44 protein-coding genes are annotated in these 57,671 nt (G+C 34.1%); 14 read left to right on the top strand and 30 right to left on the bottom strand.

The features are described from left to right. Positions 1 to 70: 70 nt before the first annotated feature. The 3 genes from DZ60_RS25290 to DZ60_RS0116100 form a co-directional block, all read right to left on the bottom strand. Positions 71 to 244, bottom strand: coding sequence for a hypothetical protein (locus DZ60_RS25290; RefSeq protein WP_161634434.1), 174 nt, complete (start codon positions 242 to 244; stop codon positions 71 to 73). 170 nt (positions 245 to 414) lie between these two features. Next, positions 415 to 567, bottom strand: coding sequence for a hypothetical protein (locus DZ60_RS25285; protein ID WP_161634433.1), 153 nt, complete (start codon positions 565 to 567; stop codon positions 415 to 417). Positions 568 to 575: 8 nt separating this feature from the next. After that, positions 576 to 806, bottom strand: a complete 231-nt coding sequence (locus DZ60_RS0116100) for a hypothetical protein (RefSeq protein WP_025743067.1) — start codon at positions 804 to 806, stop codon at positions 576 to 578. 2,084 nt (positions 807 to 2,890) lie between these two features. Between DZ60_RS0116100 and DZ60_RS0116095 the strand changes: the two genes are divergently transcribed. Then, a complete protein-coding gene (locus tag DZ60_RS0116095) occupies positions 2,891 to 3,475 on the top strand; it encodes a hypothetical protein (RefSeq protein ID WP_025743066.1) in 585 nt (194 codons plus the stop codon). A 481-nt stretch (positions 3,476 to 3,956) separates the two neighbouring features. Here the strand turns inward: DZ60_RS0116095 and DZ60_RS0116080 are convergent, their stop codons facing one another. The 7 genes from DZ60_RS0116080 to DZ60_RS24365 form a co-directional block, all read right to left on the bottom strand. Then, on the bottom strand, positions 3,957 to 5,744 hold the full coding sequence (locus DZ60_RS0116080) for a DUF3987 domain-containing protein (protein WP_051477672.1): 1,788 nt from the start codon (positions 5,742 to 5,744) through the stop codon (positions 3,957 to 3,959). Next, positions 5,744 to 6,709 (bottom strand): BT4734/BF3469 family protein, encoded by a 966-nt coding sequence (locus DZ60_RS24735; RefSeq protein ID WP_081740516.1) that lies wholly within the window; start codon positions 6,707 to 6,709, stop codon positions 5,744 to 5,746. Before DZ60_RS24735 ends, DZ60_RS0116080 begins: the two co-directional genes overlap by 1 nt. A gap of 11 nt (positions 6,710 to 6,720) precedes the next feature. Continuing rightward, positions 6,721 to 7,065, bottom strand: coding sequence for a helix-turn-helix domain-containing protein (locus DZ60_RS0116070; RefSeq protein WP_025743064.1), 345 nt, complete (start codon positions 7,063 to 7,065; stop codon positions 6,721 to 6,723). Between the two features lie 280 nt (positions 7,066 to 7,345). Further along, positions 7,346 to 8,383 (bottom strand): hypothetical protein, encoded by a 1,038-nt coding sequence (locus tag DZ60_RS0116065; protein ID WP_025743063.1) that lies wholly within the window; start codon positions 8,381 to 8,383, stop codon positions 7,346 to 7,348. A 132-nt stretch (positions 8,384 to 8,515) separates the two neighbouring features. Continuing rightward, entirely contained in the window at positions 8,516 to 9,643 is a 1,128-nt protein-coding gene (locus DZ60_RS0116060; RefSeq protein ID WP_025743062.1) for a site-specific integrase, read from the bottom strand. 261 nt (positions 9,644 to 9,904) lie between these two features. After that, positions 9,905 to 12,109 (bottom strand): S8 family serine peptidase, encoded by a 2,205-nt coding sequence (locus DZ60_RS23255; protein ID WP_025743061.1) that lies wholly within the window; start codon positions 12,107 to 12,109, stop codon positions 9,905 to 9,907. Between the two features lie 479 nt (positions 12,110 to 12,588). Continuing rightward, the gene (locus DZ60_RS24365; RefSeq protein WP_025743060.1) at positions 12,589 to 13,533 is read right to left on the bottom strand and encodes a DUF4200 domain-containing protein; all 945 of its coding nucleotides are present in this window, start codon (positions 13,531 to 13,533) and stop codon (positions 12,589 to 12,591) included. A 1,144-nt stretch (positions 13,534 to 14,677) separates the two neighbouring features. Between DZ60_RS24365 and DZ60_RS0116040 the strand changes: the two genes are divergently transcribed. From DZ60_RS0116040 to DZ60_RS0116030, 3 genes are all read left to right on the top strand, one after another. After that, positions 14,678 to 15,205: a hypothetical protein gene (locus DZ60_RS0116040; protein ID WP_025743059.1), complete on the top strand. Its 528-nt coding sequence runs from the start codon at positions 14,678 to 14,680 to the stop codon at positions 15,203 to 15,205. A gap of 66 nt (positions 15,206 to 15,271) precedes the next feature. Further along, the gene (locus DZ60_RS0116035; protein ID WP_025743058.1) at positions 15,272 to 16,024 is read left to right on the top strand and encodes an LVIVD repeat-containing protein; all 753 of its coding nucleotides are present in this window, start codon (positions 15,272 to 15,274) and stop codon (positions 16,022 to 16,024) included. A gap of 544 nt (positions 16,025 to 16,568) precedes the next feature. Continuing rightward, a complete protein-coding gene (locus DZ60_RS0116030) occupies positions 16,569 to 18,344 on the top strand; it encodes a helix-turn-helix domain-containing protein (protein ID WP_034229916.1) in 1,776 nt (591 codons plus the stop codon). A 245-nt stretch (positions 18,345 to 18,589) separates the two neighbouring features. Here DZ60_RS0116030 and DZ60_RS0116025 read toward each other — a convergent pair whose 3' ends face one another. The 5 genes from DZ60_RS0116025 to DZ60_RS24355 all read right to left on the bottom strand — a co-directional run bounded on the left by DZ60_RS0116025 (position 18,590) and on the right by DZ60_RS24355 (position 27,589). After that, a complete protein-coding gene (locus DZ60_RS0116025) occupies positions 18,590 to 20,161 on the bottom strand; it encodes a T9SS type A sorting domain-containing protein (protein WP_025743056.1) in 1,572 nt (523 codons plus the stop codon). A gap of 137 nt (positions 20,162 to 20,298) precedes the next feature. Then, on the bottom strand, positions 20,299 to 20,895 hold the full coding sequence (locus DZ60_RS0116020) for a hypothetical protein (RefSeq protein ID WP_025743055.1): 597 nt from the start codon (positions 20,893 to 20,895) through the stop codon (positions 20,299 to 20,301). A 4-nt stretch (positions 20,896 to 20,899) separates the two neighbouring features. Next, positions 20,900 to 21,706, bottom strand: a complete 807-nt coding sequence (locus tag DZ60_RS0116015; protein WP_025743054.1) for a hypothetical protein — start codon at positions 21,704 to 21,706, stop codon at positions 20,900 to 20,902. A 17-nt stretch (positions 21,707 to 21,723) separates the two neighbouring features. Then, the gene (locus tag DZ60_RS24360; RefSeq protein WP_025743053.1) at positions 21,724 to 22,485 is read right to left on the bottom strand and encodes a hypothetical protein; all 762 of its coding nucleotides are present in this window, start codon (positions 22,483 to 22,485) and stop codon (positions 21,724 to 21,726) included. 55 nt (positions 22,486 to 22,540) lie between these two features. Continuing rightward, complete coding sequence (locus DZ60_RS24355; protein ID WP_025743052.1) at positions 22,541 to 27,589, bottom strand: polysaccharide lyase family 7 protein; 5,049 nt, start codon at positions 27,587 to 27,589, stop codon at positions 22,541 to 22,543. 385 nt (positions 27,590 to 27,974) lie between these two features. On the opposite strand from DZ60_RS24355, the gene DZ60_RS24940 reads away from it, so the two are divergent. Next, positions 27,975 to 28,154: a hypothetical protein gene (locus DZ60_RS24940; RefSeq protein ID WP_152537453.1), complete on the top strand. Its 180-nt coding sequence runs from the start codon at positions 27,975 to 27,977 to the stop codon at positions 28,152 to 28,154. Between the two features lie 245 nt (positions 28,155 to 28,399). Here the strand turns inward: DZ60_RS24940 and DZ60_RS0116000 are convergent, their stop codons facing one another. The 8 genes from DZ60_RS0116000 to DZ60_RS0115965 form a co-directional block, all read right to left on the bottom strand. Continuing rightward, on the bottom strand, positions 28,400 to 28,582 hold the full coding sequence (locus DZ60_RS0116000) for a CPXCG motif-containing cysteine-rich protein (RefSeq protein WP_025743051.1): 183 nt from the start codon (positions 28,580 to 28,582) through the stop codon (positions 28,400 to 28,402). Between the two features lie 58 nt (positions 28,583 to 28,640). Continuing rightward, entirely contained in the window at positions 28,641 to 28,862 is a 222-nt protein-coding gene (locus DZ60_RS0115995; RefSeq protein ID WP_025743050.1) for a hypothetical protein, read from the bottom strand. Positions 28,863 to 28,940: 78 nt separating this feature from the next. Beyond that, entirely contained in the window at positions 28,941 to 29,396 is a 456-nt protein-coding gene (locus tag DZ60_RS0115990; RefSeq protein WP_025743049.1) for a GNAT family N-acetyltransferase, read from the bottom strand. A gap of 13 nt (positions 29,397 to 29,409) precedes the next feature. Further along, a complete protein-coding gene (locus DZ60_RS0115985; protein WP_034229911.1) occupies positions 29,410 to 30,750 on the bottom strand; it encodes a TolC family protein in 1,341 nt (446 codons plus the stop codon). Beyond that, positions 30,734 to 33,946, bottom strand: coding sequence for an efflux RND transporter permease subunit (locus DZ60_RS0115980; RefSeq protein ID WP_025743047.1), 3,213 nt, complete (start codon positions 33,944 to 33,946; stop codon positions 30,734 to 30,736). The genes DZ60_RS0115985 and DZ60_RS0115980 overlap by 17 nt, the downstream gene beginning before the upstream one ends. Beyond that, positions 33,943 to 35,130, bottom strand: coding sequence for an efflux RND transporter periplasmic adaptor subunit (locus tag DZ60_RS0115975; RefSeq protein WP_025743046.1), 1,188 nt, complete (start codon positions 35,128 to 35,130; stop codon positions 33,943 to 33,945). Before DZ60_RS0115975 ends, DZ60_RS0115980 begins: the two co-directional genes overlap by 4 nt. Positions 35,131 to 35,494: 364 nt before the next feature. Continuing rightward, positions 35,495 to 35,953 carry a MarR family winged helix-turn-helix transcriptional regulator gene (locus DZ60_RS0115970; protein ID WP_025743045.1) on the bottom strand — a complete coding sequence of 153 codons (459 nt, stop codon included), beginning with the start codon at positions 35,951 to 35,953 and terminating at the stop codon, positions 35,495 to 35,497. A 221-nt stretch (positions 35,954 to 36,174) separates the two neighbouring features. Next, positions 36,175 to 38,094 carry an ABC-F family ATP-binding cassette domain-containing protein gene (locus DZ60_RS0115965; RefSeq protein WP_025743044.1) on the bottom strand — a complete coding sequence of 640 codons (1,920 nt, stop codon included), beginning with the start codon at positions 38,092 to 38,094 and terminating at the stop codon, positions 36,175 to 36,177. 57 nt (positions 38,095 to 38,151) lie between these two features. Here DZ60_RS0115965 and DZ60_RS0115960 point away from each other — a divergent pair, with 57 nt between their 5' ends. Beyond that, positions 38,152 to 38,538 carry a DUF983 domain-containing protein gene (locus DZ60_RS0115960; protein WP_025743043.1) on the top strand — a complete coding sequence of 129 codons (387 nt, stop codon included), beginning with the start codon at positions 38,152 to 38,154 and terminating at the stop codon, positions 38,536 to 38,538. On the opposite strand, the gene DZ60_RS0115955 is transcribed toward DZ60_RS0115960, so the two are convergent. The 7 genes from DZ60_RS0115955 to topA form a co-directional block, all read right to left on the bottom strand. Continuing rightward, positions 38,530 to 39,576, bottom strand: a complete 1,047-nt coding sequence (locus DZ60_RS0115955; protein ID WP_025743042.1) for an NAD(P)/FAD-dependent oxidoreductase — start codon at positions 39,574 to 39,576, stop codon at positions 38,530 to 38,532. The genes DZ60_RS0115960 and DZ60_RS0115955 overlap by 9 nt on opposite strands. A gap of 69 nt (positions 39,577 to 39,645) precedes the next feature. Next, positions 39,646 to 40,536, bottom strand: coding sequence for a type IX secretion system ring subunit PorN/GldN (porN, locus tag DZ60_RS0115950; protein WP_025743041.1), 891 nt, complete (start codon positions 40,534 to 40,536; stop codon positions 39,646 to 39,648). Positions 40,537 to 40,558: 22 nt separating this feature from the next. Beyond that, a complete protein-coding gene (porM, locus tag DZ60_RS0115945) occupies positions 40,559 to 42,106 on the bottom strand; it encodes a type IX secretion system motor protein PorM/GldM (protein ID WP_025743040.1) in 1,548 nt (515 codons plus the stop codon). Positions 42,107 to 42,169: 63 nt separating this feature from the next. Next, positions 42,170 to 42,796 carry a type IX secretion system motor protein PorL/GldL gene (gene porL, locus DZ60_RS0115940; RefSeq protein WP_025743039.1) on the bottom strand — a complete coding sequence of 209 codons (627 nt, stop codon included), beginning with the start codon at positions 42,794 to 42,796 and terminating at the stop codon, positions 42,170 to 42,172. Positions 42,797 to 42,874: 78 nt separating this feature from the next. Then, positions 42,875 to 44,248: a T9SS ring complex lipoprotein PorK/GldK gene (gene porK / locus DZ60_RS0115935; protein ID WP_025743038.1), complete on the bottom strand. Its 1,374-nt coding sequence runs from the start codon at positions 44,246 to 44,248 to the stop codon at positions 42,875 to 42,877. Positions 44,249 to 44,359: 111 nt separating this feature from the next. Beyond that, positions 44,360 to 45,523 (bottom strand): formimidoylglutamase, encoded by a 1,164-nt coding sequence (locus DZ60_RS0115930; protein ID WP_025743037.1) that lies wholly within the window; start codon positions 45,521 to 45,523, stop codon positions 44,360 to 44,362. 2 nt (positions 45,524 to 45,525) lie between these two features. Then, positions 45,526 to 48,030: a type I DNA topoisomerase gene (topA, locus tag DZ60_RS0115925; RefSeq protein WP_025743036.1), complete on the bottom strand. Its 2,505-nt coding sequence runs from the start codon at positions 48,028 to 48,030 to the stop codon at positions 45,526 to 45,528. Positions 48,031 to 48,268: 238 nt separating this feature from the next. Between topA and miaB the strand changes: the two genes are divergently transcribed. From miaB to DZ60_RS23230, 8 genes are all read left to right on the top strand, one after another. Further along, positions 48,269 to 49,714 carry a tRNA (N6-isopentenyl adenosine(37)-C2)-methylthiotransferase MiaB gene (miaB, locus tag DZ60_RS0115920; protein WP_025743035.1) on the top strand — a complete coding sequence of 482 codons (1,446 nt, stop codon included), beginning with the start codon at positions 48,269 to 48,271 and terminating at the stop codon, positions 49,712 to 49,714. A gap of 97 nt (positions 49,715 to 49,811) precedes the next feature. Then, on the top strand, positions 49,812 to 51,080 hold the full coding sequence (locus DZ60_RS0115915; protein WP_025743034.1) for a sigma-54 interaction domain-containing protein: 1,269 nt from the start codon (positions 49,812 to 49,814) through the stop codon (positions 51,078 to 51,080). Positions 51,081 to 51,083: 3 nt separating this feature from the next. After that, on the top strand, positions 51,084 to 51,590 hold the full coding sequence (lptE, locus tag DZ60_RS0115910) for an LPS assembly lipoprotein LptE (protein WP_025743033.1): 507 nt from the start codon (positions 51,084 to 51,086) through the stop codon (positions 51,588 to 51,590). Between the two features lie 58 nt (positions 51,591 to 51,648). Further along, a complete protein-coding gene (locus DZ60_RS0115905) occupies positions 51,649 to 52,608 on the top strand; it encodes a hypothetical protein (protein ID WP_025743032.1) in 960 nt (319 codons plus the stop codon). 7 nt (positions 52,609 to 52,615) lie between these two features. Beyond that, positions 52,616 to 52,942, top strand: a complete 327-nt coding sequence (gene secG / locus DZ60_RS23235) for a preprotein translocase subunit SecG (protein WP_025743031.1) — start codon at positions 52,616 to 52,618, stop codon at positions 52,940 to 52,942. A 150-nt stretch (positions 52,943 to 53,092) separates the two neighbouring features. Beyond that, positions 53,093 to 53,368: a co-chaperone GroES gene (locus tag DZ60_RS0115895; RefSeq protein WP_025743030.1), complete on the top strand. Its 276-nt coding sequence runs from the start codon at positions 53,093 to 53,095 to the stop codon at positions 53,366 to 53,368. A gap of 109 nt (positions 53,369 to 53,477) precedes the next feature. Continuing rightward, positions 53,478 to 55,118, top strand: a complete 1,641-nt coding sequence (gene groL, locus DZ60_RS0115890) for a chaperonin GroEL (protein WP_025743029.1) — start codon at positions 53,478 to 53,480, stop codon at positions 55,116 to 55,118. Positions 55,119 to 55,326: 208 nt separating this feature from the next. Beyond that, a partial coding sequence (locus DZ60_RS23230) for a tetratricopeptide repeat protein (protein ID WP_034229907.1) occupies positions 55,327 to 57,671 on the top strand: 2,345 nt, incomplete at its 3' end.

Below are 57,671 nucleotides of genomic sequence, written 5' to 3'. Positions count from 1 at the left end.
GTAGGAATCATAATAATTGCATTTTCATCTTCTAACAGTCCTATAGATTTTAAGTAACGTTCGGTGGTTGTTATAACAATTGCTTCCAAAGTAAAACAACAAGAACGACAAAAAATTCGGTGGTGGTAAAAGTAGTGAACCACAGGTAAGAGATTTCTACAGGAATAAAAATAGTCTCTTGTTTTGAAATTCGTATTTTAGGTTCTGGAAAATCAATCCTAAACTGTCTATTCCAGTATTTCATAATACCATAATTAATACCACGTTTTTCGCCAGTTCTTTAAAATGGAGTACATCTCTTTCTTTTGGTCTTTTCTTTTTGCATACCGCAAAACTAGAACCTAAATCAAAATTATACAAGATGTAGTTTGCCGAACGGTTACGATAAGAGATGTTAATAGTCATTTTAAAACATTATCTCTTTCGCTTTTCATTTTCAATTTGATAATACAGGTCTGTACATGTTTTTACTGTTCTCGAAACTATATAGATGGCAGTAATTAACTTAAGTGCTGTTGCTAATACATCCGAATTCCTATGTTGGAGTAACTTTTCTGTGGTCTTCATATTTGTAACTATAGTCGTTTTGCATTGCGTAATTTTTTGGTTGCTGTAATTAAATCGGCATACTGGCTAATAAAATATTTAGAAACAAACATTAGCCCGTATATACTGGCAACAACCAACGCTCCTTTTACCCACATATTTTTGTAGAGTGGTTCGCTTTCTATTTTCAAATGTGTTAATTTTTTCAGTTCAGTTTTTACGAAATCAGATGATGCTCTTTCCCTTTTTTTTGTGTTCATATTTCTTGGTTTAAATAGTGAAGATGGCTAAACCCCTTTCTAAAGGAGATTGTTTAATTGAAAGATACGTCTAAAATAAGTATTAAATAGCACTTTTTGTAATGGTAATATACCAAGGTGTTACATATATATTTTTTCTATTTATTTGTAAACTATGCAAACGCTATCATACTGGGTTATTCCAATTTATAGGGGGTATAAATTACTACATCAAAATCGGTACGAAAATAATTTTAAATATATTCCTCTAACTAATTTAAAACTGATTGGAGAAGATTTTTCAGCAGGTATATATTTTTAACATATAATTAGATTTAAGGAAGTTACTTTGGATTTTTATAAAACTAGATCTTTATGTTCAATGCGAAAATAAATGCATATCAGGCCGTAAAGGTTTGGTGAATAGATCCACAACTTTTTTATTACAGATGATAAACTTAAACAATAGACTACACAACTATTATTCATTTGTAAACGTTTGTTTCTGTTTAAAACAAATAGAAGAACATTTCCCTAATTCACCACTTCCTATATAGGAGTATTGGGATATATTGGAGGAATAGTTCCCCACGAGTCCGCTATGGATACAGAGAGGGTCTTAAACCCAGAACTTTGTGCAATGATAGTTTATTGTTTTTAGTAGTATAATTCACACAAAGGCTAGTAAGAGCTACATGTCATCCCTATAGGGAAAAGTTAGGTCAGTGCTATAAGGAAGAGTTACGTGTCATCCCTATAGAGAAAAGTTAGGTCAGTGTTATAAGAAAGAGTTGCGTGTCATTCCTATAGAGAAAAGTGAGGTCAGTGCTATAAGGAAGACTTGCGTGTCATCCCTATAGAGAAAAGTTAGGTCAGTGTTATAAGAAAGAGCTGCGTGTCATTCCTACAGGGAAAAGTTAGGTCAGTGTTATAAGGAAGAGTTACGTGTCATTCCTATAGAAAAAAGTCAGGTCAGTGCTATAAGGAAGAGTTGCGTGTCATCCCTATAGAGAAAAGTTGGGTCAGTGTTATAAGGAAAAGTTACGTGTCATCCCTATAGAGAAAAGTTAGGTCAGTGTTATAGGAAAGAGTTGCGTGTCATTCCTATAGAGAAAAGTGAGGTCAGTGCTATAAGGAAGACTTGCGTGTCATCCCTATAGAGAAAAGTTAGGTCAGTGTTATAAGAAAGAGCTGCGTGTCATTCCTACAGGGAAAAGTTAGGTCAGTGTTATAAGAAAGAGTTACGTGTCATTCCTATAGAAAAAAGTCAGGTCAGTGCTATAAGGAAGAGTTGCGTGTCATCCCTATAGTGAAAAGTTAGGTCAGTGTTATAAGGAAAAGTTGCGTGTCATTCCGATAGGGAAAAGTTAGGTCAGTGCTATAAGGAAGAGTTACGTGTCATTCCTATAGAAAAAAGTCAGGTCAGCGCTATAAGGAAGAGTTGCGTGTCATTCCTATAGAGAAAAGTCAAGTCAGTGTTATAAGAAAGAGTTACGTGTCATCCCTATAGTGAAAAGTTAAGTTCGTGTTATAAGGAAAAGTTGCGTGTCATTCTGGATTACCTAATAAATTTGGTACAAATTATAATTAAGCCGCATTTTAATATTTTTTACGATTTGACATGACTTTCTTAAATACATTATTTCAAAAAAAATTAATAATACAGGAATACAATGTGTAGGACATGCCTATTTTATATAAGCGAATAGTTTACGCAATTGATTCTTTTTCTAAATTATAAAAACAACTATGCCCCTTGTTCATTTGCAATAGGACTTACGTGATGTTAAACTAATAAACAGAATATACACTAGGGGATGCCATGTATATTTAAGAAAACACATCCCTATTTTTATAACAATCATTGTTTTTCTGTAGCATCCTCTTCTTAATTCATAGCTATTCTCACTTGTTTACCTAGTAGTAACCTCTTTATTTTAAGCTAATCAACAGAATACACACCCCATGGGTAGGTGTGTATTTTTTTTGTGGCACCGCTTTTTTTACTAAAACTGAAAAATACCGTCATACGTTTTTGATTGTTTTTAGACTTCAAAAGAATTGTAACTTTACCCTAGACCACTTTTAAAACCAAAGAATGTATTATGTCCGATCAAGACCACTTACTAGAAATTATAAATGGAACTATCCATCCATGCGAATCAAAAACCATCCAGAATTATATTCACTTTAGCCCTAAAAGACGTTATGAATCTATTCTTTCTTTTCTATGTACCTATGCCAAATTGTATAGTTCAAAAGAGACGTATAAACCTTTTATTCAACTGAAAGATGATACTGGAAAATTGGTATTTAATGATCGGTTGTACATCACATCTTTTGCCGATAGTACTATCCTAAATGATACTTCTACCAAATACAAGGTAGACATCATTGATGATGGTGCAGATCCCTACAGCGTGTATTGCATATTAACATATGTTTCTAAAAATGGAAAAGAAACATGTTTTTGTAATATTACCTTTAAAAAGGAGCTTCCAGAAATTGAGATACTGGAATATTTTGCAGCGATTGATCGTGTCATGGAAAAAGAACTTGCTTATCAATATGAACAAGGATTGATTGCAGATGATGATGTCGAGATATCATGGACCGTATTATTTCATAATTATAACGCGACTACCAAAGCATGGGTCATTTCTTCAATTGATGTAAACATATATGGGTGACGTATACCTCAAAAAAACCTCAAAAAGAGAAAGGTGAGGTTTTTGAGGTTTCTGAGGTTTCTGAGGTTTTGATCGTAATTTCTGGAGTATACAGATCTACAAAAAATATATTTTGAACCTAATTAAACCTACATTAACACATGTTAATTTGGTTTCAAAAAACTTAAAATCAATTAGATACATGCAAAACAGACTTCTACCTATTCAGAGTTGCCACCAAGGAAAATGCATCTAAATACCTGAAGTTACTTATTTAATAACCAAAACCTCAGTTTGAGGTTTTGAGGTTTTCGGCAATGTAGTTCTGGTTTGAGATTTAGGAAGAGTTATTTCAATGGAAAACATATGTGTATTTAATCATAAAAACCTTATTTTTAAGTATTTTGCATTATATTTTTTTTTTGACATGAGCGCTATAAATGCCGTTTTTGGAGCATGTAAAATAACCAAAACCTCAAAAACCTCAGAAACCTCAAAAACCTCAGGTGTCCTTTTTTAAAATATTTTTGTACTCCCCCTGGGCAACTCTTTGCAAGTATCCTTTCTCTATAAATTCCTTAATATACCGTTCTGCACTCTTGGAAGCAATATTCATAGTATCAGAAATCCTCTTAAATTCCTGAGTAGAGAAACGTATTGGTAACTGATCCAAAAAACGTTCTTTATGATTTTTTTGACGTGGTAGTACTCGTTTGGGTTCCGGTAAGTGCAAAAAAACATGTTCGGTATGTGCTAATAAAATGGTAATCATACGCAGTGCCACTTCAAAATCAGAATCACTACATGTTCTGCAATTGGTAATATTACCCTCTTCTGACATTCTAAGTACTGTCAAAATCATGGCTATTCGATAACAAATCAAGCCTAATCTTAGTAAGGAGGCTTCTAAACCATTCTTTTGTAAAAACAGGAACTTGTCATATTGTTTACTAAAAAAATCATGAAAACGATCTTCTTGTTCCTTTTGTAAGGTAATCTGAATTCCTTCACTATAGGTGCATAATGTATTGTAACACCTATGAAATTGTTGCCCTAACCGATCAAAAGTAATGTCTAAACTTTCTTGTTTTGAATCAGCAAATACATTACGCCATTGCTTTTGGCGTTTCATATGGTAGAATATAAATCGACTGAATAATCCATTTTCTGAATCAGGCATTAAGGCAAGCACCTGATCGGGTGTACCTGTTAGGACTGTAGATATTTTAGGACAAGGAATATCTATATATTCACTATCCGTTCTTCGATAATAACTAATAGCTTCATGATGAAAAGCTTTTCTAAATCCATCACTATAATTACCGTATTCACTTTTAAAAGTCTGTGCCAGTGTGTCTCCTTCAGTTTCAAAAATCAACCCTTCTCCATTATTTTCGGCTAATAACTGAAATGTACCCGTAGCACTATTATTGGCAGGAATAAAAAGCATTTGCTCTGGGGGTTTAGATGGTTTGATGGCTAAAGCATCCTTCTTTTTTTTGGATCGATAAGCAGCTAAATCTATTTGATATTGCGCTTTATCAGCCATCGTAGTATCACGTTTTACCGTATGAATAGATTGTACCAACCTTCTACACAGATTTACTCTCCCTTTGCCAGAAGAAGCTGGAGCAGTAATGAACAAGAACAAATTAGGATATACCGTATATTGATCATAAATCCCGTAAACATTGGGCAGGCATGCACTCATCGTGGTTAATGCACCTAAAAAAAGAATATCTTTCTCTGTATCAGTTTTAGCGCAAACCACCACATCTTGCAATAAACGTGGTATTTGTTCAAAAATAAAATCAGGAAATGTAGCCAATGTTTTTTTAGCTACAACCATTTCTTCTGTGTTGGAAGACGCTGTAGGCAAGGTATAATCCAGAGACCTATTCTTTTTTCGTTTTAAATCGACTCCTGCTTGTTTTGCTAAATGAAAGAAGGTTCCCAGAGTGACGCCTGTGCGCTTACTTTTTAGACAGTGTTCATATTGTTTTTGACAGGCTTTATACTCATAGCCGGGATAATTTTTACTTACCCTGTGAAACAATGATGTTCCATTTTGCCCAAATTCATCTGCAAGTGCAAAACCAATTTTTAGCCAATCTTCATAATTGGAAGTAAGGTCAATACCTTTCATTTCCAATGCTCCAATAATCCTCTGAACAACTTCTAATGTCTCATTAGAACTATAGCGGTTTGATTCAATGGAATCAGAAACAATATTCATGTTAGCATTCTTATCGGTATTCAAATATTTTTTAGGATCAAATCTTTGTATCATTAGGTATATTTAGGGTGGATATAGGCATTGGGGTCATAAGGTAATAAACAAGCTCTGGCAACATCTTCTCCATGGGTATCTATCTCTATTGTATAGGTTTGTTTTAAATACTTGCTGATTGCTGTAAAATAATCTCCATGAGATACCTCTTTTAATGAGATTTCAACAACCCACTTTAATCCGTTTCCTCTGGGAGAAACAAATAATAACTCGGTAGGAAAATACGGGTCATGTAATAGTATTTCTTTTATTTCTTCCAATCGACTTTGATCTTGTACATCATCAATGTCCACTGTTAATAAGTTAGAATGTTTGATTAAAGAGTTGTTAGCACGCTTGGTAAAAGTTCCTGAAAAGGTGACATAATCAAAATTCTGTCTTTTGAATATTTTTTGTTGGGCAGCACCCAAACTTCGTAGCTTTTCTGTTTTGTATTTTCGAATAGGGTGCCTTATCATTTCATAGGTTTTTGGAATGTCTAAACTTTCATTAGGATAGAGGTTAAAAAGATTTCTATGGAAGTAACTAAATTTTGGTATGATACGATGATCTGGTATTGTATCTAGAAGTGTTGTAACGTGCTGATTATTTTGTTCATATTCTGAAGGTTTAGACGCTATTGTTAAATGAAGGACTTCATTAATACGTTTTAATAATTCATATTCACTATCCTCTTTAAAATACAATTGTGCAAAATCAAATGGATCTCCATAAAAAGAAGTATCCATCAAGTCTTTGTAAACTGCAATTCGGTTTTCAATGACAATTGATAGACTCGCTTCTTCCCATTGTAAAAAAGGGTTTACTATTAGTTTACATCGGTTTACACTGGATGGGTTTACAATTTGTTTATCCCCATTTAGGTCAACTTTTAGCACTTGATTAGGGTTAAATTCTCTAAGAACATAACTATATATCTTCAACCCATAATGTGTCTTGGCTATAATATCCTTTCGTGTTATCATAACGCAACGTTTTACAGGGGGTTAGATTTTAAATAATCCTTGACTTGGTCATCCAATGTATTAGGCTTTCCCTGATGTATCCAATCAATAATGTCTTTTTTAGAAAAAGTGAGTGGTTTTCCTCTGGAGAGTACTGGGATTTCGTACCTACTGATTTTAGAATATAAAGTTGGTTTTGTATATCCTGTTATTTCACATACTTCCTCTAAAAAGATGATGTCATTGTTTTCTTTTACTAAAGGTTGAGTCCTATCCTTTTTTAATATCTTTTCTGCTTGTTCGTTAAAAATTTCTCGTTGTAATTCTTTGTATTCTCCAATAGTTAAAGAATACAATGGTTTTAATAAATCGCTCATATACTTCTTTTTTAAAAATTAGAAATGAGCATTACGTAATGCTTTGTTTTATTGATATCGAAGACCAAATAACAAAACATATCAAAGCGTTTTTTCGTAAAATCGTAGAGCGTAGAGTTTACCAGATGTTTTACTTTTGGTATTCTTTGTGATCTCTTGTAAATACTAGGTTTTTTAAAAACACTATTTTATCAAAAAAAACGTAGAGAATAGAGCGAAAGAAAGGAGGCAGTCTATCAATAGGGAGAGGACCTTAAAAAACTAAAATTTTATAGGTGTATTATAAGATATCAGCAATAGCGTATAGTACTTCTTTTCTTTGGTCAGTTCCTCCATTGGCATATTGAAGTTGAGTGGTTTCAAATTCTTTGCCTTCTTTATTTAAAAAACACTTTATGGTCGTTGTCCAATTTTCATTACCCATAGGTTCAATTTTTTTCGTTCGAACCAAATAATGTACAAACAGTTTGAGATAGATTTTCCCGCCCAACCAAATAATTCTTTTAGTTTTAGTAACTCCAACTCCTGAAAAAATATTTTTAAAATTTTCAAAATCAAAATCAATGTCTGCTTTGATAAACCCATATTCGATGAGCTGTTCAAATGCTTGATAACCTCCATTATTCTGTAGATAAGTAGGTTCTTTTTGAAGAATGGTTAAATAATATGAATTATAGTTTTTTCGGGTTCTGGGTCTTTTATGGTACTTTGGTGTTTCCTTAGGAGGGGTATCCTGAGGATCTAAAGTATCAGCAAAACTCTGTAAATATTCTGTGATGGTTTGACTAAGTCTGGGTGAAAAAAATATATTCTGATATTGTCGTATTATTCTTTTGTTCAGAAAATCCATATAACTAAGGATATACCTTTCAAAAGAATGGGTTAGATGGTACTCTAAAAAAGAGTTGATATGATGTAACCCTAACTCGTATTGTCGCAGTTTTAGGGAAAACCAAAAAGCAAAATCTTTATGATCACTTTTAATTTCTTTGTCTATTCGATATGAATATCCATCATTATTACTAAAAAAATATGCTAATCGTATAGACTCCGAAAAGTCTATGGCTTGTGTAAAACGATTTACCTTGTTAAGATAATATGTTTTCATGTCTTTATCTCCACCTATGTAATTGTCATAGGTAATAAAAGGAGGCGTTTCTGAAATGACAATGACTTGAAGTTTTTGAGATAGCTCTTCCATCACCCGAATTCTGGAAAAATGCTTAAATTCTTCAGAAGGGTTAAAAAACAAGTGATATTCAAAATCCCAAATATCCACAGTATTAATTTGATAATAAGAAAAACAAGGTGTTAACATAAAGGCAAAACAAATAAGAGTGATACTATCCCTTATGTATGTGTCTCAAGAACCTAAAATGTTTCGTTTCCGTAGTGTTAATTTTAAGTTAATGAATATTGAAATGCTATACCCAGATGGATTATTCTTCTTTTATACTCCCAAATTTGGAATCCTGTTTGCTGCCTCTACTTTCTTTTTATCTATGATTTTTGCATAAATCTGGGTGGTTTGTAATGTTTTATGCCCTAGTAGTTTAGATAAGGTGTAAATATCTGTTCCGAAGGTCAGTTGTAGGGTAGCATAGGTATGTCTGGCACAATGAAAAGTAATGATTTTTGTAATCCCAGATTGTAACATCCATCGTTGAAGTTTAATGGATGTGGCACCATCGAATTTAAGCCCCTCAAAAACAGGATTGTCCAAACCTGACTTTTCACCTAGTAAAGCTCTGGCTTCATCTGAAATAGGGAGAGTCTCTACCCCTTTTGTTTTCTTTTGTGTAAAACGGATATACCACCCTTGATTTTCTGAATGTTGTACCTCTGACCATTTCATTTTTAAAATATCTGATTTTCGCAGCCCTGTTAATGAACTAAATAGAAATGCCTTTTTTAGAATCAATGGATGGCATTCGGTTCTAAAAGCGGATTGTAATTCCTCAAAAGTCAGGAATTCTCGTTCTGTTTCTTCTTTTGGGATATGTGCTACATCTTCACAAGGGTTGTGAGTGATTAGTTTTTCTTTTACTGCTTTTTTGAAAGAAGATCGAAACTTACTAAAATAGACATGACAAGTATTTAGCGATAAGGGAGTACCTTCCACCGAGGCTTCTACTGTTACAAGGTATTTTTTAAACCCCTCTACCCATTCCTTATCAATATCTCCAATACCAAGCTGCCGTTCTCCTGTATAATCGATAATATAATTTAATGTACTATTCCAAATTCCATAGGTGGCCGGTTGGTTAATTTTTTTATTGGTTAGTTCTCTAAAATAGGCAATGAAGTTTCGACTCGAACCTGAATCCTTATTGGATATTAAATGTGAAAACTCATGATCCTCATGCTGAAGTTGTAATAAACGTTTAGAACGAATGCTCTCGGCCAACAAAGAGACTTTCTTATTATGCTCTTTCTCTAGTTTTGATTTTGGCTTAGGATAGAGATATAATTTAAGGGCTTCTTTTTTTCGAGTTTGTTTAGCCTTGGGTAAATAATAATCTAAAAACAAACTTTGTCTGCCGTCCTTTAATGTTTTCTGTCGTAAAGTTACATTCATGATTATATATTTTTTGTGCCTTTTGTAGTTAGAGGTACAATTACGAGACAATAATAAACAAAAAAGCACAAAAAACAGAGGGTCTTAACAGAATATTTAATTACAAAATATTCTGTTAACCCCTATAAAATATAGCTTTTTATGTTTTATGTTGTTTTATTTAGATAAATGAATTTACTGTAAAAGAAAATCAGCTATTTTTTGTGTATGCAAAGAAGAAAAAGAGAATTTTATTACGGTAAATTCAACGTATAAATGGTATTAGTTTTTAATCAAGCTTTTATACGTTTTCTCACCAGTATCCAGAGTAACCAGTAGCATATAAAATCCAGATGATAACGCACCTAAAGCAACCTGATCCCTTTGAAAAGCATTGTTTTTAGAATTTGAAACTCGAACAACGTTTCCTGTTTGATTAACTAATTGCCAACTAACCATATTTTCTTTACTGGTAATAGTTAATATATCATTCGTTGGGATAGGAAAAGCATCAAATGTTTTTTCTTCTTCCTTGTATTCGGCCAAAAGTTGTGGATCTATCGTCTCATACGTAATATTGACTTTGTTCGATGCCACAGATTCTTGGGCAGCACTAGCTCCTGTACAAACCTCTGTTAAAGCTTGAAAATACGACCCCGATTGAGCGATAAAACCTGTAGTCATTATTACTCTTGTTCCTGCTGTATATATGGCAGCACCTCCATTAGAAATTACATTGCTTGCTGTAACGCTAGTAGCCGCTTTTTGTATATCAGTGTCTCCAGAAGGTACATTTTGCGTTATAGTTAGATTTTCGACGCAATCACTCACCTGAGCCTGAGCCAATATGACAGCCTGATAAGCATCTACTAACCCATACCCCATTTCTATATTCCAAGTACCATTGTTACGGCCACTTGTAGTATCATAGGTATATAAATCTGTTCTTACCTTTTGTGCAGATTGTTCAATGATATCATTGACTTGCTGAAATGTTAAACTTGGGTTTACACTCAATACCAATGCGGCAACCCCAGCCACGGCAGGACAAGCAGACGAAGTACCATTAAAATCCTGAACATAATCCGTTTCAGAATACCCTGAACCTTCCTGTCTATCTGTTGTTGGTATTAATACTCCCGGAGCCACTACATCAAGTTCAGCTCCAAAACAACTTCCCCACCAAGATTCTCCATCACAAGAGTCTGGACTTTTTCTTTCTCCACAAGGGCTCATTGCTCCTACTACCAAAATATCTGGATTATTGTTTCCTGGATACCTTATATTAGTATTGTCCTCGTTTCCTGCTGCAAAAACAATAACACAACCTTTCCCATCTCTACCATTAGTAATAGCATTGGCAATAGCATCATCGATAATACTAGATGGCGTATATCCTCCCCATGAATTACTAATAATATCGGCTCCATTTTGCCATGCCCAGTTAAAACCACTTGCCAATTGCGCAGCGGTATCAGAAAATCGTAAATTAATACTTATCGAGATTAATTCGCTATCTGGAGCCACACCAGAAACCCCAAGATTGTTATCTTGTTCTGCACTAACGATTCCTGCACAGGCGGTTCCATGAGAGCCTCTTACTGTAGCGGGTGTCGTCCCATTATTTGCATCAAACCCTGTACCGTGTATCCTGTTGACTAAGTCTGGATGATCCAACTCTATTCCATGATCAAAAACTGCCGTTTTGATATCCGAAGATCCGGTGGTAAGATTCCAAGCCTGCTCAGCATTAATATCAATCCCAGAGGTTCCTTCGTTTTGTCCGGTATTCAATAATGCCCATTGATTACCAAAGAATGTATCATCTGATGCTATTAAATCATGATAGGTAAAAGCTGGTTCTGTACTTTCAAAAAGACCTGTCTCATAAAATATATTAGCTAAGTTCAGTGCATTCAAATCTTTCGGTTTATTAATTGATAATGTAAACCAAAGTGGCATAAATTTATCGTGCCCCAATACTTCAACATCCATTTCTTTTGCTTTTGCATATAGTAGTTTAACATCATCTTGATGCTTTAATTTTACATAAAAGTTATTGGTTAAACCTATTTTATGACCGTTCTTTATATACGTTGGTGAAACCATTAGCGTATTCGCCTTCAACTTAAATGATGCTATTTGCTCACGATATTCTTTATTCGACAAAGAAGTTTTTGTAGCAACTTCCATATAAAATGACTTACGATTTTTTCTTTTGGAAGCTTCTGCGTCTATTGGGTTTGCAATAGATCTAGTTCGATCTTCAACTATTTCGGATATTTCTGTCTCACTGGATTTAAAAGAAGAAAAAGAACTTACAGAACTTTCTCCCTCAAATGAAACAGAAACAGCTTGGGTATTTATAGTTAAAAATACCTTTTTTCCTTTATGATAATAATAACTATCTAATTGATCTTGCCCATAACTACTAATGGTTAAGAACAATAGTAGTGGAAACAATATGTTGTATACTATTTTTCTCATTTTGTATATTCTTTAATTTGTGTGTTTGATTGATTAATTCATTCAGTAAAACCCGTTCGTTTTGGTTTATAAATCTTGTTTTTCTAAACAAATCGACTCCTGACAACGTATTTGGGGGATAACATGATAGTGTAAGTGCTTTAACATTTTGAAGCTAGTTCATCTAAAAAATCACATGCGTCAACCTCATTTTTTCTGTTATAATGGCATACATTTTTTACAATAAATACATGCTCATCAAAGAAAACCATAACCTCTGCTGCTGCTTCGATATTGTTACTGATCCTGTTTATCTTCAATACATTCAAAAGAATCATGTGTCAGTTTATACTACTATTGAGTATAACTTTCCTGAATGATGTAATCAAAATAGTCTGAATAATTTGCCAATAATCATTTGTTCATCATCTCTTATTTTTAAATTAAAGCATGTATGAATCTTCGATTTTAGTTGATATCAACTTCATGGCTATGGCATTTTATTTTTTTGATTCAAGGAGTTCAATTCTTTCCTGCAATTCAAGAAGTTTTTGATTCATTAATTCTAATTCCTTGATTTTTTTCTCTTGTTGTATAGTATACAGTGTAAGTTCTTCTATTTTCTGAAGCAATTTGGCATCCATTTCTCCAAGGAAGAATCCATTTGCTACAACCTCTTTTGCACTAGGGATATCCTGAAGATGACCATTTTCTTTAATGTGATTTTCTACATCTCGTAGCGAAGGAAGCGCATAACCTGATTCGAAAACAAAATCAGACCAACTACCTGATTCTACTCTAATTTCTCTGGCTCCAACAGTACCATCTACAACAAACGTATGACTTCCAAAAGAAGTGGTTCCAACACCAACTTTTCCTCCATCAGGAACAAGGAATACTCGACTTCCGTCCTGATTGTCTGATACCATAAATTGAGCCGCTATACTATTGTTTGGCGATGTAATTAAAAAATTCTTACTACCCACAGTAGAATGCAAATCAAGCCGAGAACTTGCCCCAGAATTGAGCTGACGAAAAACCCAAGGTCTTTCGGTAGAAAACCTCAAAAGTTCAGTTCCATCACCAGTTCCATTAATATCTAGAAGACTATTTGGTGAAGAAGTCCCTATACCAACATATCCGTTTTGGTTTTTAAAAAGAAATTCTCGCCAGTCTGACCAACTAGAAGTTTCACCATTGTATGTTCGCATGGCAAGTGTTGTAGTTCCGGTTTTACTTGTATTCGCGAGTTCAAAATTTCGGTGTATATTACCAAAAACACTTAATTTGACACTGTACGGATACGTCCAGTTTTCTTCATTGGAGGTACCTGGACCATTTTGGTAAGAAATACCCGTTGAAGGAATAGCAGTTTCATCAATTGTTGTTTGTCCGTAGGATACTGCATAGATTGCGACGATGATAATTGTAACTAATTTTTTCATAATTTTCGTTTTTCTGATTTGTGTTTTACTTTATATATTTAATTTAATTATTCATTTTTTTGTTTCTAAAAAAGGTATACTGGATCACTTCTTCTGATCATCAGAAGTAGTTTTGTGTTTTTTCAGCCTATTGAGTGCTTAGATATTTTTTAGAGGACCGTCTCTATGAACATAGTTTTCAAGTTCTGTTCACAGTGGTACTAACAAAACGGTCTCTCCTCCTGTTTGGTAATTAGTTTCCAAACCCAGTTCGTTCTCTCTTATAGTACCTATCTATGTAAAATTTTAGAATAGGCACATTAGCATCTATTGAATTTTGATTGATGTAAATGGCTAAGTTCTCACCGCCTTTGGTAAAATAATGGTAGTTTGCATTTGTGATCAAACTTCTCAAAATTCATGTTTGAGTGTGAATGGGTATAGTAAAAACAATACCAATTGGTAAAGATGAAAGGTTTGTTTTTCATTAGTATGAGTTTTAAAAGTTTACTTAATACTATATGTATTAATCATATCCTTGTTGTTGTTTTTTAAAGCAATAGTATTCTAGACCACCTATTTGTAGTAATAGTGGTTGGCACATCTTAAAAAATTAAATATTTATAAATTTCAGGCTACTCCTCTTCAAATAAAGTTTGCAAACTATTACGGAATATACCTCCCTAGGATAAGTTAAAAGTAGCAATTGAATTTGAAATAAGGGATTTTTCTGCAACCAATTTATCCTAATAATTAGGGCCTTTTTTTTCGAATTTATCTTCAAAAAACCTAAAAAATATTGATTTTATTAATCCTGAATTCGGGGAATTTTGAACCTCAATAAGATTCGGAATTCTACAATGTTTTCAGGTTAAAAATTGTTAAACTCTATGTTAAGTAATTAAAGATTCATAAACCTCATAAAACATAAAATAAATGTCTGTTGATTAGGTAGTACCCTAATAATATTGTGATCAATACTATTTTTAATGTACTCGCAGCGATACTAGGTTAAAAATAAAGAAAATATTAGTATTTATGATACTCTAAGTCCTCTTCACGAAAAGTCCTATTACGCAATTAGAGATAAACCTGTCAGGTTATATACGCTAACTGGCACGCAACCTTTTATAATTTCTCACATCTTTTAAGCAAACAAAAAGTAATGAGAAAACGTGTTTTTTTACTGATCTTGGGAATATCAGTAGTGCTAAAAAGCTGTTGCTATACACCTGGTTGTGGTGATGATAGTACAGACGATATCGTGATTGAGCCTTCTTTTTCGCAATACGAACCCATCTATCTAGATAAAATAGATTTTGAAAATTCTATACACATTACTGACCCAATAACCATTACCACTTCTGGGAAAATTTACCTACAAAATGATTTATTATTTATTAATGAATTCCACAAAGGTTTTCATATTTATGATAATTCTGACCCTACATCGCCGATTCCAGTTAAATTTTTAGAAGTTCCTGGATCCACAGATATTTCTATTCGTGACCAGATAATTTATATTAATCAAGCAACGGATCTTATTGCTTTAGAATACAACAGTGAGAATCAAGAGATTTCATTAGCAAAACGTATCTCTAATGTTTTTCCTGAACTCATATCGCCTGATGGATATATACCATATAGCACCCCAGAAAACTCTGTAATCGTAGGATGGAAACTTATTAACTAACACTGATCACAAAATATCACACCAAGTAAGATTGATTGTACACAAGCAATCAAAAATAGTAACCTTATGAAAAAATATATTATGATACTTGCAACTATATTTTTATTTAATTGTAGTAGTGACAGCACCAATGACACTACGACTTCAGAATCAGTGTCAGAGGCAGATGGACAAGGAGGGTCTTTGGCAACCTTTACCCTAAAAGGAGACTACTTATATGCAGTAGATTATTCAGACTTAAATATCTTTAATATTACAAACATTAAAAACCCAGTGCTTGTTAATACAATCCCTATTGGTTTTGATATAGAAACGCTGTTTAGTTATAATGAGTATCTATACATCGGCTCTAGAAACGGCATGTTTATTTATGGATTAACAAATCCAGAATTTCCCGAAAAACTATCAGAAGTACAACATTTTACTGCATGCGATCCCGTTATAGCAAATGACACGCATGCATATGTAACATTACATTCTCAAACTTTTTGTGGAAATGACATCAATGTACTAGAAGTATATGACGTTACTGATGTGACTGAACCGATTCTTATTAATTCAAGAAACTTAACATTCCCCAGAGGACTTGGTTTATATGGCGACTATCTAATTGTTTGCGATGATGAGATCAAAGTATTCGATGTTTCTGATCCTACAGCGTCTACCTTAGTAACTTCTGTGAATAAAAGTGCTTTTGACGTTATCATTTCTAGAGACATTTTAATTGCTATTGGTGAAACTGGCCTATTTCAATACAAACTAGCCACCGACGAGGCTACCGGAGTTAGTATTACAGAACTAAGCACTATTAATATTTAGAGAACCTCTAAAACCAATTATTATCAATCAATGTAACAAAATGGGGAGGTCTCGATTGTAAATAACGAATTTAGACTCCGTACCAAAGTACATGTGTCTTTTAAAGAAACTGCTGCAATTTATAATGACTCCCTAGAATACTTTAAAAGTAACCGATAGCAGGATAAAAAAGAAGATAAGTATAGATCATACCTTGTCTTTTAAACAATATTTAGATACTATGTATACCGAGACAGCTACATCTGTTTAAATATTTAAGTGGTTTTTATTCGCTCTCAACTAAAACTATTTTTTACTTCTATCACCAAGATGATTCCTTAAATTCACTTCACATAGTACTGATTTTACCATCTGGTATCCAGATAATTACATCAAAAACAAACAAAGTTCTTTCATAAAAAAACTCTTGTTATTTAAATTCTTATTTGGTTGATAATTTCATGTAAGTTTAAAAAAAGTGTAATAACTTTGATTCAGTCAATTACTAATAAAGTCAAACAAAATTATAATTGTTTTTTACTTATTTTTTAATTCCCAATTGCACATGATCTCATTTTACAAGGCTTCCCGTTTTTTGTTTTTTTCTATTTTACTTTCTGTTTTGGTAGTGCCTGTTTCTGCTCAAAAAACGGAAGATTCTATAGTTAGAAAAAGAATAAAAGCTGATTACAAGAAATATTCAAAAAGAAATGATAAGGACGCACATGCTAATCATCTTAGAATACTCAAAGAAGCTGTAATGCAGTCCTTTTTTAATATCGAGCTGGCGTGCTATACTGTCTTGGTTGAGGATCATTCCTATGGGCATATAGGATCACGAAGTTTAGACAGTGTATTATATTATTGTGATAAGTATGAATCTGCAATAGCAGTTTTGGACAGCTCTAAGTTTACTAAGAATTTATCATCTAGAACTGCACATCATTATCTTACTAAAGGTAATGTTTTGACCAATGGTTTCGGTTTAATAGAACCAGGATTGGCATCTTTTTTTAAAGCATATCCATATATAGACAAAAATGACATTAATCAACTTACAAAATACGATGTTCTTGTTTCTCAGACATATACAATCAAAGAACAATATAATAGGTCATTACAACTCTTAAACAACCGTTTAAAAGACACCATCCAAATGAACGATGCCACAAAAAAACTTTTATTTATTAATCTAGCCAAAAACTATAGGCTAAAGAAGATGCCAGAACAAAGTTTTACTTTTAATAACAAAGCCCTTTTTCTTGCAAATAAGAGTACAGAGGAACGCTATAAATGGTATGTTAAAGGGAAAATCCCATATGATTATTTTCTTTTTGGAGATTACCAGAAAGCAATAGATTCTCTATTAGCAGTGCGAGCATATTTTAAAAAAATAGATTTTAAGCCAGGACTATTTAATACAGCTGAAGGACTCGCAGATTTTTATTTTGCGATAGGAAATATTGATAAGGCAATCTATTATGGCGAGAAAAATATTGATTTCCCATTTTCTGTCGTTGAAGTATCTAAAGCACATGGAAATCTTGCCAAATTCCATAAAGCAAAAAAAGAGTATAGTAAAGCTATTTTTTATTATGAAAAAGAGAATGAGTTAATAGATAGTATCCGTTCTTTCGAAAAAAGAATATTAGTGAACTATAGTGATGCTCAAATGAAATTGATTCACGAAAAGCAAAAAAGTATTGAAACAACTTATAAGAATCAGTTGTTAGAAGAAAAAAACAAAGCACAGGAACTGTATTCATTGATAGTTACTGTTTTATTGATATTTGTCCTCTTGGTATTAAGCATGCTATATCTGTATCGTAAGTACAATAAAAGCAAAAAAGATGTTGTGATACTCCGTACGAATGAAAAGCAATTATTAGAAGAACAAATCCGTTTGCGGGATAATGAATTAGATGCTACGGCTATTGCCCTTTCTCAGAGAGTTGAAGTGTTAAATACAATAAAAAAGGAGTTAGCCTTAATAAAGGATGATAACCCTAAGTTAGCTCAAGTAAATAATACATTAAAAGATCTCATTCTCTCTGCATCCGATGTATCTGCAATAACAGACAGAATAGAATCTCAATATCCTACCGTGGCCACCGAACTTAGGATGAAACACCCGGAGCTTACCGAAAATGAAATTAGATACTGCTTGCTGACCAAATTAAATTTGTCTCTTAAGGAAACCGCTAGCATGCTCAATGTATCTCCCAATACGGTAAAAGTAACCCGGAGTAGACTAAAAAAGAAGATGGGTATAGATCAGACCTTGTCTTTTAAACAATATTTGGATACTATGTATATGGAGACAGCTGCATCTGTATCGTAGCGAATATCTATTTAATTTCTTGTTTTTATGTATGAGGTAGGTAGAGGAAGAAGTGCTCAAGGAGGCGTTAGAATATTAGAATACATATAAGAATGTTATAGCATCCATGTTTCTGAGGGCTATTACCAAAAATATACAACACGAACTATTGGTGGCTGATGCTATATAAAATAGACTAAGATGTAAAAAAAGTCTTGTAAAATTATAATAATTTTACAAGACTTTTTTAAGCAAACGTATTTGGACTATTGTTTTGCAATTTTATAAAATTCGATTTCTGTGTCAGTAAATAGGTGTAACATATATATACCTTCAGAAAAATTGCTAACATCAATTTGCAAGGTTTCATCATTAGTGTTACTAATTTCTTGACTTAATAAAAGATTTCCACTAATATCATAAATTCTAAATTCTGATACTTTTTTGTCGGTCATTTTTATATTAACATAATCAAGTGTTGGATTAGGGTACAGGTCTGATTGTCCTTTATCTAGTAGAGGTGTTTTAGCTAATTTACTTCCAGAACTTAGACTATCAATACTTGCTTCTATAAAGCTTTCTATTTTTCCCATTACCGCGAGATTCGAGGCATATTCCATCGGATCGTGATACCAGGTTTGTTTACCCAATGGTCCAGTATCTCCACCCGCATTACCTTCCACACAATTAGCATTAGCACAGCCCTGAGTTACCTCTAAAAATTCATATATTTGGGGTCTATAATCCGGGTTATTAGTAAAATACTCATCGATTGCAAAAGTACCATTCACTTCAGGGTATTGAAAAGAATCGTTCTGAAAAAAAGAAAAACCTTGATATGCCTTACCTTTTCCAGAGGGAACTACTCCATCTTGTCTATGCTGCATCATCATAAGAGCTTTAGGTCTTCCCGTAGTTGTTGAATCGGGTATTGTGCCTATCCAATTCAGTTTCCCTAAAGCTCCTGAAACGATTACACTAATGTCCTGAACAGGATCACCTTGCAACTCTGGGTAATAATTTGTAAAATCATCATCACCCTTACCATGTCTGGGTGCATCCAGTGTGCCAAGATCATAAGTACTGCCTTCTATTGGAACAGTTGACAAAAACCAATTTGAAACATCATAATCTACTTCTAAACTGTCGGTAGTAGAAATAGGCCTGTTGGTACCCGTATCCCTGAGGTAAAGATTATGTAATCCCATAAAACCTCCGGAACTCCATCCCAAATACGTTAAGGGTGCGTTTGTATCTGCTTTTACGAGATTATCACTTACGTATGCTCGAGCATACCTAATAGTAACTCGTAAATCCTGAACAGCTCTCCATATAGCACGTTCGGCAAGCTGTGCATTATGTAGGTCTATACCAATTCGATATTCTGGGGCAATTACAATATACCCACGTTTAGCAAAATATTCAGGAACCTTGTAATCATTCCCTGGTGGAATACCTTGAGGAGCTGCCCATTTATTTAAAAAACCACCTCCATAACCAAAAACTATAACAGGTAGGTCGTAGTTGTCCTGATTATGAGCATTATCTGGTGTAGGGTAGTAGATGTGAAGTTTGATTTTTTGTCCCAGGATAGCGCTATCTAATTCACATTCGGTCTTATCATTTGTAACAAATAAAGCTAAAGTTCTAAAAAAACCTTTGAACCATTCAGGAGAAGCAACTATTGGCTTATAGTCCAACTCATGAGTTTTAGATGTAATTACATATGTCCCGTCAGATTCCACAAGAAATTGAGATTGAATGGTAACTGGTAAAGTCATTAGGGCTATTAGAATTAGCCAAATTTTAATATTCTGTTTTTTGATACTATTTTTCATGGTATTTATTTTTTAACGATTTAATCATCCAAGCTTTGTGGACCTACTAAATCAATGTTGTTTTCTTGATATAGTATTGTTACCTCCATATACAATGGTTATAGAGGAAACCTTAAAAAGTAACAGCTATTCTATTTTCATTTTCCAGTAATGTAAAGAGAATTTAGGGATGATTGTAAAGGAGGAACTAGTTCAAGCCATTCGCTCTTTAAAGCATTCGACTCTATTAAATCTAATTCAAAATTATCCGTTGCAAATGTATCGCTCCAATTAGACAATGCAGCTGGCACTTGACTATTAACTTCAATTTGAGCTTCCGAAATATTAGATCCGATAAAAAAATGAATTCTGTAATAATCGAGTTCTAAACTATTAGTACAACAAATAGTTTCAGATCTTGAAAAACTATCATAGATCGTAGAGAAAGTAAGAAAATAGTTTTTATCATCATATACTCTATCATCATCCGTTCTTACACTAGCTATAAAAAGATCTTCCGTAATTGACACAAAGCCCATATCACCATATAGTTCGTCATTAGTTTTTATAGCAGCGACTAAGTTGTTAAAAAAATCCCTACGGTCTTGAATATCTTCAAACCATTTATCTCCATTATCATCATATGGATCTAGAAAATTATGATCATCTGCATCTAGATCTACTTGTGACTGTATAGACAAGCACAATAGCAGTGCTGGTATGGTACATACTATCTTTAAAATTATAGTTTTCATATGTTTAGTTTTTTTGAGTAGTGCTTTGTTTGATTTGATCTTGCAAACCCTGAGCTTTTAATAAAGCATTGATTTTTTTGTTTTGCTCGATACTATATAGCGTGAGTTCTTCTATTTTTTCAAGAAAACGTGCATTCATGTCATGGATGCTGTAGCCTTCTTTTAAAATTTCTTTTTCTGATGGGATATTGGGTAAATGTCCGTTTTTCTTGATAAATTCTTCTAGTGCATCGAGGTCTTTTAATTCATAATTCTCCTCGAAAACATGATCGGACCAATGTTCTACATTTATAATAGCTAGATCGTCGGATACAATACCCGTCTCAACCCATAACAAATAGTTGTCAGCATGGGAACCTACATTAAATCCTCTAGGTTCTTGATTTTTTTCTGAAATGTAAGTGACCCCAAAAACACTCAATTCAGAGTTACCCTTAATTACATCATTGCCTATTGATAATGCATTGTATAGAATTGTCTGTTTGGTATCTGGATGGATAGATAAACGGGTATCTCCTGGTTCATATTCGATATCATCATTATGAAAAGTATTTCGCCATGAAGAAATATTAAGCTCTCCTCCAAAAGAGTCTGTCCATATGGTCCAATCAGAATACGATTCGCCTTCTCTTGTTTGTAATCGTATACCTGCATCATTTTCGGATTCATCGCTATTAATAATAAAAAAATCACTCCTTGTCCCTGTTAATCCACCTGTTAAATCTTGCCCCCATCCTAATGTACTTGCTAAGGTGATAAATACGAACAGGATATATCTGTGGTAACTACTGTTTATATATTTAGTTTTCATATTTTTCTATTTGATGGTTACTGATTATTTTTTTCTACATTATCCAACAATTGCTCTAATAACTTTCGTTGTTGGATTGTATACAAAGTAAGTTCTTCGATCTTTTGTAAAAACGTTACATTCATATCGTGTAGCTGATACCCTTCTGTAAGAATTTCTTTTTCTGAGGGTACCTCTGGTAAATGACCATTTTTTTGAATAAAATTTTCTACAGATGCTAAACTGGGTAGCTTGTAGTCTTTTGAGAATACATAGTCTGCCCAACTTGGTACCTCTGACAGATAAAAAGTATCACTGACAATACCTTTTTCGACAAATAATTGATATTGATCTTCAATGTTGCTAAGTGAACTATACCCCTCATAGCGTCCTATGTGGGTTCCCCCTCCAACGATCATAGAAACATCATTAAGATATGTTCCAGTACCTACTGTAAATAGATTCTTTACAGATACAACTCCTTCTTTGTTAATTTTTAGGTGCACCTCTCCCGAATTGCTCTCATCTGTATCATCATGTGTTGGAGATCTAAAGACCGAAAAATTCAGGTCTCCATTCATTTGATTATTCCATATTACCCAATCGTTATATAGGTCACCAACATCAATTTTGGTTTGTATTCTAAGTGCAGCATCATTTTCACCTTCATCAGAGTTGATAATATAGAGATCACTCTCATCTCCAAATGTAGAGGCATTTAATGTTTCCTGAGCACTCATCCATTGTATTGCAAAAAGCATTAGCAGAACACCTAATTGCATGATTTTATAGTTTTTCATTTTTTATTTTTTTTAAATTTTAGCAGTGTTTCGAATCTTATTTTTTGCTCATTTCCTAATGTTCTAATGATTCTAATCGCTTAATTAGCTTTTCATTTTCAAGAATATATAATGTCAGCTCTTCGATTTTTTGAAGCAATATGACACTCATATCGTGCAGATCATATCCTTTGGTTTTGATTTCTTTTTCGGATGGGACATCGGGTAAATGACCATTTTCTTTTATAAAAATATCTACAGAATCAAGTGATGGAAGCTTATACTTATCTTTAAACACATCATCCATCCATTTATCTGGACTTGCAATTGTATAATTCTCACTTATAATCCCCCCTTCTACCATTAATAAGTATTTGTCTTTGAGACTTGAAATATTAGAAGTTGCCGGAGATCCTACCGGACCCAACATATATACTGCTCCGGATATACTTAATGTTGAACCTGCTACTAAAGTTTCTGTTCCAACGGTCATAGCATTCTCAACAATGGTATATCCATCTAATGAAATAGCCATATGTTCTGTCCCTAATTCTCTTTCGTTATCATCGCTATGCGAGTTACCCTCCCAAAGACCAAACTTTAATCGACTCCCCAGAGCAGGGTGCGCTGTTGCTGCTATATTCCAGTCGCTATACCTATTATCACCATTTGCTTTAGTTTGCAGACGAAAACTAGCATCGTTTTCACTTTCATCAGAATTGACAATAAAGAGATCATTTGAGTTACCCGTAGCTCCTCCTGTTAATTCTGTTCGATCGGGTTCTATAGTAAAGGATCCTGAATCCGACAATGTAGCTCCTAATCCAGAAAGCCCTCCTACAGAAGATACTGTTGTCCCGCCTTGAATTGTACTTTTTATAGTAAACCCTGTTTCGCTAATGAAAGTAATAGGCTCATTTATATTGTTCAAATTGAAAGATTCTGAGTTTGGGAAAGTCCCACTAATATATACGATTAATGCTCCTGTGGCCTGGCCTATTGCGTTTGTTGCTGATTGGATATTTCCAAAAGGAGCAGCCTCTGTACCATTGCCATTCTGTACATCGGTATCATAATCTACATAGATTTCGCTGATTGCAAATTCATCATAATTAAAAGTCATATCGTAAAGTCTAAATTTTGCGATATCTCCAGTTTCGCTATTTTCACTAGCTGTGATTTCAAAAGCTATTTCTGTAGGTTCAGCATTTTCAAAACTAAAAGGCCCATCAAAAGTAAAAACCTGATAATCCTGATTACTGGTAGACTGATACTGGAATTCTTGAGTTTGATCGCCCACGGTTACTGAGAAGGTTACGAGATCATCTGCCGCTTTACTACGAACAGTAAAGCTCAAATTATCTACCGTTACGGGTTGAGAAATGGTCGATTGTGCTTTGAAAGCAAAACCTCCTAAACCACCAACATTAATAAAATCATCCTTGTAGAATCCTCGATCATAAGATAGGCTGTTAAATTTTACGCCTGGATCACTTATTATAAGTGGTTCTGAACTAGGCTCTAATTGGATGATATATCTGTCAGTGTTTACAATATCGTCTCCCTGAATACTCTCAGCATATTTTGCAAATGATTTTATGTTTCCATAAAGTCCATCTTGTCTATCGGTCACTTCTAGTAATACAAAATCTGTAAAACCAATAGTTTCATCTCGTAATTTTGTAGCTTCTACTGTACTTCTATAAATACCCCATTTTGGACGCGCAAAAAATTTATCAGGATCTTCCCCTTCCGTATCTCCAATTTTCCAGGTTTGCAGACTATAGGATTCAAAACTTAGTAATGGATTATCAATGCTTCCATTGATTGGATCATAAATAAGAATTTCGTAACGACCTTTGTCGGATTCTCCAAAGAATATTTTTTCTACAATCTGAATCCATCGTCCTTTTAAGTCATCAAGATCTATGGTTGCCGCGGTCACTTGTGATTCTGACAAGCCTGCATAACGCAACTTTAGCTCACTAAGACCTTCATCGCTATCCCCTTCTTGATCGCCATCTACATCTGCAGGATCCACCTTGCTAGTTGCCGTCAATGTAAAAGTAGGCATGCCTTTATGCTCTCCACCGGCAGGTTTTATTTGATGCAAATGTGTAAATTTATTAGAAGCTTGAAAACCTTCAGGTAATTTCATTTTCCAAGCATAAAAATGAGTTTCTCCCTGCACGGATAACTGTTCGTCTGCAGAATCATCATATGTTTTGATCTCTACACGTTGTCGGTCTTGATATTTACCTTCACCGGGTTGTTGTCCCTCGAAATAACGACAACGTTCTGTATCTGCCGTAAGATGCGAATAAAAATTAAACACATACTTTCCTAATTGTGCATCAAACTCTTGTTCGATGTGTTTTTCACCTTCAGCCCAATCGCCTAAATAGGTATGATCACCACAGTCATCAGGATGCTCTACAGCACCATATAGTCCTGGTATATATTCTATTTGACCAGTTTCTTCATCAAATTGTTCAAAAAGTCCATCACCTCCAAGATAAGAGTTACTTTCATAAACATCTTGTCTTAAAAACTTACTATTGATGCGATCATAGGAGTCAAAACTGGTATTTGCAGTCAGTATCGTTTGTGGGTAGTTTGCCCATGTCAAATCTCTTGGAGTTCCCTTAGGAGATTCCTGAGCCCCCGAGGTATATAAACCGATTTCATCAATATAAAACAGTTGCGTATCAGTATCTGAGAAGCATTGAATTTTGATTTGAGTTGTTGTTGTTAAGAAATCTGTATTGAGTATACTCTCTGGATCGGCTTCATCATCACTAGCCATAAAATTTGCAGGAATAGTAAAATTTACTGTCTGGCGAACATCATTTATAAAGTGTTCACCGAAGGTAAGTGTTTTAAACAGTTTAGAAGTATATCCGCAATCCGTAGATATAGAAATTTCTACTCGATCAGGTCCAGGAGCGTATCCCAGTATAGGTTCGCCATCGATATTTACAAGATTTACGTTTCCAGCAGCCTCGAGTTCTTCTTGAGTCGGATCAGCTAATTTCATTTGATAAGAAATAAAAGAAAATTCTAGGTCCACACTTCCCGAAACCGTAGTGAGATCCAAATTTTGAGTTATGATAGAGGAATATGCAGATTTTTGAAATCCAAGATCAACACCATTCTCGTCCGTACCATTTGATTTTCCTGAAAAGAAACTACGCATCCCCACTCCATAGGAACATTGGCTTGGGTCTACCTCACATGCATCTTTGTCATATGCGACACCATTTTCATCTACTGAGTTGAAACCGGTAATAAATACATTTCTACCTCCATCTTGCCAGATACCCCAATCGTCAATAGCATCAAAATCTTCGAAAGTATTTGATATGCCATCAATCTGAAGTAATGATCTTCCTGATGTTGCAGGGTCGGCAATCCCCGCTACCGTGATCGTATTTTCACTGAGATCAGGTTCAGTACCTTCATAACTGAGCACGATGTTATCTAGATATATAGAGGCCTCATCGTTAGCACCAAGGTAGCTTTTGATTCTAAAAACTGTCATATTAGATAGCTGCTCTTGTGGGATAACGATAGAAGCTAAAGACCAATATTGTTGCGTTTCTTCTGCAGGAATAGCATTGTCTTCCTTATCAGCATCACATTGTGCTCTACAGGCATCTCTTGTAGTCTTATCATCAGGATATGTAACATCACATTCTGCTTTACAATCTACTACATAAAGTGATCCGGTATTACTTATAATCGTTTGATTCGCCATAATAAAATTCTCTAGGTCAACGAAATTTTCTCCGCCATCGAACGATATTTCTGCACTAAAAGACCCTGTTGGCACAAGTAGTTCGCCAGTCGTCGCATCTGTCTTTGTAGTTATCAAATATCTAAAGTCCAATGCCGCTGCTGTAGCTCCAGAAAAATCTAATGGTTTTGTATAGATAGAAGAATAGTATGGTTTTGGATTTTCTAGATCTGTATTTGTTTCGTCTGACTTAGAAATCACAAAACTCCTGTTTCCATTATATTTTTCGGTGGATTTGAGAAATGCATTAGAACCTCCATCAATCCAGATTCCTGATTCTACAAAAGGAACTCCATCTCCTAGAGAATCATCGGTATCATAGTCATCAAAATTTTCTTGAAGGTACGTTGTCTGTCCATGGGTAGGGTTGATAGGTTCTGTTGGAGTAATAGTTCCACTCCCATTAACAATAACTGACATATCCGATACGGCTACTGCGGCAAATTCATCTGGGTCCGGGTTTGTAGTATACCCATCATCAGGTTTGCAATCCATTAGCACATGGCTAGATTGTACATAGGCCCCAACCTTGAAGTAACAATTTTCTCTGCCAGAGAGCCAGTCTAATGCATATGAGGCTGCATTGGGCTTACTTTCATTAGTAAGACTTAAATAGATTCGACCTTCATTTACTTTGACATTCACTTTAAGTTGATCCCCAAGGGTGTAATCAACAATATTAGGATGGGTAGTGGATTCGTTGATTACAATATGAAGACCATTACCGTCGGTTTCGGCATCATATTGCAAACGTAGCGGTTCGTAATCTTCATTATAGGCATGAATTTGTACCATTGAAACGGCAGGTTTTACACTAGGTAGGTTAGTCACTCGAACTCTTACGTCCAGTTCCTGTTCATTTTGTACGGACCAAAAATTATTTCCTAACACACCATCCAACGGAATTTGTTGTCTTAGCTCACTTCTGGCATAATCGGTACCTCCTGTAGTTGCGCCGGATACGGGTGCCCTGAAAACAACCTCGGATCCAACAGCCTCAAAAAAATCCTGATAGGCTGCGGGTATGACACCTGTGATTTCATCGGGATCCCAAGTTGCGGCATTTCTGTTTATCTGTTCACAAGTAGTTGCTCCACTACTATCATTACCGTTTTGATCAACCGGCCAGGTCAAACTCCAGGTCGATAAATCTAATACGTCAGAAGGGTTTTGCGCTTGTGTTATCGAATTGGTCAATAATAAGGCAATAATTAGAACCCTTTGCAGATCGCTCGTTGTGATGATCATTCCCATAAAAGAGAACTCTTTATTTACTAAAGGAACAATGTCCTTTAATGAATCTTTTAGTTTTTTTTGATTGTGTTTCATAAGGCATATTATTTTAAATACTTAAGAACTGTGATCTTTTAACTTTCTTTTCATTGTGAATTATAAAATTAAGTTTTGTGAAGTATTTTTTTAACCCGATACAGGTTTATAAAAGGTATACTTGTGCCTTAAGGAAGGTTAATTTTTGGTTAACAAGCTAAAAAAATTAACAGAATAGATGCTTTTTTAGTCTTATATGTTAATTTTATTAACATTATTCTACCTTTACATTCGTTTAAAAATTGACATTTCGTTTTGTAAAAGAGGAGAAGAAATACCATGTAATCAATAGGTGTTTACAACAATTTTAATTTAAACCAAGTTAAAAAAAGACGCAGTTGCTTTCTTTTATTAGGATACCAAAATTCTTTTTCACCGTAACGCTATGAATAATAGTATAGATATGGGAGCACAAAAAGAAATGGATACTTCTGTTAGAATATTAAGACGTATACTGGATATTATTTATTATTTCAGATATTCTTTCAACAGAAAATACGTTAATATGCCATTTGTGGTCGAATTAAGTTGCTTTTGGAGACAGAAGCGTATTTTGGAGTTTTGACTGTAAAATTTATCGATATATTGATATATGTTGCCAACATAGCACATAAATAGGATCAGATAAACTTCTGCAATGGTTAGGTAAGAAATCAAGGTGTATGACACTACAGTTCTTCGACAATTGAAATAGAAGATTGTGTGTTTAGAGATATAAAAAATAGTTATTCTTCGATGGGTTTAATTTGATACTACCTTAGGATGGCATAAAGTTATCTAGAACACTTTAAGATAATGTCATCAACTCAATTACTGTTCTAAATTGATTGCCTCAAAGGCTACTAATTCCTGATCTTCAAATCTTGGTTGTAATTGGATTGGATTACAACATACTTCACAATCCTCTACATATACTTGATAAGATACAGAAGGATCAAGTAACATTGATATTTCTTCCCAACAATAAGGGCATTGAAAAAAGTGTTCAAACATGTACTTCGATTAACTATTTTATTGAATCACACTATAAGACTTGGGTATCTAAGACATATTATAATCCTTTATGTGGCATTTTTCCTGAACCCCAACATAGGTTGCACTTCTCTTTTTCTCCACGAGTAGCTATCCAATATCCCATACCATTACATTTTCTGCACTTAAGAGGATCAAATTTAAGGCGTACTTCTTTGAGTTTGTTTATGGGCTTTACTTTTTTAATTAGATAGAATATACCATAAACAACTGCAGTTAGTAATAAAATTCTAAAAATCATATGCTATTATTTTTTAGCTAGGTACAATCAAATACCGTACCTAGATAAAATACACTTTATTCTGTCCTAGGTTCTTTACTAATTTTTGACTCGTTTTTCAAAACACAAACTATTTTCGACACCAACATATTGACCATAGTTATCTATTAATGTATACCCCTGCTTTTTATAAAGTTGTATTGCCTCTACTTGCTTTTTTCCTGTTTCTAGTACACATTTTTTATACCGTAATTCTGCAGTCCATTTTTCTAATTCTGACAATACTTTTGAGGCGATTCCTTTTCCTCTAAATTGTGGATTAGTATACATTCTTTTAACCTCCATACTATCAGAATTCATCTCTTTTATGGCTCCACATCCTACGGCAACATCATTTTCGTAGGCTATAACAACATATTTTATGGCGCCAATTTTATTAAACTGATCATAAAAAGCATGATCTTCTCCATCAGTAACCGCCAAATATTTATCTAAGTCCACAACAAGTGAGATAAAATCCTGATGTTTTGAATCTGTCCTTAGTAACTTTATCATACACATAAAGGTATTAAAATTCTACATTCAATAATTGTCCTGTAAGTTGTAATAGTTCTAACTCTGCCATTTTTGCATTATACTTAGCAGTATTTAGATTCGTTTGTGCGTTCATCAAATTAATTTGAGCTTGCCTAAATTCTATTGAAGTGACCAATCCCCTCTGATAGCCTTCCTCAGAACGTTCAAAATTATTTTGATTGGTGATTACATTTTGTTGCTGAATTTTGTGTATGCTCAAAAGGCTTCTGTAAGTTTTATTTGCATTCAAAATATCTCTTCTTACTTGTTGTTCGACCTGCTTTTTGGCTAGCTCTTGATTTTCTAATGTAATTTTAGCATTTTTTATATTGGTTATAGTACTTCCCCCATCAAAAAGATTCCAGGAAAGACTTACCGATGTAGATAACCCATCAGATGTTTGAGTTGTAAGAAAAGAAGCAGCATTGTTATTATTTTTATTCCAACCATAGGTTCCGTTAAGACCCACAGTAGGCAAATACCCTGATTTACTTACTTTTACATCATATTCGTTGATTTTTAGATTAGCTTCATTTTGCAATATAGTAACATTATGATCCTGATATGTACTCGTAAAATTATCCAATTGTAATCGAGGGATAAACCTAACAATAGTATCGACATCGAATAAACGATCTAAGTCCTCATTTAGCAGTACATTCAAATCCCTTTTGGCATTCGACCATTGTTGATTTGCATTTAACAGGTTAATACTATCATTAACCACATCTACTCTTGCGTTCAGAATATTTAGCTTCGTGTTCTGTCCATATTCAAATTGATACTCAGATCGAGTTACTCGTTTTTTTGAAATTTCGAGGGTTTCCTTAAGAATAGCTATATTTTCTGACAATCTAGCGACTTCATAATAGACCGTAAATAGTTGCAGAATTGTATTCTCAATGGTTTCTCTGGCTTGCAAAGAAGTTAAGTTATACTGTTCCTTAAATATCTTATAGTTATAATAACGGCCTAATCCATCAAACAATGTATAATCAACCCCAATAGAGGCACTAAAACGATCACTTTCTGCTCCTCTTAAAACGGTTACATCCCCATTAGAAAAAGTAGCTTCTGTATTATCTATATTATGCACTGCTGTTGCTGCGCCTGTTACCGTGGGTAGGTATCCAGAATTAAGCACTCCTTTGTTATTTTCGGCAATTTCGAGATTATTTTCGGCAATGAGTATCCCAAAATTATTCTTAAGCGTTAATTCTATTGCCTTTTGCTTGGTTAATTGTTGTGCAGTTCCACTCCATGAAAACAAAAACACAACGACAATCAAGCCAAGGACATGAAACATGTTTTCATTCTTATGTATGATTCTCATACTCTTCATTTTGTTCTTTTATAGCTCGTTCTACTTCTTCTTTGGTAATTTTATCACCTGTTATTAACCACTTAACCCCTACTTTAATAAGGTTACTAAATGACAAAAACAAAGGTAACATGAGGAGTGTTAATATAGTCGCAAACCCTATTCCGTAAGCAATTGAAATAGCCATAGGCTTTAGAAACTGTGCTTGTCTACTCTTCTCGAAAATCAGGGGTGCGAGACCAGCAATAGTAGTTAAGGAAGTTAGGAAAATAGCTCTAAAACGAGATTTCCCGGCCTCGTATAGGGCATTATCAAAGGTGAGTCCTTCTCTAAGGTAACTATTAAATTTTTCAATTAAAACCAATCCGTCGTTTACCATAATACCAATCAGTGCTATAATACCTAGTAGAGATAAAACATTAATCGAAAACCCATGAAAAAAATGCCCCCAAGCCACTGCAGTAAGACTAAAGGGAATCAACAATAACAATAATAATGGTTGACTATAGCTACGAAATGTAAAGGCGATTGTGATATAAATCAAAAAGAAAACTATCGGAAATACAACGCTCGCAGAGCTTGATATTCTCGAAGCTTCTCTATTTTGTCCTTCGTATGATGCAGAAACCGTTGGGTAATTTTGCTGTAACTCTGGCATAATAACGGTTCTAATTTCATCCAAAATATCTGTCGCGCTTTGACTTGGATCTTTTAAATCTGCAGATATCTGAATTTCTCGTTTCCCGTCTAGATGGTTTATAGATACATCTCCTCTTACGATACTGTAGGTTGCTATTTCTCTTAGTGGAACTCGATTTCCTGCAGGAGTAGCAATCCTCATATCATCTAGATCATTAATCGAGGATCTATTTTGACGATCGTACCGTACCCAAACCCTTATTTCGTCCTGCCCTCTCTGAAAACGCTGTGCCTGAACTCCAAAAAAGCCAGAACGTACTTGATTCATTACTGTTTGTAAATCCAAGCCTAGGAGATATGCATTCTCTTTAAGCCTTAATCGTATTTCTTTGATCCCTTCTGGATCGTTATCAAACACATCTTTTAGTCTTGGGTCATCCAGCAATCTTTTTTTGAGATCAATTTTGGCTGCTTTGAGATCTGTAATATCGGTACTTAGCAATGAAACTGATACCGGACTACCTCCAAAATTACCCCCAGAACCAAAAATCAATTGTTCAGCGCCAAAAACAACACCCACTTTTTCGCGCAAGCGATTTGCTACTATTGCAGAGTTTACAGCATCAGGGCGTTCCTCTCCTGGTAACATATTAATATTGACAGAGGCACTGGATGCTGAATTAATATTCTTTATAATATTTTCAAAAAGTTTTTTTCCTTTATACTTTTCGTCGTCTTTGAGATATTCTGCCGTAAGTTCTTCATTGACTTCCCAAGCTTTTTCTTCTATCATTGAGATAATAGAGTCGGTTACCTTTCCTGTAGTCCCATTTGGCATTACCAACTCAATAGCTACTCTATCACTGGCTATTCTCGGAAAAAGAGTCACACCAATAATCCCTCCACCAATAGAACCAATAGTCAAGATTAAAGCTACCGCAAATAAAGAGAAAGTAAGTATCTTATTTTTTATCGTAAAATATAAAGCTGGGCTATATACTTTATCTCTAAGCCATCCCATAATTTTATCTCCAAACTCATTTATATACCTCATTTTAGAAAAGAAGTTCAGTTTTCCTTTTTTAGAAGTATCATCTTTGGCTTTTAATGCTTTAGAATGTGCTAAATGGGCAGGAAGTATAATTAATGCTTCTACAAGAGAAACTATTAAGGTTAGTATTACGATGGTTGATACTTCACTAAAAAAGTTACCAATTCTTCCTTCTAGGAATAAAAATGTAGAGAATGCAAGAATTGTGGTTATAATAGCCGAAACAATAGGAGGAATCACCTCTAATGTTCCATCAATTGCAGCCTGAATCGGAGGTTTTCCTTTTTCGTAGTGTTGATAAATATTCTCAGCAATAACAATACCATCATCAACCAAAATCCCAATAACTATTATCATCCCAAACAAGGATAATACATTAATAGTTACCTCAAATTGACCCGCAAAAACAAACATTCCTAAAAATGCAATAGGCAAACCAAAGGCTACCCAAAATGCAAGCCTGGTATTCAAGAAAACAGATAAAAACAGTAACACTAAAATCATTCCGATAATTGCATTCTCTGTTAATAAAGCCGTACGTTGATTAAGAGTAATCGATAAGTCTCTCACCACATTAATCTGTATATTTTCATATTTCTGATTAAATTCTTCTACATAAGCCTTCACTTTATCTGCAGAAGAAATCAAATCTTCACTATTTGTACTAGTTACTGTAATATTGACTGAGAGATCTCCATTAAAATATGAGGCATTTGGTGTTTCTGAAAAACGATCCCTTATGTTTGCGACATCTCCTAAGCGTATAACACGACCTAACGTATCTGCTCTAACAATCAAATTTGACAATTCGTTTCCGTAATATGATTTGTTATTTGCTCTAATTAGATATTCTTCTTCATCCGTTTTTATGTTACCTCCAGTAACTAATATATTTGCATTGCTGACGGCTTGAGCCACTTCACTAAACGAAAGATTATACGCTAACAGATCACTTTCATTGACTGCAATTTCAATTTCTTCATCTGGATACCCAGCTATAGTAATTTGTGAGATTCCATCTATTGCTCTTAGATCATTTTCTACTGTTCTTCCTATTTGTTTTAATGTTGCCATAGGAACTTTGTCACCACTTATAGCAAAACTAATAGTAGGTCTTACTTCTTCTCTTTTAGCAACGACTAATGGTTCCATTCCCACAGGAAATGAAGGTACTCTATCTACCGCATTCTTAATTTCTAGAAGCATAAAATCAATATCCTCGCCAGTAATAATCTCTACGGTAATGGTACCGCTATTTTCTGTAGAAGTAGAGGTTACCCTATCAATCCCCTCGAGGCCTTTGAGATTATCTTCAATCTTAAGAACCACCCCTTCTTCTATTTCTTGGGGCGATGCGCCAGGGTATGTAATACTGATCGTAACAATTTTTGAATCAACTAAAGGAAAAAATGAAGATTTCAGAGATAGTGCACCAACAATCCCAAATACGACAAATGCTATAACAATAACATTAACCGCAACATGGTACTTTATAAAATAAGTTATGATTTTTCTCATTTCTGAACTGCCTTACCTTTATTCCCTGAATGATTACCTTTATTTGCTGATTTGCTAACGTTTGCCCTTGATTTTCCTGAATTATATATAGATACTAACATTCCCGAATAGGCCCCCGGAACACTTTTGGATAAAATCACTGTTTTGTTAGGAACACCCTTGAGCACAACCTTTTTGTCCGAAAAATATACTGGATGCACTTCTATATTATCCAAAATACTATCTCTAACCACAAATATGGTATTTCCTTCTTGTAAAAGGCCTCTATCTATTTCTATAGCATTTTCTTCTTGTTTAGCATCAAGATATGCTTCAAGATACATCCCTTCTCTTAAACCTTTGTCTGCTACCTCTATAAACGCTGTTATCGTTTGTGTTCCTTGATTTACACTACCATTAATTCGAGATACCGTTCCTTTATATGTTTTTGTTTTATTAAGATTAGAGAGCTGAACCATCTTTCCTTCCTGAAGTAAGTCTCCATATTCCCTCTCTATAGCGACTTCCATTTCATAGATATTGGTATCAATATATTCTCCTAATTTTTGACCTTGACGAATTAAGGTTCCTTCGGTGACTAGTGCCTCTGTTAATACACCTTCAAATGGAGCCGAAATTATATACTTTCCTAGGCGTTGCTCTAAGTTTTTTACATTATAGTAGCTAGAATATATATTTCGCCCGGTTATGAAATAAGTTTCTTGTTTTGATGTACTCTTAGGAAGACTGGGAGTTTGTTTATTGATATCAAAGTTATCGAGATACTTTTGCCATTTTATATATATATCTGGATAATCTAACCGTAAATCAGGCATTATAGAAGCAATAAGATTGTGCAACTCACTTTTGGCCGATTGAACACTTGCATAGTATTCTGATGCATCGATTTTAATTAGTGTTTGCCCTTTCTTATATTTTTGTCCTGTTTTAAAAAGAACATCTACTCCTTTAAAAATCCCACCAACTTCAGAATAAAGCTCTACTCTTCTTTTGGCTATAAGGCTTCCATTAGCTGCTATTTTAATCGGGATTGTAGTATTCTGTACTGTATCTACAAATACGGTTTTTATTACTTTTGCGGGTACCGGTCTGGGTCTTTTTTTACTATCAACAAGTTTTTTGGCAATAACTAAAGAACCAATAACCAAAATTAATCCTAGAACAGAAAGAATAACATTTCTCATAAAGTCTTAAATCGTTAGGGTATAGTCTACAAATTCTATTAAAGAATCAAGCAAAACTATCGACCCTCATATTCAGTTGCAGTTAAAAAACTCATAAAAGTTAGACGTTGGGACTAATTTTATAGTATTTCTAACATATTTGATTCATGCCAACCAAAATAACTCTTTTGCTTTTAGATCGACTGAAACTATAATTATGCCTGATTAATTTTGAGAAAAGTCTTATCAAGAAAAAAGCAAATACATAATTAATTATGTATTTGCTTGTGTATATTTTTGTATCAAAAAAAACATATAATTATTAGATATTATATGTTTTACTTTTGAGTAATTTTATATGTAAAAAATCAAAAAAGCTTTTTTGTTATTGCTCGGCAATATCTGCTATTTTGGACTTTACTTTCTTAAGAACAGTAATTAACGTCTCTATTTCTTCCTCACTTAAGCTTTCTTGGACTGCAGGAATCAAATCGTACATAATAGGTTGTACCTTTTGTATTATTTCCTTACCATGGTCTGTCAAGAAAATACGATTAACTCGTCTATCATTTTCATCAATCTTTCTAACCACCAAGTCTTTACCTTCCATGGTATTTACCAATCTAGTCATTGATGTTTTGTCTCGATGTGTTATAAAAGCAAGATCATTTTGTGGTTGACCATCTTTCACATTTAAACGTTTTAAAACACTCCATTGTTCCTTGGATAAATCTAATCCGTTCTCATGAAATGCCTTTTGAACCAAAAAACCAAAATCATAATGAATCTTACCCACCCAAGATAATGCGTGAGAATTTAAGTCAATGACCTTTGTCGTTTTCATAAATAATGTTCTTTAATTTATCTGGTACAAAAATATCCATAAAAATCAACTTGCACATTACCTAACGATAAAAATATCATAAAAGTAACTTATGTTTTTTTAAAAAAATTAACCCAAACATTCTAACATTTGATTTTTTTAACAAAACCTGTGTTTTAATATCAAAAAAATAATTAAATCAGCATATTTTATTAATTCAACAAAACAAGTCCCTAAATTCACTAATTCATCAAATCATCGATTTCTCCTTGTATTTTTTCCCAATCTTCTAGTAAAGAAGACAAATTATCCTTTTTTTGTTGGTACGTATCAAAAAAGTTAGGTTGCGCAATTGTTTGGTCATAGTTAATTGCTAGTTCGACATCAATTTCTTTGATTTCTCTTTCTAGTTTATTAATTTTTGATTCTACATTACTCAATCTATTGTTTAAGGATTTGATTTTCTTTTGATCCTGATAAGATTGCTTAGCGGTTTCTTTGTTACTTGAAACTGATTTTACCTGTTTATCTTTTTTTTCTATTTCGCGAAGATCATTAACACGCCTTTCTTCGAGGTAAAAATCAATATCACCAAGATATTCTTTAATCTTTCTATTTTTAAACTCATAAACTCGATTGCTTAGTCCTTGTAAAAAATCACGATCATGAGATACTAATATCAAGGTTCCTTCGAAATTTTTTAACGCTTCCTTTAGTACGTTCTTTGATTTAATATCTAAGTGATTGGTAGGTTCATCCATAACCAACACGTTAAAAGGCTGTAAAAGCATTTTACACAAGGCTAAGCGATTTCTTTCTCCTCCAGAAAGTACTTTTACCTTTTTATCTACTTCATCTCCTCTAAAAAGAAAAGCCCCAAGCATATCACGAACTTTGCTACGCGTTTTCTCATCAGCTGCATGTATCATAGTATCATGCACTGTTAATTCTCCATCAAGATACTCCGACTGATTTTGTGCAAAATACCCTATTTGTACATTGTGTCCCAGCTTAAATGTCCCACTATAAGGAATCTCATCTATTATAATTTTTGCCAGTGTAGATTTCCCTTGTCCATTCTGTCCTACAAAAGCTATTTTTGACCCTCTTTCTACTAGTAAATCAATATCCTTAAGAATTTCTTTTGGACCATAGTTCTTACCTACTTTTTCGGCTTCGATAACAACTTTACCTGGCTGTATACTTATGGGAAAATTGATATTCATGACCGCATTATCATCCTCATCTACCTCGATTCTATCAATCTTATCCAACTTTTTTATTAATGATTGTGCCATAGAAGCCTTCGAAGCTTTTGCCCTGAACTTCTCTATTAACTTCTCAGTTTGCTCTATTTGTTTAGACTGATTTTTCTGAGTTGCCAGTTGCTGTTCTCTTATCTCTTTGCGAAGCACCAGATATTTAGAGTATGGTTTATTATAATCATAAATACGCCCCAATGAGATTTCTATAGTCCTATTTGTAACATTATCAAGAAACATCTTATCATGCGATACAATGACCACTACCCCTACATAACTTTTTAAAAAATTCTCTAACCAAATAATGGATTCAATATCTAAGTGGTTCGTCGGCTCATCTAATAATAAGATATCATTGTTTTGTAATAAAAGTTTGGCCAATTCTATTCGCATTCGCCACCCACCAGAAAATGTATCTGTTAACTTGTTAAAATCTTCGCGAACAAACCCAAGTCCTTGTAATACTCTTTCTGTTTCTCCTTGATAATTATAACCTCCAAGAATCTCATATTGATGTGTATGATCACTTAAGTCTGTTATTAATTGATTATATGACTCACTCTCATAATCTGTGCGTTCTGCCAATTGCGCATTGATTTTCTCGATATCACGCTCAATCCTTTTTATATCAATAAAAGCTTCGTAAGACTCATCTAGCACTGTACGTCCTAACACAAAATCAATATCTTGTTTAAGAAAACCAATCTTGACATCTTTATCCATAGCTATTTGACCTGAATCCGGCTCTTGCTCCTTGGATAAAATCTTAAGCATCGTAGATTTTCCTGCTCCATTCTTGCCTACTAATCCGACCCGATCTCCTGCACTTAATCTAAAAGCTATTTCTTCGAAAAGATACTCTCCTCCAAACGAAATCGATAAGTTGTGTATGTTTAACATCAGTTTTTGAATATTTTGTGCAAAGATGATTATTTTTATGCTAGAATAAAAACCCTAATGAATATCTTAAAAGGAACTAAAATATATAGTATTTTTACTGGGAGCTGTCCTGTTTGTCATGAAGAGAGCATGTACACAGAATCGAATGCTTATAAACTAAGTCAAACCTTGAACATGAAGGAGCGATGCAGTCATTGTGACACCAAATACAAAATAGAACCTTCTTTTTTCTATGGCGCCATGTATGTCAGTTATCCTGTAGGCATTGCTTTTGCAGTTGCTGCTTTCGTAATTGGTTATTTACTATTAAAATTGAGTTTATTGACTACCTTCTTTTTAATAGCGGCTACCATGATTTCTCTTTTACCCGTGATTCTACGATTGTCTCGAAATATCTGGATTAACTTTTTTATGCATTATAAAAAGAAACAAAAATTATCTTAAATTTTTAAATCGACTTATATTTATTTCACCATCTAGTGGTTTTTGATATTCAATATAATCATATAGTTTCTTTGCTACATATGGACCTATGAGTATCCCCCTACTTCCTAAACCATTAAGAATATGAATATTTTGATGTTCTGGGTGAGACCCAACCATCGGTTTTCTATCCTTTGTAGTCGGACGAATCCCTGCCACCTGATCTTCTACAGTATATTCTGCTCTTAAAAAACGTTCTAATTTTTCTTGCAGTTCTTTTTTTGCTTCATCTGTAATAGCTGATGTTTTATCTTTATTATTATAAGTCGCACCTACTTTATAATAATCGTTTCCTAACGGAATAATAAAAACTGAAGATTTTACTGCCTCAGATAATTTAAGTTTATCACATTTTATAATGATGTACTCACCTTTATTACCATGAATAGGAAGGTAGTTAAAAAAAGTATTGTTTACCACCCCATAACCTTCAGTAAAAATAATATTTCTTGCTCTTTGTCCTTTATACTCGACATAGTCCTTTTGTATCACCAAGCTATCATAATTAAAGGATTCGTTTAATATACTATCCTTATCTTTTAGATAATTAATATAAGAGGTTAGTAATTTTTCTGTATCTATTCTACCCGTATTTTTTACTTTACCGTATTGATAAGGGATATCTAAAGCTTGATTTTTATTAGGAATCAATTCTGTAGAAAGGAGATCTGTAAGAATAGGTTTATCAGCAGCCTCAAACCAGGTATTTTGCTCTTCTACAGCATTAAACCTTCTTAAAACGGGTACCTCTATGAGAATTGATATGTTAAGTTTTTTTTCAATGTTCTTATAAAACGAGAATGCATTCTCTACTTGTTCAAGTGCTTTCCATGCAGCTGTAAATCTCTTTAAAATTACTGGATTATATAACCCCCCAGCTACTCTTGACGATTTCTGTGAATAATTTTCATAAACCACAAAGGATTTACCGTTCTTCTCTAATTCCTCAACGAAAGACATTCCTGCCAATCCTAGACCTACTACAAAATAATCTAACATACTACAAAAATAACAAAACGCCCAACAAGTATGTTGGGCGTTTATATCTTATCTTAAAATATACAGAATTTAATAACTCCACATATCCATTTCAAAATTTCGTATACTCTCTTTTATCCTCTCACTCTCCAGAAGTTGCATTAAAGCATTGTCAACGACATAATCCTTAATTTCACGGTCACCCTGAATGTTATCTTCTTTATAGATTACAGAGCTAAATCGTCTTGCATTAAGAATATGATCATATGTAAAAGGCATAGAAGTATTTTTTCTATTAAAAGCCGCTGCATTGTGAAGCATTTCTCTAGCATCAGGATACCAAACCCAGAATAAAGGAACCATATCTGGCTCATCATCATCGATAAAGTTAACATCAGGAGCAACTGGTGCTAATCCTAACAATCTGTATCTTAATTCTCCTTGACGCTTATCAAAATACCAGTATCCTCTAATTCGATATTCTGAGATATCAGCAGAAGTAATGTCTCTCCTATTGATATATTGAGGATCTACCGTTTCACCAGCATTGTATTGCTCATATCCTAAATCAGTTGTATCGATCTTAGACATTGTAGACTCTAAATCCTGAAATGTACGTGTTTCTGTAAAATATGAATCCGAATAAATATTCTTGATTTTTCCGTTTTTGATATTACCCACTAAAACATCGTATAAAGATCGACGATTAGCACCGATATTGTTAGTATCAATAGGATAGTATAATGGGAAATTTATTCTTTCATCTAGATCAATCGTTTCCCACGTTGTCTTAGCCCATAATACGTCACGTTTATCTACATAACCATATTCTAATGGCTTATCATTATCAGCCATGATTTGCTCCTCAGTCTTACGCCCAATCTCATCTGGGTTATCGGCATTTAGAATATTTTCTTGCCCATAAGAAAGTGTTGAAACCACAACGGTTAAAACGGTTAATACAAAACTTCTCAAATTCATAATCATCATAGTAGGTTTTTTATTAATTTGTTAGCTCTACGATAACTGGGGATATTTTTTTCAATTTATATCCTGCATTAGTAGTCAGCTGGGCCTTGATATCGATAATTTGTACCGAAGAACCTCTTTTTGCCTTTCGTAGCGCTGATTTAGCTTTAGAGTTAAGTCGACCTCCGTTAACACTAACTGTAGGTTGACCTTCTACCTTAAACTTAAATCCTGTTACTTTTAATTTAATATCAAAATCAAAATCTGGTAAAATAGCACCAATTGATGAAATCTCTAATGCATTTCTTTGCATTTTGATAGACCCATCTTCTCCTCTTACAGTCCCTACAGGTCTTGGGATATCTTTAATTCTAAATTTCTTACTATCACTAACAACAGTACCATTTGCAAGTTTACCACTTACTTTAATGTTAACTTCACGTGCTCTTACTGTAGTAACATTCATCACATATTTACCAGCTCCACTTAATTTCTTTATACCAGGAGCAGACGCACTTACATTAGGTACACCAGGGATAGAAATAGTCATCGGGTTATTTACACCTCGATATACTACATTCATTTTATCCGCAGAAATAACCGCTGAATTTGGTCTTGGTATTACTGTATATGAACTTTTTATTGGTATAGTGACTGTAGAATCTCCTTCTTTAAATTCTAACTCTCCTTTTACATCTCTTTCTCCAACATTACCTGCTGGGAAATCAAGCATAATCTGTCCGTTTTGAACTTCTGTTTGCTCTTTTCCGTTCACCATTACTTTTGTAGGCTTCAGTGTAGCATCAAAACGTCCTAGAACGATTCTTCCTTTAAACTTCTCTCCACTAAAGAAAGCCGTTTTATCTGCAACCACGATAGCTTCGTAATTACTAAAAGATAATTCTGATGCTTGTTGTCCTGCAAGTAAAGCTGACAATACTTTACTTTCAGTTGTTTTAACATCTGCCTGCATTTGTGTAAGCTTGGTCAAAGAAGCTACTAAAGGAAAACCTTCAAAATTATAGTTTAACCAGTCTTTAGAAACACCTGCTCTATCTTTTACTTTTTCGGTACTAAATGTAGTTTCTACATCAGTAGCAACTTGAGGGTCCACTTCTTTTACAGAACGAATCGCAGTAACAACACCATCCCTGTAAGTAGCAATCTTACTTAAAAACTCAGTAGCTGCTGCTGTAGTTTTTCCTCCTTCAAAAAATTTGGTATCCAAAGCATCGGGCTTATCCATAGTCTCATAATCTGTAGGATCATCAGCTGTTTCCAGAATTTCTGTCTTTATTTGCTCTACATAAGCGTTGAATTCATTAGAAAAGCTACTAATTTCATCCGCTTTTTGTTTTAGTGGTGTATATTTTTCAGGTTGCTCAGTAACTTTTTCTGCCAGACCCGCCATAAATGCACCGTTTCTTTCAGTTGCAATAGCATTTGCCGAAGCCAACTTCTCATTCATCAATCCGAATGCAGATAGCACTTCTTTTGACATATTTAATGCCATCATTGCTATAAATACCAAGTACATCAGATTAATCATCTTCTGCCTTGGTGATAATTTTCCTCCTGCCATATTTTTAAATTTTGGTAGTTATTATGTTAGTATATGTTTAATTGATATGATATGTGTTATAAACTAGCTTTTATTCATAGCACTTAACATACCACCATATACTCCATTTAGAGAGGATAAGTTACTAGCAAGACTTTCCATTTGTTCTTTAAGCTTCGTTGCATTTTCTGCAATAGCTTGATTCGCCTCTGCTTGAGAAGCTGAAGACTCTAACTGTACCTTATAAAGACTATTAAGAGATTCTAATTGCGTTGCCGCCTTAGCCATTTCTTCACTATATTTTTTCTGACCCTGAATAGAATCGATAGTAGGAGAAATTCCTTTTGCAGCTCCTTCAAAATTACGGATACTCTCTCCTAAACTACTCATCAAACTAGAATCTACTCTTGCTTCTTTTAACATATCATCTAATTTCTTAGATAATAAACCTTCTGGAGTTGTATCTGCTTTTTTATCTTTTTTATTTCCTCCTGATAATTCTGGGTATACTAAAGACCAATCTAATTCGTCATCTACAGGTTCGAATGCAGAAACAGTAAATACTAATGCTTCTGTTACAAGACCTATAATTAGCATTTCGTTACCAAAGGGCCAGTGCATAATCTTAAAAAGTGCACCTAATATTACTACGGCCGCTCCGAGACCGTATACCATATTCATTAATTTCTTGCTTGCTTTTGAATTTGCCATAATAAATTTTTTTGTTTTTTAAATCTTAGTTTTAAAAAATAAGGTTAGTAATTAAGTTGATAGAAATTTTGGGACGTATTATTTTTGATTCTGAGTGTTATCTTCTCCAGTAACGTCAGTACCCATGTAATCCTGAACGGTTCTAAATCCGATATAACTCCTTGCTGAATCAGCGTATTCGTAATCTCTTGTGCTTACTTGTAGGAAATAAGCAACATCTTTCCAAGACCCTCCACGAACAACTTTTCGTTTATTGTCATCATCATTAACATTTGGGTTCATTGATGAAACATATTCGTATGCCGCAGGATCATAGGATGACTGTACCCATTCTGAAACATTCCCCGCCATGTTATAAAGATTATAATCATTCGCGTCAAATGTTTTAGCTTCTACAGTATATAAGAAGTTATCTGCAGCGTAATTACCTCTTAAAGGTTTGAAATTAGCTAAGAAACAACCTCGATCGTTTAAAGCATATGGACCACCCCAAGGATAGGTAGCAGACTCAAGACCTCCTCTTGCCGCATACTCCCATTCTGCCTCTGTTGGCAATCTAAAATAGTTTACAAATTCTTTTCCTTTCTTTTTCTGAAAAGTATTTTTCTCTATGGTTCTCCATCTACAGAAGGCTTTCGCTTGTTCCCAAGATACACCTACTACAGGATAATCATCATATGCACTGTGCCAGAAATAGTCATTGTGCATAGGTTCGTTGTAAGAGTAATTAAAATCCTTGATCCATACGGTTGTATCAGGATATACTTCAATTACCTCTTCTTTAACAAAGTCTTTTCTACCACCCTTTTTCGCACGAGCTGCAGCCTGAATATCCATCCATGTAAATCTGAATTCGAATTTACTCACATCTAACGTACGTCTTCCGTTGTAAGACTCTTCTAAAGGAATATACATAGTATCCATTACCTCTGCATAGAATTCATCTGGGTAATCTTCGATGTCCCACTCAATATCAATATCCTTATTAAGTGCTCTACCTTCATAACCTGTTTCTCCTGTACCACTATAGTTGTCGTACATATATTTTTCGTAAACGGTCATGTTCTCGGTATCTGCGTCTAAGAAAGCATACTCTCCGATACCATCGTCTCCAGGAGTTTTTCCTAATTCATCGGCCATTATTGCCAATCGCATTCTTATTACAGAATCACGTACCCAAGTAACGAATTGTCGATACTCACTATTGGTTATTTCTGTTTCGTCCATATAAAAAGAACGAACAGTAACCATTCTTGTTGGGGCATTTGCAATTGCCGCTTTGTCATCATCAGACTTACCCATTATAAACGATCCTCCGGGGATGAGGGCCATTCCATATGGTTTCTGCGGGTGCCATTTTTTTCCTTGTGCTCCAACCAGTTCTCCACGGTTTCCTCCGCCACAACTGTAAAGCATTGCTAAAATAGCAAAGAATAATACAAATTTCTTCATAATGTGTTTTAGGTTAAGATCTTCAAAGATTTAAGGACGTAAACCTATTTATTTATTTCCAGAAAAGCAATTTTTTTCCAAAAAAAACCTTAAATCTCCCTAATAAAAATGTTAAACTTCGTTTTTTCGTTTTGCTTTATACCATCTTTCAGGTATTTCTTGATTACAAGCTCGCTCATAATCGTTGTATGTGCAAGGTAATAACGTGTGTCTTTTCAATTTATTATTGCCAGATGAAATAAAAGGTATCTCTATCCACCAACGTCCTGTCTTAGGACTTTTATAAAAAGACAAAATTTCACCGTCTACAGGCACATTATAATGCAGCGTACTTTCTAAGTTTTTTATAGTTAGCTCATTAGACCTAAAGTTAACACCTTCTATAAAATACCAAATAATTTGGGCAACTAACAAAGCCGTTGTTTCTTCACCCTTAAAATTTTTAAATTCATAAACTCCAAAGCTTTTAACTTTGTCACTTATTCCGGCATATCTCGAAATTGCGCAAATCTCACGCCCATCAAAACCATTAGGAGAAATTACTGCTCCGTTTAAGCTGGCAGCAGTCATAACACCCAAATCAATAGAAACAATATCTGCATCACGCATTATAGGCTCAACAATAGTAATATCAGAAATAACTTCACCTAAGCGATATGCATCAAAATATAGTTTTTCAATAAGATCTATTTCTTCCTGAGAATTAAAATATGTTTGGTATCCTATATTACTATAGTTAAAAAGATTGTATGGTTTTTCAACAATAATTTTTCCAACAAAGGATGTATTCGTAATAGGCTGTGAAGAATCTCCGAGATCAAACCTACTATCCACGTTCGCCAAATTAACCATTCGCTCTAAGACATCGAATGCGCGATATTGCGCATACACCAAATCTTGGCTACCCCCGAGAACAACAGGAATAATATCCTTTTTCAATAAGTCTGACAATACTTCTTGAGCCAAATAATAAGTATCACTTACTTCATTACCCGGCCGAATATCTCCTAAATCTATAATATTAGAATCCCAATTACCTGGAAATAATTCATATAAAGATTTCCGTATCGAATCAAAACATAATCCTTCTCCTAAAAAATTGGTGTCGTTCCTATTTTCTTGAATTCCGATAATCGCAATATTAACGTTCTCAATATCCGGAACTCCCTCTTTGGTTGTATGAATTTTAATTTGTTTTCCTAAAGAAAATTCAGGAAGCAACTTCGTATGTGCTACGATTAAATCACTAACTGGCACAAGAAATTCAAACGACATAATTATTTCTTTTTAGCTGTCTTTTTTGTGGTCTTCTTTTTTGCTGCGGGTTTTTTCTTAGGTGCATTTTTTTCAATTATAGCCTTCACTTTATCTAGTGTCAACTTAGAAGCATCTACTGTTTTAGGTAATTCTATTTTAATCTTACCTTTTATCACATTGCTTCTTCCCCATCTTGCCTTTTCTACACGTATCCCTTCTTCTTCCCAGTTATGAAGAACCTTATCAATTTCTTTTTGCTTCTTTTCTTCTATAAGTGTTACAATATCTGTATCTGAAAGGTTATCAAAATCATACTTTTTATTGACATTGATAAACATCCCATTCCATTTTATAAAAGGACCGAATCGCCCGGTTCCTTTTTGCACAGGAAGATTCTCATAAGTATATATAGGTGCATCAGCTTTCTCTTTGGCATCAATAAGCACTATGGCTCTATCCAAAGATGTACTTAATGGATCTTCTCCTTTCTCTAAAGAAACAAACTTTTCTCCAAAACGTACATAGGGTCCAAATCTACCATTATTAACTATGATAGTTTCTCCTTTATATTCTCCTAACTCTTTGGGCAATTGAAATAAATCCATTGCTTCCTCAAAAGTAATCCCACTTAACGTCTGTCCAGGTGACAAGCTTGCAAAACGAGGCTTATCCTCATCTTCTACACTTCCTATTTGAACCATAGGACCAAACTTCCCTAAACGAACACTAACAGGTTTTCCTGTTGCAGGGTCTTTTCCTAAAACACGCTCTCCTACTTCTCGTTCGGCATTCTGGGCTACCTCTTCTACTCTTGGATGAAATTCATCATAAAATGTTTTCATTACCTGAGTCCAATCTTCCTGACCCTCTGCAATTTCATCAAAATCTTGCTCGACTTTTGCTGTAAAATTATAATCAAGAATTCCAGAAAAATGATTCACCAGAAAATCATTGACTACCATCCCAACATCTGTAGGAATCAATTTACCCTTGTCGCTACCTACTTTTTCTGACAAATCCTTCTTTTCGATCGTATCTCCCGAAAGAATCATCTGCACATAGTTACGCTCTTCTCCATCTTTGGAACCCTTAACAACATATTTCCTATTTTGAATCGTAGAAATTGTTGGCGCGTATGTAGAAGGTCTCCCGATCCCTAATTCCTCTAATTTTTTTACCAATGAAGCTTCGGTGAAACGCCCTGGTGGTCGCGTAAATCGTTCTGTTGCAGAAATGTAATTATTAAACATCGGTTCCTGCACTTTCATCGCAGGCAAAATCCCCTCTTGCTCTTCATCTTCATCGTCATTACCCTCTAAATACACCTTTAAAAAACCTTCGAACTTAATAACTTCTCCATTAGCGGTGAATTGTTCTTTATGTGTATTTGCCGCAATGCGAACATTTGTTCTTTCTAGCTTAGCATCACTCATTTGCGATGCAATAGCCCGTTTCCAGATCAACTCATACAAACGCTGTTGATCATATTCTAAATTATTTATAGAATGTCTAGAAAAATCAGTAGGACGAACAGCTTCATGAGCTTCTTGTGCTCCTTTAGACTTCCCTTTGTACTGCCTTGGGTTACTATACTCACTGCCGTAAGCCGAATCAATTTCTGCTTTTGCACCTTTCTGTGCTTCAACAGATAAATTCACACTATCAGTTCTCATGTACGTAATCAATCCCGCTTCATACAACCGTTGCGCCATGGTCATTGTTTTACTTACAGAAAAATACAATTTCCTCGAAGCTTCTTGTTGTAATGTCGATGTTGTAAATGGCGGTGCTGGTGATTTTTTCGCAGGTTTTGTTGTAAGATCAGCTACTTTAAAAGAAGCTCCTATATTTTTTCTTAAAAATTCTTCTGCTTCTTCTTTCGTTTTAAAGTTTTTAGGAAGTTTAGCCTTTACTGTTTTCCCTGCTTGATTCGAGAATTCGGCATCTACCCTATAAGAAGCTTCTGGTTTAAAACCTAACACATCACGTTCACGCTCTACGATTAGGCGTACCGAAACGGACTGCACTCTTCCTGCAGATAAACCTCCTTTTACTTTTCGCCAAAGTACTGGTGACAATTCATATCCAACTAAACGATCCAAAACTCGTCTTGCCTGTTGTGCATTGACTAAATTATAATCAATCGTACGTGGATTTTCTATTGCTTTGAGAATCGCATTTTTGGTTATCTCATGAAAAACTATACGCCGTGTCTTCTCTTTATCAAGTTTTAAAGTTTCTGCAAGGTGCCATGCAATCGCCTCTCCTTCACGGTCCTCATCACTAGCTAGCCAAACCATTTCTGCTTTCTTAGAAAGATCTTTTAGTTTTTTAACAACATCTTTCTTATCACTTGAGACAATATATTTTGGCTTAAAATCCCCTTCAACATCAACACCTAATTCTTTTGCCGGTAAGTCTGCAATATGTCCAAAACTGGATGCAACTTTATAATCTTTTCCAAGAAATTTCTCTATTGTTTTGGCCTTAGCAGGCGACTCTACAATCACTAAATTCTTAGCCATAATTGTTTAATTTGTGAGAACAAAAGTATATCAATTTTTTGATATCAAGATTCTTTATCAAAAAATTAGTTCAAAAAAAAAAGGAATCCTAAAGTACTTTTGCCAAAAAAACCGCTAGTCTTGAAAAAGTTTCGAAACCAAAATTTAATACTAAAAAAACCCATGACACTTTGTCATAAACCGGATTTAAAAGTATCTTTGCACACTATTTGCCCCCAATTATTAAGGAATTATCTATATGGAGAAGATTATTGATGAAAATATACAAGGACAGCCTCTCATCCTTGACCAGAATAAACAAAACCAGAGAAAACTTTTTATAGAGAGCTATGGTTGCCAAATGAATTTTAGCGATAGTGAAATCGTAGCTTCAATTTTGTCTAAAGAAGGTTTTAATACCACACAAAACCTTGAAGACGCAGATCTGGTACTGGTAAACACTTGTTCTATAAGAGAAAAAGCAGAACAAACCGTAAGGAAACGTTTAGAGAAATACAATGCCGTAAAGAGAATCAATCCTAAGATGAAGGTCGGAGTACTCGGATGTATGGCAGAACGTCTTAAAAGTAAGTTTCTCGAAGAAGAAAAAATAGTTGATCTTGTTGTTGGGCCAGATGCCTATAAAGATCTTCCTAATTTAATTGAAGAAGTTGATGCTGGTCGCAATGCGGTTAACGTTGTACTTTCTAAAGAAGAAACTTATGGAGATATAGCTCCTGTAAGATTACAAAGTAATGGCGTTTCAGCATTTGTATCTATCACTCGTGGTTGTGACAACATGTGTACATTTTGCGTAGTCCCTTTCACTCGAGGAAGAGAACGTAGTCGTGATCCGCAAAGTATCCTAAAAGAAATAGATGAATTAGTACAACAAAACTATAAAGAAATCACACTTCTGGGACAAAATGTAGATAGCTACTTATGGTATGGTGGTGGTCTTAAAAAAGATTTTGAAAAAGCTTCCGATTTTCAGAAAGCGACAGCAACTGATTTCGCCAAACTGCTTGACATGGTTGCGCAAAGTTATCCTAAACTACGTATACGATTTTCTACTTCTAATCCACAGGATATGACGCTGGATGTGATCAAAATAATGGCTAAACACAAAAACATCTGTAAACATATACATCTACCTATACAAAGTGGAAGTGACCGAATCTTGAAAGAGATGAATCGATTACACACTAGACAGGAATATATAGAATTGGTAGAAAACATTAAGGAAATCATTCCTGAATGCTCTATTACTCAAGATATGATTATAGGCTTCCCAACAGAGACTGAGGAAGATCACCAAGATACATTATCGCTTTTGAAACAGATTAAGTATGAGCATGGATATATGTATGCATATTCAGAAAGACCAGGAACCCTTGCCGAACGAAAACTAGAAGATGATGTCCCTGAAGAGATTAAAAAAAGACGATTAGCAGAAGTGATCGCCCTGCAACGAGAACATTGTAATTATCGTCATGAATCACTTATAGGACAAACCTTTGAGGTTCTTATAGAAAAAGAATCTAAAAAGTCGAATCAGCACTGGAGTGGCAGAACAACTAAAAATATAGTCGCCATATTTCCGAAAGAAATGTATGAGATCGGAGATTTTGTAATGGTGCATATTGAAGACTGTACAAGTGCCACTTTATTAGGAAAAGCAACAGGATACTCTGACAACAATTAAAAGTTCCTGACTTTTAAAATCAAAAACTAAAATGGATATTTTATTTAATAAAACATCGTCTAACCGCTTAAATCCCCGTATTATTGGGTAAAGGATTATGGAATCAGTACAAGCCACAAAACAGCGATTTGGCATTATAGGGAATGACCCTAAACTTAACCGTGCGGTCGAAAAATCTATTCAGGTTGCTCCTACAGACATTTCAGTTTTGGTAACTGGAGAAAGTGGTGTAGGAAAAGAAAGTATCCCGAAAATAATACATTCACTTTCGCATAGAAAACACGGAAAATTTATTGCCGTAAACTGCGGGGCAATTCCAGAAGGAACAATTGACAGTGAGCTTTTTGGTCATGAAAAAGGAGCATTTACCGGTGCTACCCAGACGAGAAATGGATATTTTGAAGTCGCCAATGGAGGAACTATATTTTTAGATGAAGTAGGAGAACTTCCGCTAACCACTCAAGTACGCCTACTTAGAGTATTAGAAAATGGAGAATTTATAAAAGTGGGCTCCTCAAAGGTTCAAAAGACAGACGTACGTATTGTAGCCGCTACTAATGTCAACATGTTCGAGGCTATAGAAAAAGGAAAGTTTAGAGAAGACCTATACTACCGCCTAAGCACTGTAGAAATCCTACTACCGCCCCTAAGAGAAAGAAAGGATGACATTCACTTACTTTTTAGAAAATTTGCTTCTGATTTTGCGACAAAATATAAAATGCCAACTATTCGTTTAAGTGATGAAGCTATTATCTTACTAGAAAAGTATCGCTGGAGCGGAAACATAAGACAATTACGCAACATTGCAGAACAAATCTCAGTCCTTGAACAAAATAGAACTATATCGGCTGCTTCTTTGCATGGATACCTACCAAATATCGGTCGCAATTTACCCGCCGTTGTATCCGAACAAAAAAAGGACAGTGATTTTAGTAACGAAAGAGAGATTTTATACAAAGTTCTTTTTGATATGAAAAGTGACCTTAATGATCTTAAAAAATTAACCATGGAGCTAATGCAAAGTGGTAATACACAACAAGTACAAAAAGACAATGAAGGACTAATTGAGAAAATATATAGCACCAAAGAAGAAGAGGAAATCCTTTTTGAAGAACCTGAGGTATCTAAGACTGAAATGTTACAGATTACTTCAACCCCTCCTTCTCCTTCGACACTAAAGGAAGATGACAAGTATCATTTTGCAGAAGAAATTGAGGAAGAAGAAACACTATCCCTTCATGACAAAGAACTCGAATTGATTAAAAAATCATTAGAACGTCATAAAGGAAAACGAAAAGCTGCTGCAGACGAATTAGGAATTAGTGAACGCACTTTATATCGAAAAATTAAACAATTTGACCTATAATTAATGAGGACAATAAAATCTATTACAATAGCAATTATCACGTTAGTGATATTTCAGGGATGTGGTATTTATTCTTTTAGCGGAATATCTATTTCTCCTGAAACTAAAACATTTCAGGTTAATTTTTTTCAGAATCAATCACCAAGAATTACACCCGGAGTAGATCAAACATTTACAAACCAATTACAGGATTTAATCCTTAACCAAACCAACCTTAGTTTAACTACATCTGGGGGAGATATCGTGTATGAAGGAGAAATAATACAAGATTATGTATCTCCGACTACAGCAACATCAGAGATAACTGCTGCCCAAAACCGTTTAACTATTGCTATTAATTTAAGGTTTTATGACTCAAAAGACAGTACAAAAGATCTAGATCAACGATTTTCTTTTTTCTTTGATTACCCTGCATCTTCGTCAGAAAATACAATAAGAGAGGAAGCTATGGAAATCATTTTTGAAAGAATAACACAAGATATGTTTAATGCCACTTTGGCTAGATGGTAACTATGCGACTAATTAATTTGACCTAAAACATCAACTATTTCTTGAAAATAAAAACAGATTGAAAACAACAGAGTTTACATACTTACTTCAAAACCCTACACAACTCAATAAAGAACAAACAAGTGAGCTTGAGCAACTCATTATTGCTTTTCCTTATTTTCAATCCGCGCGCTCCTTACTTTTAAAAGGCCTAAAAGACCAGGAAAGCTTCAGGTATAATCAAGAACTAAAAACCACAGCAGCTTACACCACAGATAGAAGTGTTTTGTTTGACTTTATAACTTCCCCAATTTTTAACCAAAATCTAAGTCTTGATAAGGAAGAAAAGAAAAACAAGTCTGACATTAAAGTCATCGAACCTAAAGAAATAATACCTGCAGAAGGAATAACAACAGAGCACAATGAACAGGTACAAGAAGATGATGCAAAAAAAACTCTTGATCCTTCATTTTTTGAAAGAATAAAAGAAAATGATACTCAGGAGCAACAGATAACAACAAGTTATAAAGAAGACGCATTACCTGAAAAAAATAATATAAAGGAAGAGAAAGGTGATAAAAATAACGTTTTAGAAAAAGACATTCACCCTGACACACCACTAGATTTTAACACAAAAGAAACTCATTCTTTTGCAGAATGGCTTAAACTAACTTCTTTGCATCCTATAAATCGTAAAGATGATCAGAAAACAAAGGTCAATTCTTCTGAAAATGAAGAAAAGAAAGCTCCAAAAACCTTAGAAACTAAAGACAAGTTCGAATTAATTGATGAGTTTATTTCTAATAATCCTAAGATCAAACCAGTCTCAAAAAGTGCGTCTATCCGTAATCTGGCAGAGAAGAATCTAATTCCTACGGATCAATTGATGACCGAAACACTAGCAAAAGTATATCTAGCTCAAAAAAATTATAAAAAGGCTATTCAAGCATACAATATATTAATTTTGAAAAATCCCGAAAAAAGTGGTTTCTTTGCAGACCAAATTCGAGCAATAAAGAAATTAAAAGAAAATAAATAACAATATAATGACAACATTCACAATATTTCTAATCTTAATAGTTATTGTATCTTTTCTACTGGTAGTAGTAATAATGGTACAAAACCCTAAAGGAGGTGGACTTTCTTCTTCTTTCGGTGGTGGAGGAACACAGCAATTAGGTGGTGTAAAAAAGACTACCGACTTTTTGGATAAAAGTACCTGGACACTTGCAACCTTATTATTAGTATTAATTTTACTATCTAATATTGACCTTATGAGTGGTAACGCTAGTCAAGAGTCAAAAGTAAACACTGATGATGTCCAAATAGAAACTCCAGTGACTCCTCCTGCAGGAGATGACACTAATGAGTAATATCTTTTAATAAAAACAATAAAAAAATGTCGACTTGTCATAAAGTCGGCATTTTTTATTTCAATTTGTCAGTAATGCCCCAGTGGCATAATTTCTGAAATAACATTTTTCAAATATTTCATTTTAATTTTAATAAAAAAACTAATCATAATGGGAGTAAATATCAAACCTCTTTCAGACCGTGTAGTTGTAGAGCCTCTTCCGGCAGAAACACAAACTGCATCAGGATTATTCATTCCTGATTCTGCTCAGGAAAAGCAGCAAAAAGGGAAAGTAGCTGCCGTAGGTAGTGGTAAAAAAGATCACGACATGACTGTTCAAGTTGGTGATACTGTATTATATGGTAAATATTCTGGCACAGAATTAAAATTAGACGGAAAAGATTATCTAATTATGCGTGAGGATGATATCCTTGCTATTGTATAAATAAATCATTTCATTTCTAGTATAAATTGAGCTATCCTAAAATTAGCTTTTTAAGTATTGATTAAAAAAATAAGATAGTATCAATTTAGAATAACACAAATTATAAAAAATGGCAAAAGACATAAAATTTGATATAGAAGCACGTGACGGTATCAAGCGCGGTGTAGATGCATTAGCGAATGCAGTAAAAGTAACTTTAGGGCCTAAAGGTCGTAATGTGATTATAAGTAAATCTTTTGGAGCCCCTACAGTAACTAAAGATGGTGTTTCTGTAGCCAAAGAAGTAGAATTAGAAGATGCTCTAGAAAATATGGGAGCACAAATGGTAAAAGAAGTAGCTTCTAAAACCAATGATCTTGCGGGTGACGGTACTACTACAGCTACTGTATTAGCACAAGCAATTGTAAAAGAAGGACTTAAAAATGTAGCTGCCGGTGCAAATCCTATGGATTTAAAGCGAGGGATTGACAAAGCGGTATTAGCCATTACAGAAGATCTTGAGAAGCAAACGAAAGAAGTAGGAGACTCTTCTGACAAAATCAAACAGGTTGCTGCAATTTCTGCTAATAATGACGAAACTATTGGTGATCTTATTGCTCAGGCTTTTGGTAAAGTTGGAAAAGAAGGTGTAATCACTGTAGAAGAAGCAAAAGGAACTGATACAACCGTTGATATTGTTGAAGGAATGCAATTTGACAGAGGATACCTTTCTCCATATTTTGTAACGAACAGCGAGAAGATGACCGCTGATCTTGAGACTCCATATATCTTGCTATATGACAAGAAGATCTCTGCAATGAAAGATCTTCTTCCAATACTTGAGCCTGTAGCACAAACAGGAAAACCATTATTAATTATTGCAGAAGATGTAGATGGTGAAGCATTAGCTACTCTTGTTGTCAACAAATTACGTGGAGCCTTAAAAATTGCTGCTGTAAAAGCACCTGGTTTTGGTGATAGACGTAAAGCAATGTTAGAGGATATAGCTATTCTAACTGGAGGGACTGTAATCTCTGAAGAACGCGGATTTACATTAGAAAATACAACAATAGAACATCTCGGTACTGCAGAAAAAGTAGCTATCGATAAAGATAACACTACTGTAGTTAACGGTGCTGGTGAGGAAGAATTGATCAAGAACAGAGTAAATCAAATCAAAGCTCAGATCGAAACGACTACCTCTGACTATGACAAAGAAAAACTACAAGAACGTTTGGCTAAATTAGCTGGCGGTGTAGCTGTATTGTATGTAGGTGCAGCTTCTGAAGTAGAAATGAAAGAAAAGAAAGATCGTGTAGATGATGCACTTCATGCTACTCGTGCAGCTGTAGAAGAAGGAATTGTTGCTGGTGGTGGTGTAGCTTTGGTAAGAGCTAAATCAGTTTTAGAAAAAGTAAAAACTGAAAATTCTGATGAGGCTACCGGAATCCAAATCGTAAATCGTGCAGTAGAAGCTCCATTGAGAACAATTGTAGAAAATGCTGGTGGAGAAGGTTCTGTAGTAATTTCTAAAGTATTAGAAGGTAAAAAAGATTTTGGATATGATGCTAAGTCAGAAGCCTATGTAGACATGCTTAAGGCTGGTATTATCGATCCTAAAAAAGTAACACGTGTTGCTCTTGAAAATGCTGCTTCGGTATCAGGAATGATTCTTACTACAGAGTGTGCTTTGGTAGATATTAAAGAAGATGCTCCGGCAGGAGGAGGTGGAATGCCACCAATGGGCGGAGGAATGCCAGGTATGATGTAGTGGTGAGCCACCACGGGCTCTTTATGAGCTTGTTTATGGAAAAAACTATTATTAAAAACCCTATCCAGAGAATTTTCTGGATAGGGTTTCATCTTTTTATTGGGTAATAGAATCAAATTAAAAATATTGCTTCTGTCTAAAAATAATATTCTAATTTTACCCAAGAGTCCTACCGTAAACATATTACAACCAACTAAACACTCAACTAATGAGGTTATTTCTAATTGGCATCCTATCGGTAATAGGATGTATCACCATTTCTGCACAAACCAAAAATGATACCCTGATTGCCTGGCAACACTATCAAAAAGCAGACTCGCTTTTCCTTACCAAAAATTATGAAGAATCTATTTATTTATTTGAAAAAGTTCTTCCTATTTATGAAAAAGCAAAAATCTGGGAACGTGTAGCCAAGTGCTATAACAAAATTTCTGAAAACCAATGGAGAGCACGAAAACTCGAAAAATCGCTAAAGAATTCAAAAAATGCTTTACGAATAAGTACCAAATATATGCCAAAAGATAATTTAGAAGAAGTAAATGCGTATGATAATTTAGGCCAATATTATAGAGGTAAAGCGAACTATAAAAAAGCGCTGGAATATCTGCTTCATTCATTAAAAATCAAAAAAAAAATATTTCCGAAGTATCATTATTATATTGCAAAGTCTTATTACAACTTAGGCTTTCTAAACGAAAAAATGCATAAGTATGATGAGGCAATTATATATTATGAAAAAGCTCTAGATATATTTTTAAAAGTAAGCGATGCTAAAGGGACTGATATAGCATACGTTTATAATAATTTGGGTAATATACACAGTACCCTAGAAAATCACGAAACTGCTATTAAGTATCATAAGAAAAGTTTATCCGCTACTATGGAGAGCTTAGAAAAAGACGACGTAAAACTAGCCCGAATTTACATTAATATTGGGATTATATATGAACAAATACAACAATTCGATGTAGCCCTAAACTACTACTTAAAAGCATTTCCAATACTCAAAAAACAGAATCATATTTTTGGTCTCAGCATTTTGTATAATAATATGGGAATCGTTTACGAGGATAAAAACCAAAATAAAAAAGCCTTAAATTATTTTAATCAAAGTTTAAGTTTGAAAAAAAAGATTTATGGGAATAATCATCCAATTCTAATAGAAACAGGCATCAATGTAGCAAATCTTCTTGAAGGTCTTAACCCCAAACAATCAATATCGTATTATAAAGAACTTCTAAAATTAAATGAAAATATTTTGGGTATCCAAAATCAAAACACGGCACTTATATATACTAATTTAGGAACCATATATCAAAAAAACAACGAATACAATACGGCAATTGATTACTATAAAAAATCATCTGAAATTTTAAAAACAATTTTCGATGAAAATCATTCTAGAATTATCAAAAACTACAATCATATTGGCGAGACATATAACTTAAATGGAGAACATAATTTAGCTTTTTATTTTTTTAATAAAAGTCTTAAGGCTTTGAAGAAAAAATCCAATGATGAAAATCACAAACTCAAATCTGCTTGTTATATCGGAATTGGCAAAGGTTTTTACATGCAAAATAGATACGAAGAAGCTATTTCTTATTATAACAAAGGTTTAAAATCTATTAGAAAAAAAGAATTAATAAAGAATGATTCTAATAATTTTGAAAGACACGATGCTAGTCTATTTTTAATTTTTTTACACAAAGCTAAGGCCCTACAAGAACTTTATAAAAAAGATCAAAATGTCAAAAATCTTGAACAAAGTATAGTACTATACAAAAAGTTAGATACTCTTGCTGATAATCTTAAAGTATCTTATCAAAATCGCAGGGACAAAATTACTTTTGCAGAACAAGCCAAAGAAATGTATGCAAATGCAATTTCTACCCATTTAACAAGCTATAGTATCACTAATAATGATACAATGCTTAAAAAAGCATTCTATTATAGCGGAAAAAGTAAATCTAATATTTTAAAAGATCTACTTCTGGATGCTAATGCAAAAAACTTCTCAGAAATACCAAAGGAAACTATAACATTGGAGACCTCATTAAAAGCTAACCGTGCTTTTTATCAATCACAGATCGCAGCAGAACAATCCAAAGACTCTATTGATAAAACCCGCATACAAGAATATGAAAGTAAATTGTTTGATGTTGGTCAAAGACAAGATTCTATAACTAAGGTTTTAGAGAGCAAATACCCAAAGTATTATCAACTCAAACATCAAAAAAATATAATTTCTAGTAAAGCAATACAACAAAAACTAGATAAACAAACGACAGTGTTAGAATTCTTTACAGCAGATACTATAACCTACGCATTTACTATTTCTAAACATGACGTCTCGGTTAAAGAACTTCATACCCCAAAGCTACAAGAAAACATTAATGCCCTTTATAACGATATCACTACAGTCCATAACAAAAATTACGTACACCTAGGTTACCAATTGCACAAAGAACTTATAGAACCTATAAAAAATAAGTTAGTGGGAGACAAACTCATTATTATACCTGATGGTCCTTTATGGCATCTTAATTTTGA

Origin of the sequence: Aquimarina pacifica (assembly GCF_000520955.1) — a bacterium.
GTDB classification, from domain to species: domain Bacteria; phylum Bacteroidota; class Bacteroidia; order Flavobacteriales; family Flavobacteriaceae; genus Aquimarina; species Aquimarina pacifica.
The sequence above is the reverse complement of the archived record's forward strand: the minus strand, read 5'-3'. Positions and strand labels throughout refer to the sequence as shown.

Excerpts from the sequence above, each read along its gene's own strand:
- DZ60_RS0115915 (WP_025743034.1), top strand. The coding sequence starts at position 49,812 with ATGGAATCAGTACAAGCCACAAAACAGCGATTTGGCATTATAGGGAAT.
- DZ60_RS0116080 (WP_051477672.1), bottom strand. The coding sequence starts at position 5,744 with ATGATACAAAGATTTGATCCTAAAAAATATTTGAATACCGATAAGAAT.
- DZ60_RS0116070 (WP_025743064.1), bottom strand. The coding sequence starts at position 7,065 with ATGAGCGATTTATTAAAACCATTGTATTCTTTAACTATTGGAGAATAC.
- DZ60_RS0116015 (WP_025743054.1), bottom strand. The coding sequence starts at position 21,706 with ATGAAAACTAAATATATAAACAGTAGTTACCACAGATATATCCTGTTC.
- DZ60_RS24940 (WP_152537453.1), top strand. The coding sequence starts at position 27,975 with ATGAATAATAGTATAGATATGGGAGCACAAAAAGAAATGGATACTTCT.
- lptE (WP_025743033.1), top strand. The coding sequence starts at position 51,084 with ATGAGGACAATAAAATCTATTACAATAGCAATTATCACGTTAGTGATA.
- porL (WP_025743039.1), bottom strand. The coding sequence starts at position 42,796 with ATGGCAAATTCAAAAGCAAGCAAGAAATTAATGAATATGGTATACGGT.
- DZ60_RS0115895 (WP_025743030.1), top strand. The coding sequence starts at position 53,093 with ATGGGAGTAAATATCAAACCTCTTTCAGACCGTGTAGTTGTAGAGCCT.
- DZ60_RS0115980 (WP_025743047.1), bottom strand. The coding sequence starts at position 33,946 with ATGAGAAAAATCATAACTTATTTTATAAAGTACCATGTTGCGGTTAAT.
- porN (WP_025743041.1), bottom strand. The coding sequence starts at position 40,536 with ATGAATTTGAGAAGTTTTGTATTAACCGTTTTAACCGTTGTGGTTTCA.
- DZ60_RS0115955 (WP_025743042.1), bottom strand. The coding sequence starts at position 39,576 with ATGTTAGATTATTTTGTAGTAGGTCTAGGATTGGCAGGAATGTCTTTC.
- DZ60_RS0116095 (WP_025743066.1), top strand. The coding sequence starts at position 2,891 with ATGTCCGATCAAGACCACTTACTAGAAATTATAAATGGAACTATCCAT.
- porM (WP_025743040.1), bottom strand. The coding sequence starts at position 42,106 with ATGGCAGGAGGAAAATTATCACCAAGGCAGAAGATGATTAATCTGATG.
- DZ60_RS23255 (WP_025743061.1), bottom strand. The coding sequence starts at position 12,109 with ATGAGAAAAATAGTATACAACATATTGTTTCCACTACTATTGTTCTTA.
- DZ60_RS25290 (WP_161634434.1), bottom strand. The coding sequence starts at position 244 with ATGAAATACTGGAATAGACAGTTTAGGATTGATTTTCCAGAACCTAAA.
- DZ60_RS25285 (WP_161634433.1), bottom strand. The coding sequence starts at position 567 with ATGAAGACCACAGAAAAGTTACTCCAACATAGGAATTCGGATGTATTA.
- DZ60_RS0116025 (WP_025743056.1), bottom strand. The coding sequence starts at position 20,161 with ATGAAAAATAGTATCAAAAAACAGAATATTAAAATTTGGCTAATTCTA.
- groL (WP_025743029.1), top strand. The coding sequence starts at position 53,478 with ATGGCAAAAGACATAAAATTTGATATAGAAGCACGTGACGGTATCAAG.
- secG (WP_025743031.1), top strand. The coding sequence starts at position 52,616 with ATGACAACATTCACAATATTTCTAATCTTAATAGTTATTGTATCTTTT.
- DZ60_RS0115990 (WP_025743049.1), bottom strand. The coding sequence starts at position 29,396 with ATGATAAAGTTACTAAGGACAGATTCAAAACATCAGGATTTTATCTCA.
- topA (WP_025743036.1), bottom strand. The coding sequence starts at position 48,030 with ATGGCTAAGAATTTAGTGATTGTAGAGTCGCCTGCTAAGGCCAAAACA.
- DZ60_RS0116100 (WP_025743067.1), bottom strand. The coding sequence starts at position 806 with ATGAACACAAAAAAAAGGGAAAGAGCATCATCTGATTTCGTAAAAACT.
- DZ60_RS0116035 (WP_025743058.1), top strand. The coding sequence starts at position 15,272 with ATGAAAAAATATATTATGATACTTGCAACTATATTTTTATTTAATTGT.
- DZ60_RS0116065 (WP_025743063.1), bottom strand. The coding sequence starts at position 8,383 with ATGTTAACACCTTGTTTTTCTTATTATCAAATTAATACTGTGGATATT.
- DZ60_RS0116000 (WP_025743051.1), bottom strand. The coding sequence starts at position 28,582 with ATGTTTGAACACTTTTTTCAATGCCCTTATTGTTGGGAAGAAATATCA.
- miaB (WP_025743035.1), top strand. The coding sequence starts at position 48,269 with ATGGAGAAGATTATTGATGAAAATATACAAGGACAGCCTCTCATCCTT.
- DZ60_RS0115930 (WP_025743037.1), bottom strand. The coding sequence starts at position 45,523 with ATGTCGTTTGAATTTCTTGTGCCAGTTAGTGATTTAATCGTAGCACAT.
- DZ60_RS24355 (WP_025743052.1), bottom strand. The coding sequence starts at position 27,589 with ATGAAACACAATCAAAAAAAACTAAAAGATTCATTAAAGGACATTGTT.
- DZ60_RS24365 (WP_025743060.1), bottom strand. The coding sequence starts at position 13,533 with ATGAAAAAATTAGTTACAATTATCATCGTCGCAATCTATGCAGTATCC.
- DZ60_RS0115965 (WP_025743044.1), bottom strand. The coding sequence starts at position 38,094 with ATGTTAAACATACACAACTTATCGATTTCGTTTGGAGGAGAGTATCTT.
- DZ60_RS0116030 (WP_034229916.1), top strand. The coding sequence starts at position 16,569 with ATGATCTCATTTTACAAGGCTTCCCGTTTTTTGTTTTTTTCTATTTTA.
- DZ60_RS0115960 (WP_025743043.1), top strand. The coding sequence starts at position 38,152 with ATGAATATCTTAAAAGGAACTAAAATATATAGTATTTTTACTGGGAGC.
- DZ60_RS0115995 (WP_025743050.1), bottom strand. The coding sequence starts at position 28,862 with ATGATTTTTAGAATTTTATTACTAACTGCAGTTGTTTATGGTATATTC.
- DZ60_RS24360 (WP_025743053.1), bottom strand. The coding sequence starts at position 22,485 with ATGAAAAACTATAAAATCATGCAATTAGGTGTTCTGCTAATGCTTTTT.
- DZ60_RS0116060 (WP_025743062.1), bottom strand. The coding sequence starts at position 9,643 with ATGAATGTAACTTTACGACAGAAAACATTAAAGGACGGCAGACAAAGT.
- DZ60_RS0115985 (WP_034229911.1), bottom strand. The coding sequence starts at position 30,750 with ATGAGAATCATACATAAGAATGAAAACATGTTTCATGTCCTTGGCTTG.
- DZ60_RS0116040 (WP_025743059.1), top strand. The coding sequence starts at position 14,678 with ATGAGAAAACGTGTTTTTTTACTGATCTTGGGAATATCAGTAGTGCTA.
- DZ60_RS0116020 (WP_025743055.1), bottom strand. The coding sequence starts at position 20,895 with ATGAAAACTATAATTTTAAAGATAGTATGTACCATACCAGCACTGCTA.
- DZ60_RS24735 (WP_081740516.1), bottom strand. The coding sequence starts at position 6,709 with ATGATAACACGAAAGGATATTATAGCCAAGACACATTATGGGTTGAAG.
- DZ60_RS0115970 (WP_025743045.1), bottom strand. The coding sequence starts at position 35,953 with ATGAAAACGACAAAGGTCATTGACTTAAATTCTCACGCATTATCTTGG.
- porK (WP_025743038.1), bottom strand. The coding sequence starts at position 44,248 with ATGAAGAAATTTGTATTATTCTTTGCTATTTTAGCAATGCTTTACAGT.
- DZ60_RS0115975 (WP_025743046.1), bottom strand. The coding sequence starts at position 35,130 with ATGAGAAATGTTATTCTTTCTGTTCTAGGATTAATTTTGGTTATTGGT.